Origin of the sequence: Paraburkholderia sp. WC7.3g (assembly GCF_050436345.1) — a bacterium.
In the GTDB taxonomy this organism is placed as follows: domain Bacteria; phylum Pseudomonadota; class Gammaproteobacteria; order Burkholderiales; family Burkholderiaceae; genus Paraburkholderia; species Paraburkholderia podalyriae.
Genome location: NZ_JBNDMA010000005.1, coordinates 57,672 through 115,342, shown reverse-complemented (window position 1 = coordinate 115,342; position 57,671 = coordinate 57,672). Strand labels below are relative to the sequence as shown.

43 protein-coding genes and 1 pseudogene (1 of these 44 only partly in view) are annotated in these 57,671 nt (G+C 59.1%); 10 read left to right on the top strand and 34 right to left on the bottom strand.

Annotation, left to right across the window (positions count from 1 at the left end; genetic code table 11):
- Positions 1–340: 340 nt before the first annotated feature.
- The 3 genes from OKW43_RS42495 to OKW43_RS42485 form a co-directional block, all read right to left on the bottom strand.
- Positions 341–2,509 carry an alkaline phosphatase family protein gene (locus OKW43_RS42495; protein WP_429454859.1) on the bottom strand — a complete coding sequence of 723 codons (2,169 nt, stop codon included), beginning with the start codon at positions 2,507–2,509 and terminating at the stop codon, positions 341–343.
- Between the two features lie 24 nt (positions 2,510–2,533).
- Positions 2,534–2,992 carry a hypothetical protein gene (locus OKW43_RS42490; protein WP_429454858.1) on the bottom strand — a complete coding sequence of 153 codons (459 nt, stop codon included), beginning with the start codon at positions 2,990–2,992 and terminating at the stop codon, positions 2,534–2,536.
- Positions 2,993–3,192: 200 nt separating this feature from the next.
- Positions 3,193–11,103 carry a SpvB/TcaC N-terminal domain-containing protein gene (locus OKW43_RS42485; RefSeq protein ID WP_429454857.1) on the bottom strand — a complete coding sequence of 2,637 codons (7,911 nt, stop codon included), beginning with the start codon at positions 11,101–11,103 and terminating at the stop codon, positions 3,193–3,195.
- A gap of 616 nt (positions 11,104–11,719) precedes the next feature.
- Between OKW43_RS42485 and OKW43_RS42480 the strand changes: the two genes are divergently transcribed.
- The 6 genes and pseudogenes from OKW43_RS42480 to OKW43_RS42455 all read left to right on the top strand — a co-directional run bounded on the left by OKW43_RS42480 (position 11,720) and on the right by OKW43_RS42455 (position 25,597).
- Positions 11,720–12,649 (top strand): SpvB/TcaC N-terminal domain-containing protein, encoded by a 930-nt coding sequence (locus OKW43_RS42480; protein ID WP_429454856.1) that lies wholly within the window; start codon positions 11,720–11,722, stop codon positions 12,647–12,649.
- 11 nt (positions 12,650–12,660) lie between these two features.
- Positions 12,661–13,608 carry an encapsulin gene (locus OKW43_RS42475; RefSeq protein ID WP_429454855.1) on the top strand — a complete coding sequence of 316 codons (948 nt, stop codon included), beginning with the start codon at positions 12,661–12,663 and terminating at the stop codon, positions 13,606–13,608.
- Positions 13,609–13,747: 139 nt separating this feature from the next.
- Positions 13,748–19,660, top strand: coding sequence for a neuraminidase-like domain-containing protein (locus OKW43_RS42470; protein ID WP_429454854.1), 5,913 nt, complete (start codon positions 13,748–13,750; stop codon positions 19,658–19,660).
- A gap of 20 nt (positions 19,661–19,680) precedes the next feature.
- Positions 19,681–23,427, top strand: coding sequence for a hypothetical protein (locus OKW43_RS42465; protein WP_429454853.1), 3,747 nt, complete (start codon positions 19,681–19,683; stop codon positions 23,425–23,427).
- Positions 23,428–23,647: 220 nt separating this feature from the next.
- Complete coding sequence (locus OKW43_RS42460) at positions 23,648–24,679, top strand: nucleotidyl transferase AbiEii/AbiGii toxin family protein (RefSeq protein WP_429454861.1); 1,032 nt, start codon at positions 23,648–23,650, stop codon at positions 24,677–24,679.
- 195 nt (positions 24,680–24,874) lie between these two features.
- Positions 24,875–25,597, top strand: a pseudogene (locus OKW43_RS42455) (IS6 family transposase).
- A gap of 315 nt (positions 25,598–25,912) precedes the next feature.
- Here OKW43_RS42455 and OKW43_RS42450 read toward each other — a convergent pair.
- The 10 genes from OKW43_RS42450 to virB11 all read right to left on the bottom strand — a co-directional run bounded on the left by OKW43_RS42450 (position 25,913) and on the right by virB11 (position 35,726).
- Entirely contained in the window at positions 25,913–26,737 is an 825-nt protein-coding gene (locus OKW43_RS42450) for a hypothetical protein (RefSeq protein ID WP_429454852.1), read from the bottom strand.
- A 433-nt stretch (positions 26,738–27,170) separates the two neighbouring features.
- The gene (locus tag OKW43_RS42445) at positions 27,171–28,481 is read right to left on the bottom strand and encodes a DUF1173 domain-containing protein (RefSeq protein ID WP_429454851.1); all 1,311 of its coding nucleotides are present in this window, start codon (positions 28,479–28,481) and stop codon (positions 27,171–27,173) included.
- A complete protein-coding gene (locus OKW43_RS42440; RefSeq protein WP_429454850.1) occupies positions 28,462–29,016 on the bottom strand; it encodes a PH domain-containing protein in 555 nt (184 codons plus the stop codon). Before OKW43_RS42440 ends, OKW43_RS42445 begins: the two co-directional genes overlap by 20 nt.
- Before the next feature lie 3 nt (positions 29,017–29,019).
- Positions 29,020–30,666, bottom strand: a complete 1,647-nt coding sequence (locus OKW43_RS42435) for a type IV secretion system DNA-binding domain-containing protein (protein WP_429454849.1) — start codon at positions 30,664–30,666, stop codon at positions 29,020–29,022.
- Between the two features lie 2 nt (positions 30,667–30,668).
- Complete coding sequence (locus OKW43_RS42430; protein WP_429454848.1) at positions 30,669–32,144, bottom strand: hypothetical protein; 1,476 nt, start codon at positions 32,142–32,144, stop codon at positions 30,669–30,671.
- A gap of 11 nt (positions 32,145–32,155) precedes the next feature.
- On the bottom strand, positions 32,156–32,755 hold the full coding sequence (locus OKW43_RS42425) for a phospholipase D family protein (RefSeq protein WP_429454847.1): 600 nt from the start codon (positions 32,753–32,755) through the stop codon (positions 32,156–32,158).
- Between the two features lie 222 nt (positions 32,756–32,977).
- Positions 32,978–33,631, bottom strand: a complete 654-nt coding sequence (locus tag OKW43_RS42420) for a hypothetical protein (protein WP_429454846.1) — start codon at positions 33,629–33,631, stop codon at positions 32,978–32,980.
- Positions 33,622–33,969 (bottom strand): hypothetical protein, encoded by a 348-nt coding sequence (locus OKW43_RS42415; protein WP_429454845.1) that lies wholly within the window; start codon positions 33,967–33,969, stop codon positions 33,622–33,624. Before OKW43_RS42415 ends, OKW43_RS42420 begins: the two co-directional genes overlap by 10 nt.
- Positions 33,959–34,729 carry a lytic transglycosylase domain-containing protein gene (locus OKW43_RS42410; RefSeq protein WP_429454844.1) on the bottom strand — a complete coding sequence of 257 codons (771 nt, stop codon included), beginning with the start codon at positions 34,727–34,729 and terminating at the stop codon, positions 33,959–33,961. The genes OKW43_RS42415 and OKW43_RS42410 overlap by 11 nt, the downstream gene beginning before the upstream one ends.
- Positions 34,716–35,726: a P-type DNA transfer ATPase VirB11 gene (gene virB11, locus OKW43_RS42405; RefSeq protein WP_200653574.1), complete on the bottom strand. Its 1,011-nt coding sequence runs from the start codon at positions 35,724–35,726 to the stop codon at positions 34,716–34,718. Before virB11 ends, OKW43_RS42410 begins: the two co-directional genes overlap by 14 nt.
- Between virB11 and OKW43_RS42400 the strand changes: the two genes are divergently transcribed.
- Entirely contained in the window at positions 35,701–35,973 is a 273-nt protein-coding gene (locus OKW43_RS42400) for a hypothetical protein (RefSeq protein ID WP_429454843.1), read from the top strand. The genes virB11 and OKW43_RS42400 overlap by 26 nt on opposite strands.
- Positions 35,974–35,987: 14 nt before the next feature.
- On the opposite strand, the gene OKW43_RS42395 is transcribed toward OKW43_RS42400, so the two are convergent.
- From OKW43_RS42395 to OKW43_RS42345, 11 genes are all read right to left on the bottom strand, one after another.
- Positions 35,988–37,238, bottom strand: coding sequence for a TrbI/VirB10 family protein (locus OKW43_RS42395; RefSeq protein ID WP_429454842.1), 1,251 nt, complete (start codon positions 37,236–37,238; stop codon positions 35,988–35,990).
- A complete protein-coding gene (locus tag OKW43_RS42390; protein ID WP_429454841.1) occupies positions 37,235–38,011 on the bottom strand; it encodes a TrbG/VirB9 family P-type conjugative transfer protein in 777 nt (258 codons plus the stop codon). Before OKW43_RS42390 ends, OKW43_RS42395 begins: the two co-directional genes overlap by 4 nt.
- Before the next feature lie 17 nt (positions 38,012–38,028).
- Positions 38,029–38,397 (bottom strand): TrbG/VirB9 family P-type conjugative transfer protein, encoded by a 369-nt coding sequence (locus OKW43_RS42385; RefSeq protein ID WP_408447061.1) that lies wholly within the window; start codon positions 38,395–38,397, stop codon positions 38,029–38,031.
- A gap of 43 nt (positions 38,398–38,440) precedes the next feature.
- Positions 38,441–39,148: a type IV secretion system protein gene (locus OKW43_RS42380; RefSeq protein ID WP_429454840.1), complete on the bottom strand. Its 708-nt coding sequence runs from the start codon at positions 39,146–39,148 to the stop codon at positions 38,441–38,443.
- Positions 39,142–40,233: a type IV secretion system protein gene (locus tag OKW43_RS42375; protein ID WP_429454839.1), complete on the bottom strand. Its 1,092-nt coding sequence runs from the start codon at positions 40,231–40,233 to the stop codon at positions 39,142–39,144. Before OKW43_RS42375 ends, OKW43_RS42380 begins: the two co-directional genes overlap by 7 nt.
- A 1-nt stretch (position 40,234) precedes the next feature.
- Positions 40,235–40,543 (bottom strand): hypothetical protein, encoded by a 309-nt coding sequence (locus OKW43_RS42370; protein ID WP_429454838.1) that lies wholly within the window; start codon positions 40,541–40,543, stop codon positions 40,235–40,237.
- Between the two features lie 185 nt (positions 40,544–40,728).
- A complete protein-coding gene (locus OKW43_RS42365) occupies positions 40,729–41,379 on the bottom strand; it encodes a type IV secretion system protein (protein ID WP_429454837.1) in 651 nt (216 codons plus the stop codon).
- On the bottom strand, positions 41,376–41,660 hold the full coding sequence (locus OKW43_RS42360) for a hypothetical protein (protein ID WP_429454836.1): 285 nt from the start codon (positions 41,658–41,660) through the stop codon (positions 41,376–41,378). The genes OKW43_RS42365 and OKW43_RS42360 overlap by 4 nt, the downstream gene beginning before the upstream one ends.
- Before the next feature lie 21 nt (positions 41,661–41,681).
- Complete coding sequence (locus tag OKW43_RS42355) at positions 41,682–44,255, bottom strand: hypothetical protein (protein ID WP_429454835.1); 2,574 nt, start codon at positions 44,253–44,255, stop codon at positions 41,682–41,684.
- Entirely contained in the window at positions 44,188–44,472 is a 285-nt protein-coding gene (locus OKW43_RS42350; RefSeq protein ID WP_179741880.1) for a VirB3 family type IV secretion system protein, read from the bottom strand. The genes OKW43_RS42355 and OKW43_RS42350 overlap by 68 nt, the downstream gene beginning before the upstream one ends.
- Positions 44,473–44,481: 9 nt before the next feature.
- Positions 44,482–44,955 carry a mating pair formation protein gene (locus tag OKW43_RS42345; protein WP_429454834.1) on the bottom strand — a complete coding sequence of 158 codons (474 nt, stop codon included), beginning with the start codon at positions 44,953–44,955 and terminating at the stop codon, positions 44,482–44,484.
- A 138-nt stretch (positions 44,956–45,093) separates the two neighbouring features.
- On the opposite strand from OKW43_RS42345, the gene OKW43_RS42340 reads away from it, so the two are divergent.
- Positions 45,094–45,951 carry a helix-turn-helix domain-containing protein gene (locus OKW43_RS42340; protein WP_429454833.1) on the top strand — a complete coding sequence of 286 codons (858 nt, stop codon included), beginning with the start codon at positions 45,094–45,096 and terminating at the stop codon, positions 45,949–45,951.
- Between the two features lie 13 nt (positions 45,952–45,964).
- Here the strand turns inward: OKW43_RS42340 and OKW43_RS42335 are convergent, their stop codons facing one another.
- The 3 genes from OKW43_RS42335 to OKW43_RS42325 are packed head-to-tail and all read right to left on the bottom strand — an operon-like array spanning position 45,965 to position 49,301.
- Complete coding sequence (locus tag OKW43_RS42335) at positions 45,965–46,996, bottom strand: glycosyltransferase family 9 protein (protein ID WP_429454832.1); 1,032 nt, start codon at positions 46,994–46,996, stop codon at positions 45,965–45,967.
- Between the two features lie 23 nt (positions 46,997–47,019).
- Complete coding sequence (locus tag OKW43_RS42330; RefSeq protein ID WP_429454831.1) at positions 47,020–48,816, bottom strand: ATP-binding protein; 1,797 nt, start codon at positions 48,814–48,816, stop codon at positions 47,020–47,022.
- Positions 48,813–49,301 (bottom strand): molybdopterin-dependent oxidoreductase, encoded by a 489-nt coding sequence (locus OKW43_RS42325; RefSeq protein WP_429454830.1) that lies wholly within the window; start codon positions 49,299–49,301, stop codon positions 48,813–48,815. Before OKW43_RS42325 ends, OKW43_RS42330 begins: the two co-directional genes overlap by 4 nt.
- A gap of 260 nt (positions 49,302–49,561) precedes the next feature.
- Between OKW43_RS42325 and OKW43_RS42320 the strand changes: the two genes are divergently transcribed.
- Positions 49,562–49,834 carry a hypothetical protein gene (locus OKW43_RS42320; RefSeq protein ID WP_429454829.1) on the top strand — a complete coding sequence of 91 codons (273 nt, stop codon included), beginning with the start codon at positions 49,562–49,564 and terminating at the stop codon, positions 49,832–49,834.
- Between the two features lie 61 nt (positions 49,835–49,895).
- On the opposite strand, the gene OKW43_RS42315 is transcribed toward OKW43_RS42320, so the two are convergent.
- The 7 genes from OKW43_RS42315 to OKW43_RS42285 all read right to left on the bottom strand — a co-directional run bounded on the left by OKW43_RS42315 (position 49,896) and on the right by OKW43_RS42285 (position 56,172).
- The gene (locus tag OKW43_RS42315; protein ID WP_429454828.1) at positions 49,896–50,717 is read right to left on the bottom strand and encodes an FkbM family methyltransferase; all 822 of its coding nucleotides are present in this window, start codon (positions 50,715–50,717) and stop codon (positions 49,896–49,898) included.
- Between the two features lie 95 nt (positions 50,718–50,812).
- Positions 50,813–51,130: a type II toxin-antitoxin system RelE/ParE family toxin gene (locus OKW43_RS42310; protein ID WP_429454827.1), complete on the bottom strand. Its 318-nt coding sequence runs from the start codon at positions 51,128–51,130 to the stop codon at positions 50,813–50,815.
- Entirely contained in the window at positions 51,130–51,408 is a 279-nt protein-coding gene (locus OKW43_RS42305; RefSeq protein ID WP_429454826.1) for a ribbon-helix-helix domain-containing protein, read from the bottom strand. Before OKW43_RS42305 ends, OKW43_RS42310 begins: the two co-directional genes overlap by 1 nt.
- 100 nt (positions 51,409–51,508) lie before the next feature.
- A complete protein-coding gene (locus tag OKW43_RS42300; protein WP_429454825.1) occupies positions 51,509–52,732 on the bottom strand; it encodes a Replication protein O in 1,224 nt (407 codons plus the stop codon).
- 346 nt (positions 52,733–53,078) lie between these two features.
- Positions 53,079–54,053, bottom strand: a complete 975-nt coding sequence (locus OKW43_RS42295) for a ParB/RepB/Spo0J family partition protein (protein ID WP_429454824.1) — start codon at positions 54,051–54,053, stop codon at positions 53,079–53,081.
- Between the two features lie 2 nt (positions 54,054–54,055).
- Entirely contained in the window at positions 54,056–55,243 is a 1,188-nt protein-coding gene (locus OKW43_RS42290; protein ID WP_179741872.1) for a ParA family protein, read from the bottom strand.
- A gap of 650 nt (positions 55,244–55,893) precedes the next feature.
- Complete coding sequence (locus OKW43_RS42285; RefSeq protein WP_429454823.1) at positions 55,894–56,172, bottom strand: HU family DNA-binding protein; 279 nt, start codon at positions 56,170–56,172, stop codon at positions 55,894–55,896.
- A gap of 324 nt (positions 56,173–56,496) precedes the next feature.
- Between OKW43_RS42285 and OKW43_RS42280 the strand changes: the two genes are divergently transcribed.
- Positions 56,497–57,671, top strand: the 5' portion of a protein-coding gene (locus tag OKW43_RS42280; RefSeq protein ID WP_429454822.1) for an AlbA family DNA-binding domain-containing protein. The gene runs 4 nt beyond the window's last position; the window shows 1,175 of its 1,179 coding nt (coding positions 1–1,175); the start codon lies at positions 56,497–56,499; its stop codon lies beyond the right edge, outside the window.

Below are 57,671 nucleotides of genomic sequence, written 5' to 3'. Positions count from 1 at the left end.
GCCACGGACTCCAGCGCTTCGAGCCAAAACAAGACTTTTTCAACACAATCCCCCGGCAAACGGTCGCTTGGTTGACGACGGTGAACCGTGGTTCCCTGGCCTTATGGAAAGACTTCATATAAGAGGCAGGAAACAACAAGTGGCGCAGTCTTACCGCAATGCCCGCCTTCATTAGCTCGCGCTTCGCAAGCGTCAACGTTCAACGCGAGCGGGCCGATGGGCATCGCTGGACCAGTGAGAGCGTGCAAAAGTTGGGGAGTTCGTTGAGTTCCTGCTCCGTATAGATGTGCGGCGCCAGACGGGTTTGAGACGCCGCGTTCCGAAGAGCTGACTGCGCTGATCATTCGTCGGTGGCTCGTCGATCGGCACGGCCACGATACATACCGACCGGATCTGCGACCCATCGGCGCGTTTTAGGCAGCCAGAACAGGGAGAGGATTCCGGGCTTGCGCCTGCGCACCGCCGAGATCCGATTGCCGCGTGTCATAAGCGCCACCTTGTGGATGAAGAACTTTGCGGCTCCCTGCGTGCTGGCGGCCAGGTATTCCTTGCGTATCTGCCATCGATCGCGACCTCTCGCGTTCTTCAATGCCTTCAGCAGCGCGATCTCCTGAAAGCCCCGCAATGTCGGTCCGGTCGATTCTGTGTCCCGAGTCCAGTCGTAGCCGTCGCGACCGCCACCATGCCCCGAAGTCTGACCGAGGTCCGATCCCGAACCGGTCGCCGTCAGTCCGCTGCCGCCGGGTGACGTTGTTCCGGTAGCCGAATCATCGTCGCAGGTGAAGCCTGACACGGCCGGCTGCCCGATGTCGGTGCTCGCGTCCGTTCGCGGGGTCGCCCTCGTGAGAAGTTTCATCAGGTTCGAGGCCGCCCCGTCGCGCGCTGTCAGCGGCTTGAGCCCGAAGATCGCCTCCACCGTTGCCAGAAGTGAACTGTGGTCATAGGTCGTTCCGTCGACGATGTTCCTCTCGATGAAAGGAGAGACGACCACGGCGGGCACGCGCACGCCCAGACGGTCGAACGTGAAGTGATGGAAGACATTGTCCTCGTCGCTCACGCCATCGCCGGGCGCCGCCGTCGGTGGCGGCGCAACATGGTCATAGAAACCGCCGTGCTCGTCATAGGTGACAAGCAGCAGGCTTTCGTTCCAGTGTGGGGAGTTGCGGATCGTCTCGTAGACCGTCTTAATCAAACGTTCGCCGCGCGTGATGTCGTCAAGCGGATGTTGCGAATTGCCGCAGGTATAGTCCTCCGCGCTCGGGGGGAGGTCGTTGCCGTAGTTCGGCTCGATAAATGTATATGCGGCCGAGAAACCATCCTCGTTCACCGCTTCGACGAATTCATCGAAGTCGTGAATGCGCCCCTCTAGTTCATTGAGCGTCATGCCGCTGAGGGCGAGGGTCACGGGGAAGCTGTCGCCCGCGAAGACACGCCACTCGACGCACGCGTCGTCGAGCCGATCGAAGATCGTGCCGTTGTTGAAGGTGTAGCCGTCGAAAGCGATGTTGCCCGCCGAACTGAGACCCGATGGGCTGTCATCAAGACCGCCGGAGGATGCCGCGTGCATGAAGAACCGGTTCGGCCATGTCGGCCCTGGAAGTGAGGAAAACCATGCATCGCACAGCGCAAATTCCTTGGCCAGCGCGTTGAGAATCGGAACACGCTTGGGCGAATAGCACTTCATGATGTTCGGCGGGGTCTGCGGCGTGCCCTTGCTGGCCGCGTAATTCGCGATGAATCCGCTGTTGTCGATCTGCGGGTAGGCTCCGCCGTCTGGGTAGGTGGCGCCGGCACCGCACAGCGCGACGACAGTGTTGTCGAATTCATGCCCTGGGTCGACGTCGACCGGCTTGCTGAGTTTGAAGTCGGCCTCGGTGCCTGGCTGGATCGGAGTGCCATGGAAAACGTTGCTGCCGGCCGCTCCGTTGATCGCGCGCTGCTGTCCAGTGCCGATATCCGTGCCGACAATTCCTGAGAATCCGAGCATGTGATCGAAAGCTCGGTTCTCGAGCATCAACACAAAGACATGCTTGATGGCGCTGCGATCACGGCCTCGCTGACCGAACCAGCTTTTGAATTGACAACGTATGCCGTCCCATACAACGCAGACGAGCTTGGCAACCCAAGACCAGATAAGGCAAACGGCCTTGACGACATACACGAAGACTTGGCAGACTAGATTCGCAACCCAGTACCACCCCTTGCACACCCAGTTGGCCACCCAGTACCAACCTTGGCAAACCCAATTGGCCACCCAGTACCACGCTTGGCAGAGCCACCCGGCGATGCAGTTCCACGGGCTGTACCAGTGACACTCGTTCAGGTATCTCGACGCACAGTCGTTGTGGCCCTCATCGGCCCAAGATGAACACGCGGAACTGCCTTCGTCCGCCCAGTTGTTGCATTCCGAATAGCCATCGTCGCGCCACGACACGCAGCTTGCCGATACTTCGTCGGTCCACGCGTTGCAGGCAATATGTCCCTCGTCCACCCATTGACGGCAGGTCATTTCGTTTCCCTCCTGCAGTGCAAGTCACTTCGTATTGGTCATCCGGATGACGTTGCTACAACATCGCTTAAATCGAAGTCGCGCGATGGTCAGGCCAAGCAGCTTGGCAAGTCCCCCGAGCAGCATGGCGAGAAGGAGGCCCATGGCCGCTGCGCCCAAGTCACCCCATCGCGGCCCGCGTGCCGAGATCTGAAGCGTGAGTAAGGCGAGGACCGCCACGATGGCGACGAGTGCCGTGGCACCGCCTTCGGCACACCCGCAGGATTGAACATAGGCGCTGATGCGCTCTTGAAGTTTCTGGGCCTGGCACGGGTCCAACCCGTCGATGGCGATCTTGAGTCCCGTTCGCGGTAGTCTGCGAACTGCCCGCGAGTTGGCTCGCAAAGCCTTCACATCGGCTGACGTTCGCACAACAAGCGGTAATCGAGAGGTCAATGGCCCGCCGCTGAGATCGATCTTCAAGTCTTGTGTTGTCGAGTCCATGGTATTTCCTATCGTGGCCAACGATTGAGGTCGACGGGCGATCACACTTACACCACGTACATTGGTCATAGCCCTCCTTCGCGCCGCGATAAGACCGCAAATACGTGGTGCGAAGCATTGTCGTGCGACCAGCTAAGGTATCCGTGGTCTGTCCGGATTGTTGCCCGCTAATTGCGCAGCGACTTCGTGGGACGTTTTCATCAAAACTTGATCTCAAGCTGGAAGTACACCGTAAATCCCTGTTTAAGGCTTGGAGTTGGTGAAAACAGATCGGGCGGACCTGGTGGCGGGTTGTCGCCCAGCTTCTGTACGGCAGTCGACGGCGGAGATTGCACTATCGGCCTGCTGCCGGGAGGAACTGTAGACATGGGCGAGTGAGCCGGAGGTACATCGGGGCGAGCTTGCGGCGGAACTAATGTGAACCCGCCGGTGATCTTGACCGTGTCGCTCAATTTGAGGGAAGGCTTTACACCGCTCACGAGCGGGACGTCGGTTGTGTCCTTCGTCGCGGCGGCACCCGTTATCGCACCGCCGGCAATCGCCACACCGGCCACGACGCCTGCTGCCACATCGCCGCCCGTAGCGTGCCGATAGTCACGCTCGAGTTGGCCGGTGGCTGCGGTCTGTAGGGCATCGAGCGGACGCTTGACGTAAGGGTTGTCCGCGATATCGCCGAAGTCGGCCTTACGCTGCGTCTGCCCTACTTCATATCGCCAACGCGAGGGCGCTCCGACTTCATTCTGATCCCGCGGATCGACGCTATTGCTTTTCGTTAAACTCGGATCGGCCAGCACGGGCCCTCTTGGACCTAGCGGCTTTGCGTCGCTTGGTAGATCGGAAAACGGTGGCACGTACTGGACCGGATCCGGCGCGCTGGGTTTCTTGGCCTGCCAGCGAACAACCTCACGCTGCTCTGGACTCAGCTCACTGACGTCGGACTTCGATAGCGGCAAACCTAAGGTCTGTTGCGATGATTCGCCCGCCCGCAGGCCCTTCTGCATCTGCGCGCTAACCGACTCGCTAACCCGATCGCGCAAGGGACGAAACTGATGAAGTTCGATATTCCCGGGATTGTTCGGGGACGCCTGGGTGCCAAGGGCATCGATGAACCTGACGGGATTGCTCCGCCCGTAGGCGTAGCAGTTCGTCCCATCCGCGATACCGGCGGGGTCACAACTTGTCCACCTCCCCAACCACACCGCGCAATATCGCGCCCCGTGATAGTAGAGCCCGCTCTCCTCATCCCGCTCCTTCCCCGTATAGCGATACCGCTTCGCCGCTGCTTTAACACGTTTATCTACCGCCTGATACGCGGTACTGCCATATGGGAAATACTCCTCGTATGAAATAACATTCGCCTGATCGTCCAGCTCCAGAGTCGCCGAGCCCAAGTGGTTACCGAATTGATAGCGAATGAGTTGTGCCGGTGAATGGTCGCTCGGGTTGGTAACAGTCTTGGTTTCGGCCAGCGCGACTCGCTGCTTGTTGTCCATGGCATGCAGCGTCTCACGTTCCAGTGTCACGGTCGTGCCGGCGCTGTTGTACTCGCGATAGACCTCGAAGCCACCGAGATAAATGCGCTCGCACTTGCGTGAACCGTTTTGCCGCTCCGTGAGCTTGCGCACACGCTGCCCGGCAGCGTCATACACGTAGTAGGTCGTCTCCGGCACCATGTCGGGCGGCGGCGAGACATTGACGACCTGACGTGAAGTTGCGCTTAACTCGTCCTTGAAATCCCACCGCATCATGCTTAGATGCGGCATGGCCGTCATATTGCCGTGGGCATCGTAGGCGTAGGGTTTCTCGGTCGTCGCGCCTATAGCAGTATTGCTTAGCTGGTTGCTCATCTTCTCTGCTTCGATCAGGCCGGCTTCCGCATATGTGTAGTCGCGTTTCCACAGGACCAGACCGAACTGCCCACTGGTGCCAGGCAGGCTTCCCTCGTGATGCAGGAGGTGGAGAAAATTGCCCACCTCATCGTACTGGTACTCCTCGCAGTAGCTGCGAATCGCCGCTGGATTGCCAGGCCAGGATTGATTGACGCGTGGCGCGTCGTCGAATGTTGAGGGTTCCGGGATGTTGGTCTGCTGGAAGAACTCGCGACCGTCGGCGGCAATCAGCCGATAGATCGGGTCGTAGAGATAGTCGTTCTCCGGCGTTGCGATACCACCATTGAAATAGATGGTCTGCTGAGCGTCGTCCCGAATGTGGGTGATGTTGCCGACCGGATCGTACACATAGCTCAGGTCCTGGAAGACCTGCCCGGTCTTAGCCGTCGTCGTGAGCCGGATCAGCCGGAACGTATCGCGGTCGTAGGCATAGCTCGTCGAGGCTCCATTGCCGAGGTCGATACGTTCGCGTTGCCCCTTCGCGTTGTAGTCGATGTTGGCGACTGCGTGAACGCTCGCGCTCTGCGGATCGAGCAACGAGGTCGACTCCTCTGATTGCATCAGCCACACGTCGATTCGCTCGAGCAGATTCGCCTCATTGTAGCCGGGGCGGGTGACGTTGAACCGGGTGCCCGGCTGGTCGCTGTGCGGGGCCACTTGCTGAATGACACGGTTGAGTGCGTCGAACACCGAACTGCTGCGAAAGATCTCTCCCGGCCGGCTCCAGTCGGGCATGCGCTTGTAGTCCGGAAGCAGTTCGCGCGAGCTGCGCAGCAGGTTACCCTTGAAGTCGTAGGCCTCGCTGGTGACGATGCCCGCCGCATCGTACTGCCTGAAGGTGCGTGTGCGCAGATTCAGTTGCAGGTCGTTTGGCTGGCCTTCGCCGTACTCGGTCTTCTCGAACAGCACTTCCGTGTTCAGTGTGCGCGGATCGGAGTCTGCGGTCGTCCCGAGGACGTAGTGATGCAGTGACCGGCGCAGCACATCATATTCGATCCGATAGTTGTGACCGCGGCTGTCCCAGCCCCGTATCGGTTTGCCGGAGATGTCGTTCAGCATCCAGCGCTCGCCGGCTTCCATGCTCGTCTGGTGGATTCGGTGGCCAAGCATGTCGTAGTCGTAGCGCATGACGATGCGCCCAAGTACGTCGTTGCTCTGAATCACAGCATCGCGCACGGCACGCTGGTTGCCCTCGATATCCAGTTCGATGCGGGTCGGGTATTTCCGGGCCTTACCGCCGGCATCGATACCGTTGTCGACAACGGTGAACACCGTGCGGCCTAGTGTGTCGAGATAGGCTACGCTCGGTGTGCCGGCATGGGCCGCAGCGCGGTCGGCCGCATTCTTTTCATCCTGACCGAGCTGGCCGTTGCGGCGCCGGTCGTACCAGGTGGGCAGGTAGTCGCGTGCTGGCAACGTCTGAAAAAACGCGCCGACGTTGGCGTCGGTCTTCGGGTCAAGTTGAGTGACGGTGTCGTTGACGTCCCACGTCTGCTGCGACCACGGATCGAACACTATCTTTTCATAGGAGTGGTTGGGTTGCAGTGTCGCGACCGCGCGCCCCACGGGGTCGTAGAACAGAATCGGAGTGACGCCGGTATCGGTCATCTCCGGTTCCACTTCGTACAGGTGCGTGCTGCTGAAGAAGGGCTCGTATTGTTTGACCGGCTTGCCTTTGTTGTTGTAAACGGTGCGACCTTTACCGACCCAGCGAGGGTTCGCGGTGTCCAACACGGGCACGCCATTGTTGAGCGTCAATGAGCCGGGGCTGACATCGCCGCTCGGCAGCAGTACATTCGCTGCACGGATCGGTGCGTCACCGGGCTCGGCTTGAAACTTCGATTGCAGTTCCCGTCCGAAGCCGTCGGAATACGCGAAGCTGATCTGAATCTGCAAGCCTCGCGGTGGCAATAGATCACTCACATGGGTTTCGCGTACCAGGGCGGCGGCGAAAGGGGGTTCGCCGCTGCGGCGGAAGCGATCGAGGTCGTAGACAAAACGGCTGGTGGTGCTTTTGAGAAACGACGCCTTGAGGTCTGCGGGGCGCGCGACAAAGCCCTGCAGCTGGGCAAGGGCGGGGTCGGCATCGAAGTCCCCAAAATCGTCGAGCGAATCGCCAAACGTCTCGCTGCTTTTCCCGCGAACCGCCGTGGCGACCGGCAAGCCGAACGCGTCGAAGGCGACGAAAGAGCGATTGCCATTGGGGTCGGTCAATTGCTTGGGTTGCAGCACGCGATAGTCATGCAGTGCCTCGACGGTGTTGTTGAGCGCGTCGCGGGCTTTGACGGGAAAGAGGTCGTCCGCATAATCGACGAAGCTGCTGGCCGCAAACGGATTACGGAAGCGACGGGGTAGGAAGAAGTGGCTGCTGGCTTCCACCAGCTCATCTGTGGCAGTGGCGGTCTCGGTCGGATGGAAGAACACGCGCCCGGAAGGAATCCACCAGCGGCCGTCACCATCGAGATCCACATAGCCGCCCCGGTCGGACTCATGCGTGGCATCCACTGGCAGGACGTCCCCAGGATTGGGCAGCAGATTTTCCGTGGTCAGGCCGATGTGCGGCCGCTGGTACACCGTGTTCAAAAGGCCGGGCGTGAATGCTAGCTTGTAGCTCTCGCCGGGCAGCGCAAGCGCCTCCAGCTCTTCCAGCGAAAGCAACCGCTCCAGATCATTGCTGCGATACCGGGTTCGCAGGTGTTCGACAGGTCGCCGGCAGAGCTTGCCCTGAGGTGCTCCGGTTGCGTTGAAATCTTCGTACGGCAGATCGATCGCGCCGTCGTGGGGCGCGGACAGGAGTTGCCGCACCGGATCAAACCGGAACAGGCTGGTGATTTCCAGCTGCGGTGGATATTCCGGCGCGATGGATCGATATGCGTCAGTAAAGTTGATCAGTTCGTAAGTTAGAGCCTCGGCCGGCAACGGGGTGCGATAGGCGTCGACGGCAAGGACTACGTTGGTAAAGCTGGCTTCGGTGAGCGTCACAAAGAGCTGCTTCTGCTTCTTCCGGTCGGCATCGGTCAGCACCGGATCGGGATCGTCGAAGCGGCGACCGTAGGCGATCGCCACCGACTGGCGCACGTTGCCGTAGTCATCCACGTCCAGGGTCATGGTGTGCGCGACACGGGGATCGGCCCGCCACCTGACGCCTGGGTTCTGAACGGCCGTTTTGTCGTCGACGATCTGCCCGTTCAGGATGGGAAACAGCTTGCGCTCGTAATGGAAGTCGATGGTCTCGTGCGCGTGCGTGAAGAAGACGGAATGCCGGTTCGCGCCGCGCGGCTGCACGGGTCTGATGGTGTAGTTGCGCTCGGCGACAGAATACGGCCGGTTGGATTCCTCCTCGCCATCGAGCGCATAGATCTCCTGCCGCAGGATCGCGCCCTTAAGCGACCGGATGGCTTCGCGTATTTCTGCGGCCGCAAGGTCGGACGGAAGTACGGTGTCGCCGAGCAGCATCGCCTCGCGCTGGGCCAGGCTGAGCTCGCGTCCAGGCTGGCCGGGGTCACCTTCGCGGTAATACTCGTCTTCGAGGTGTCGCGAGATGCGCGCGCCAGCGAGGTAGGCGCCGGTATGAAACCAGGTCGTGGTGAGTGTCGGCGGCACATTGAAGGCCGCATCGAAGTTGGTGCCGGGCGGGACCGCAGGCGATTGGCTGAGGACGCCAAACTCCTCGGTGTCCCTCTGGTCCACACGCGCGAACCCGCGGAATTCGCGCTCGATGCCATCGAAGTAACCATGGTGGTAGGCATAGAGCGTGACGAAACGGTTGCCGCTGATCAGATCGTTGGTCTCGACGCGCGTGACGACGTGCACCGGGAAAGGAAGACGGGTAACCCAGGGCGTTCCGGCCGCCTTGTCGGCAAGGTAGAACTGCGTCGAGGACGCGTATTCGACGCGGGTTTCGGCGCCGAGGTTGTTGCGCACCGACGTAAGCAGATGTGGCTTCACCCCGCTCATCAGATCCACATAACGCAACGGCCGCCGCGCGTCCCCGGGCAGCGGCGAAGACCACAACAGACAGGCAGTTCCCCGACCGAGAAAGTCGACGACAGAGACTGTCGTGAGATTGTCCGCACGCGGCACCCGGCTCAGCAGCCGGGCGTCGGACAGGCTGTTGCCGTGCTGGTTGAGATAGACACGGACGCCGTCGCGGCCGAGATAGACGATATCGGTCGGGCCCGAGCCATCGGTATCCGTCAGATGGACACGACGCTCATCGAAGGATTCGGCATCGTCGAACCACGGCACGTTGTCCATCGTGACCTTCGCGCCGAAATGGCCATAGCCCATGTTGGGCCAGTAGCAGACTTCGCTCTTCCGAATCCGCACCAGGTCGGACAGACCGTCACCGGACATATCCGCGAGATAGACGGACAGCGTGCCGTCGGCGAACACCAGGCGCGGCCCCTCTTTCTCGTCGAGTGCGAGGGGGACACGGACCGCTGGTCCGAATCCCTCCTCCGCGTAGGACTCATGCCAGGTGCAGAACACCTGATCCTCGGTAACGAGGATGTCGGCATGACCGTCGCCGGTCAGGTCCACGAAGCGCAAGTTGGGATCCTGCCAGTCAATATTCGGCAGACTGAGGAAAGTGCGGAATCGGTCCCAGCCCGCATCATCGGTGCGAGTAAAGAATCCTGGCGTCGGCAACCCGAAGTCGACCAGATCGAGATTGCCGTCTCCCGCGAGGTCAAGGAGCTGCTGGCGTCCGCGATTCAGCGAAGCCAGCGAGGGACGGGGCGACATGCATTCGACGGGTCCGAACCGCCCCTCGCCGAGGTTCGGTTTGTAAAACCAGGCGTCAGCCTGTTCGCTGAGCACACCGGAGATGCCCTCCCCGTCCAGGTCGACCCAGCGGTAGCTGCTGCTGTCGATGCCCGCCGGAAGGTTCTGCAGACTTTCAGCGTCAACTTCCTGCAGGGGCAACTGGTCGTAGATCGTCGGGTCGTCGAGCGGACTGACGGAATATCCCAATTCAAGCGGCGGCAAGGAACGCTTGAGATAGCGCGGTTCGGGCGCGGCAATCCGTTTGAAGCCAGACTGCAAGACCTGGGAAATGAAGGAGCCGTTGGCTCTTTCCTTATAGGCAAACTCGGTGGAGCGGACCAGGTAGTCGTCGACACCCCACTCGTCGGGAAAGTGATGGAACATCAGCACCCGCTGGCACAGGCGGTAGCTGCGTGTCTCAAAGCAGGATCGGTAGGTAGAGAACGGATCCGGGCGTGCGGGCCACTTGCGCCCGACAGGCGGTTTCAACGTGGTGGTCGCGAAAATCCGGCCATCCGCATCCGCCGGCATTTCCTGGTAGTGCCCCTCGCCGTAGTCGAACACCACCTCGAACATCCAGCCTGCGCTGCTGAAGTCCGGCGTTGGTACGTGGGGCTGACGGAAGCTCGGCTGCGCCGGGTCGATCTGCAGCGGTTGTCTGTTGCCGTAGCGGATGTACTTCAGATACCGGTTTGCCGAGCGCACGCGATTGCGCTCGTTGGTTTGGGAAAGATCGACGCTATCGTCGTTCTCGGCGACGTACTCGTAGACGATCGCGTTCCCCTTGTCGTCATAGCTCTGGCAGATCAACCAGCTAAAGACGTGACTTGGGTTCGCCGGATCGGCGATGCGCGATTCGGATGAGCTGCCATAAACCGTGAGGACGTTGTCCTTCGAGATCGAGCGCCAGTGCGTATCGCCATCGCTGAGGCGCATCCAGCGTTCGATGCGCGCGAATAGCCCCTCGATCCGGGGCCGGTAGCGCCTGACCATGTAACCAAGGCGTGGCTCTTCGTCGTCGACCAGATTGCCTTGTTGATCGCGAGTCCAGCTTCCATCGGGATTCTTCTTGAAGACCGGCACCAGGTCTTCGGCTCCGGAGAGGATGAAGACATCGGATTCTTCGGCATCGCGATACTGGGGCAGGCCCCTGTCGGTATTGCGCGTGATCGCCGGCGGGGACAGGCTCCAGCCGATGCCGAATGGGCCGTTACCGGCACCGGAGTCGTAGGACAGGCCCAACTGAGGGCCAAACCCGGAGCGTCCCGGTGAAGTGGCGATCGGCACGCTCAGGGAGCCGGTGCCGGTCACCGGATTGGCGGCGAACTTTTCGCCAATGCCGCGGATTGCACCACCGCCTTTGGGAAGTGAGATCGAGGGCGCGCTGAACTCGTTGCTCTGCTGCTGAGCGTTGCCGGCGTCGCTTGACTGCGAATGCGGGGCTTTGCTAAGCATCGCCGCTCCCAAGTGACCTACATGGCTGTGCTGGAGCAGAGACGCCTCGCTCACCACTGGAATCGCGCTTTGCTTTCCGATTGGCCATTGCCCCTCCTGCACCTGTTACCAAGCATGGAACCGGCGCAGAAAGATGGCCAGACGGCTAGCCGGCAAGCTATGGGGGCGGCTAGCAAAGGAAAAACGATTTCAATCAGATGACAGTCATGGGCGCGACATCCGAGCGAGCCGGTGACTGAGCCGTCTGCGGCTTCCCGCCTCGGTACGGCCGTATTTCGGTTTATAGGCTATCGGTGTCAGTATTTCAATTTCCGCCATCAGGAAAAGCTGGTCACATACCGATGGACGGGCAGTCTCACCATTGTGGAACATTGAAATATTGACGACCGTAATCTATAACGTGGAATACCGTTGTGCTGACGAAGGGGCGTGCCCATAACGTTCTTAGCCTCCGCCAAACTCAGATGTTGCGTCCATGATAGCCATCTGAGAATTGAGCTTTCGTCTTTTTCAGCTTTCGTCTTCCTTTGCCGGCCGCCCCTATGCGGGTGCCGGTTGATTGCCTGGCCATCTTTCTGCGCCGGTTCCATGCTTGGTAACAGGTGCAGGAGGGGCAATGGCCAATCGGAAAGCAAAGCGCGACTCCAACGGCGTCGGGGATACGCGGCCTCCGGACAGCAGTATCGGTGTTCTGTCTATTGCGTTGCCCAAGGTTGGCAAAGCCACGCGCGGAATCAACGAGAATCTTTCAGCCGAACCACGCGCCAGACGCTCCGATTTTGGCCCTCAACTGGGGTTGCCGTATCGCTTCGGCGACGGCACATTCCGCATCGCGCGTGGCCTTTTCATGCCAGCGATCACGAGAAATACAGACAAGGGCCTGCCGCACAACCGTGACGCGGAAGAACCCGATGTCTTCATCCTCTCGCGGAGCGAAGACCTGGTGCCGGTCTTCAAGAAGAAGCCCGGCGGAAACTGGGATCGCGACGACAAGAGGAACGCGATCATCTATGAGTGGGTGGCCAAGAACCACAATAACTTTAATGTTGGGCGCACAACGAGCGCAATGGCAAGCAGAACCGGAGATGACCGATATCGGCATTACACCGCGAAACTCCATCCGAACCACACCCTCCCGAGAAGTCCAATTCGACCCACGGAACCTGGAAGCTCAGGAATCCACAAGTACTGTCGATCGAACAGCAGATGTTGTGGTACGCGGTACCTGAGCTGGATGAAAGTAGCGACCGGCATCCCTCAACCGATCGCTGAAAGTAGGAGCCGTCCTATCCGCACAGCCAAATGCCGTTGGCGAACTGATCAAGGGGGGGGCTTACCAATCCCACAAAGAGAAGATGCAAATGCCCTTCCACTTCTATCCGAACCGCATTTTTTCACCAAGTGGTTTGGGAAAGGATCTATGAGAATGTGCAGAACTCCTGAACAATTGTCAGAATTGCAAATGACGCGTGTCCTACGCACGGTTGCCGATACGACTCCCCTTCCGCGGATTGTCGAAACAAGCCGTATTCAGCAAGCCAGATAGAGGGGAACAACATGAGCAACAACGAAATTAATTGGAGCCCTGAGGTTTGGGCGAGCATCAACGGTACTGACCAAACCAATCCCGGCCTACTCAAGACCGTGATGGGGCCAATGCGAGTAGCGCAGCACGTCTTTAATACAACTGTCCAAGGTACTGAGGATTCAATCCACGCTGACACAGTCGACCTTAAGACAGGGATCCCAACAACGGGTCAGATGAAATCTTTCGCAACCCTAATTAAATCATTTGTACTGTTTCCCGTGCACGTCGGAGATTCTAAGCTGACTATGGCTATGAATCAAGTCACGCTTGCCGCTCAATCTCTAGCTTTGGTCGAGGATATGCTCTACTTCCAAGGGCAGAAAGCGAAGGCGATATTGCCTAAACAGGTCTCCATGCCAGACAAGGACATTGAGAAACTAGGAGATGGGTTGCTTGGAATAGCAGAGTCCAACCTGACGATTCAGGTTGCTCTGAGTAATGAAAACAACAAAACTTACGGAGCCCAGACGTTTGCTGCTGTAGTCAAAGGCATTTCCTTCTTCACCAAGAACCTGCAAGGACCGCCTTATGCCCTTATTCTGGAACCAGCCGTCTACGCCGACACCAACGTCCCGTTGGAAGACAGTTCGCTAATCACGCCGGCGAGCGCGATCCGACCACTCCTTGAGACTGGTGGCTTCGTTATGACGCCCGGGCTGCCCCAAAAAACTGGGTTGCTCGTGTCGCTGGGCGGCCAGACGACCACGCTGTATGTTGGAACGGCGCCTGCTGTCGCCTGCAAATTCGCAACCGATAATAGCTACTCTTTCACCGCGAGTGAAAGCATCCAGTTTCACAACATCGACCCCCGTTCGCTGGTCAAACTGGAGTTTACGGATGACAAGTCTGACCGGAACGGTGCGACAACGGCACCGGCAACGGCAACGGCAACGGCAACGGGCAACAAAATAACGTGAGCCTCTAAGCAACCTGATAAATCTACCGTCAACGGCCTGCAAGGGACGGCATCTTGTGCCTATGACGCCGACGCTTTGCCCGGCCTGATCGGCGTCGACGGTGCATACGGTGCGGCGGTTGTTGATAGGGCGATTGACTATGACCAACACGACATTAACCGTAGGCGCTTTGGGCGGCGATGTTATCCGCCTCCATGCGTTACTGCAGGCGCAGGGGTTCCAAGTCTCCGGCGAAGAGGTTAAGCAAGGCTCTTTCGGACCCGAAACGCGACGGGCGGTGGTGCAGTTTCAGCAACAGAATGGATTGCAACCCACCGGCGTGGTCGATGAGAAAACGGCGACAGCGATTGGATTGGCCATTGTGGCAGGCCCGGCGCGGACCCCGAGCCCCCCAAAACAGGAGCTTGGTACCGCAGTTGGAACACGACTGGGCGTGGGTTCGCCAGAGGTGGCTTTCGCACCCGGGTTGCAGTCTCCGCAGCCCGGCGCCACAACCACGATTCCACAGAAATCGACGAACGCCGCAAGGGCGGACAAAAGCATTGCCTCCCCATCGACGAGCGATGTCCTGGCCACTGGAGACATCTACAGCAACAGCGGCACGCCATTCTTGGTCTCTGTGCGAGGCACTGTCGTCGATGCGTACATGACGCCAATCAGCGGTGCCGTCGTGGTCGCGTATACCAAGCAACTACACGGGCTGCCCGTGCTGGCCAAGGCCAGCACCGACCCACGCGGCCACTACGATATCGCGATCTCCGCAGCTGAATCTGGCACCGCCGGGACGCCGGTAGCATCGCGCAGCATTGGTCGCATCACCGCTCCAATCAATCTCTTGCTGCGAGCGTTCCACCCTGAAAGCGTACAGATCGCGGAATCACGCGTCTTTTACAACGCCACCGGCATTTTGAATCTCGACCTCGTCCCGAACGGCGCAACCTACAATGGTCCCTCTGAAGCGGAACTAGTCGGCGTGTGGATCGCAGCATCGCTCGACGGGGCAAAGGTCACCGAACTTACGAGTAAGGACATCGATTTTCTCGCGAACACCACAGGAAGTTCGCGCGCGCAAATTACTGCGCTCGTTGGCGCTAGCGCCCTCGGCATGCAGACGGGTATCCCGGGTGAGGTCTTCTATGCCTTAGCGAAGGCTGGCTTCCCGACCGATTTGACAGAGCTCTATCGAACGAGACCAAAGGTTCAGCGACGCGCCCTGGAAAACGCGCTCGACAACAATACGATTCCTGCACGGCTGCGACCGCAACTCGATAGCGTGATGGAGCAGCTCCAAGCTGCAACCGTCAAAGCGGCACTGAGTACATCGACCAACGGCCATCCAACGCTGGGGACGCTCCTCTCGACAACGAGCTTGAGTCAGGATCTGCAGGCGCAGTTTCTCTCGAAATTTTCAGCACACACAGGAGCTATCGAGGAATTCTGGTCGACCTTGGCGCAAGATCCACAGTTTTCGCGCGGCGCAACGATTGCCGATCTGCAATTCACGCTGCAAGTGGGAGCAGTGACTCTCAATCACGCTCCACTCATTCGGGCATTGCAGCAGCAACGTCAGAATAAACAGATCAGTTCACTGCGCGACCTCGCGAAGTTGAATCAGAATGATTGGAAAGCGCTGATCATCGGTTCAGCCGCACGGCCCGGCGTCGGGGTCCCAGCCGAAATCACGGGAAACACACCAGATGCACGAGCCACAACCTACGCGCAAATCCTCAATCGCATCGTCGACGACGCCTTCCCCACAGCGGCGATCGCCCGACGTCTCGGCGAATTGAAGCAGGCCGATCACGCCGACATTCGGAGCTTCCTCGACAGTAACCTGAGCTTCGACTTTCACTCGGTAGTCATCGATCAATATTTCAAAGAAAAATCGGCCGAATCCAACGTAACTTTCAAGATGGAGACCATCCCGAAACTGAAGGCCTTTCAGCGTCTCTTTCGCCTCTCCAAGCACGCTGACCACATTACGACATTATTGAACGACGGGATCCACTCATCGCATCAAATTGTTCGTCTCGGCAAGGTTCAGTTCGCGAGCAAATACGCCACTGCGTTAGGCGGCGCCGCGAAAGCCGACGCAGTCTACTCGCGCGCATCGCAAATCGCGATGACCGCACAACACCTCTACTCAAACTTCAATCTACAAGTCAACGGGGTGCTCCCTGCGGTGGTCAAGAAGAACACGCCGGATACACTGCAGCTCCCCGATCTCGAGACCCTCTTTGGGAACCTCAATTTCTCGCCGACGGAAGAATGCAGCTCAGTCCTGGGTCCGGCGGCATATCTCGTCGACATCCTGCACTTCTTGCGCGATCGCATGTCGCCAGATGGAACGCAGTCAGCAAAAGACATCCTTTTTAAGCGGCGCCCCGACCTCGGCGAGATTGAGTTGACCTGCGACAACACGAACACGCCATTGCCGTATACCGATCTGGTCAATGAGATTCTGGAAAACAGCATCGCGCCGCTCCCCTTCGCGTTGCCCGGGAGCCTGCTCACCGATCTACAGACGCTGACGCCAACAGCGACGCTGATCCAAGCCTTTGCCAGCAGTAACATCACTCTGAGCCCGAATGCCACGATTCGACCGCAGATCGACATCGGTATCTATGGAAATTACACGATAGAGGACACTGGCTGGCGGCACGTCATTGAAGGGACGGCTGCCGGCTTTCTCGAAGTCACTCCGTGGCCGCAGACCTCGGGAAGCCCCGAGGAGCGCGCAGCAAATCCCCAGCACCTCAATAGCGACGCGTACGACATCCTGGCCCAGGCGGTGTTCCCGTGGAACCTACCACTCAATCTCTGGGCCGAAACCGCACGCGCCTACCTTGGACACCTCGGCGTTAAACGCAACGACTTGATGACAGCATTTGCAGCCAGCGGGCCAATGAGTGAAGCGCTGACGACCGCCATCAATTCGGAAGCCTTGAAAATAACGACGCTCGAGCGGCAAATCATTGCGGGCACAACTGGCAGAGCTCTAAACGAATTCTGGGGCGCAGCAACTCAACCGCCGTCGACCTGGGCAACGGATCTCTCGATTGTACGAAATTTCGAGAATGCCTCAGGGATTCTGTACGCTGACATCCTCGCCTTGCTGGCGAGCCGCTACATCAATCCTGGTGCCACGATGAACATTCAGTCGATCGTTCTGAACGATCCGCTGACCACCGATACGACCAGGCTGCAGATCACGAATCTGACTACCGATGCCCTCGACCGGATCCATCGCTTCGTTCGTCTGGCAAGGAAGACCGGTTGGAGCTATGCCGACCTCGATCTCACGCTCGGCGTCCTCGGTCCGAACTTCACGGAGGTCGGTGGGCAGTTCAAGGAAACTTTCGTCGTGCCGTTGGCGCTCGTCGTACAACTCCAGGCGATCCTCAGCATCCCGATCGAGCAGGTGCTTTCGCTCTGGTATCCGATCAATACGGTTGGCGCTTCGTCGCTTTACCTCAGGTTGTTTCAGAATCCGGTGGTTCTCAAGCCGATTGACCCCGACTTTGTGCTCGACGCAGCTGGGACCGAGCTCGCGATCGTCACCTCGGCCCCCGCAAACGCGAAGATCTCCACGCACATCGCAACCATCCTCGCCTCGCTCTCGATCAGCGCCAAGGATCTCGCAGCGATTACGAGGCTCGCTATCACGAATGACGTTCTCAATCTCGCCAACCTCTCCGAAATGTACCGCCTCACCTTGCTCGCGACGGCCACGAGCCTGTCGATCAGTGATGTGTTGCGCCTCTGCTACATCAGCGGCATCCAGCCGTTCGATTCGACCGACCCCGGAATGGTTCAGGCCTTCATTCAGCTCGCTGAGGAGTTGCGCAAATCCGGCTTCAATCTCGATGAACTGGACTATCTGCTGCGCGACCAGAGCTTTCCAGGCTCAGTCGTGGCGCCGCTCGATCAGAATGTCGCGCTGACGCTCGACGACATCTATAACGGACTTCTCAAAACGCCGGATCCGACGCCGGCGCCAAGCGATCCTGTCGGAGACCTCACTCGTGCGGCGCTATCGAAACTTTCGGGCTTCGCCGATGATGTCATCAGTACGGCGATGGCGATCATCGGTGGCACACCGACCGGTCCGGCGGCGATACAAAACGCCAACGCCTTCATCGATGCCCACTTTGCGTCTTTCATCAATCCGACCGACGCGAAGGCCCAGCTCGTCGGTCCGCCGCCGCTCATCAAAGATGCACCGTCGCGCTTCAGCTATGTGTTGTTCGCGCTACAAACGACTGCCGTGCTGACCGCACGACGCAATGTCGTCAAGCAGAAGCTCTCAACGGCGCTCAAACTTGAACCCGCTATCGTGGACGACTTGCTGACGATCGTCATCAAGTCGACAAAGGCGCCGGGCAAGGTCGCTATCGACGATTTCCTCTTGCTGGCCTCGATCGAAAAGACGGATCCCAAACAATCGCTGACGCCCGCGCAGTGCGTCGACCAGATCCGCACCTACGGCCTGCTCGCCAAGGTGGCGATGGTGATCGCGAAATTCCACGTTCGCACCAATCAGGCGGCTTGGTTGACCAGCTTCGGCCCTTCGGTCGGATGGCTCGACTTCAACTCACTCCCGACCACTTCGCAGCCCGCTGCCAGCACATTATTCGCTGCCTGGAAACGTACCGCCGATCTCTTTGCGCTCCGCGATGCCTTACCGGGCGGCGGCGATACGCTTGAAACGGTCTTCAACATGGCGCGGGACCCGTCGGTTACTCAGACGCAGATCCTTGCAGAACTCGCGAACCGCACCAACTGGTCCCTCGATGACCTCCAGACAATCGTGGGGCCCCAGATTCTCAATCTCACCTTCCCCACCGCGTATCAGGATGAACGCGGAATCACGCTGATCCGCGCGGCATTCGCTCCCCTCAAACGACTGGGGGTCAGCGCCGCGACCGCGCTCCCGTGGACCAAACCGGATCTCACCTCCGATGACGCGCGCGCGATGATCCAGGCGGTCAAGGCAAAGTACGATGATGCTACCTGGAACGCGGCTGCAAAGCCACTCCGCGACGTGCTCCGTGAGATGCAGCGCGCCGCGCTGGTTGGCTATCGTCTCGTGCGCCCCGATCCAATGCTTAACCAAACCTGGACGACCACGAACGAGATGTTCGACTGGTTCCTGATCGACATCGAGATGACACCGGCAATGGTGACCTCGCGCATCAAACAGGCGATCGGCTCAACCCAGCTTTTCGTTCAGCGCGTGCGCATGAATCTCGAAGCCAGCATCGTCGCCGACGAGACCGCCGATGACGTCTGGAAGAACTGGGCCTGGATGAAGAACTATCGCGTCTGGGAAGCCAATCGTGAAGTCTTCCTTTGGCCCGAAAACTGGGTCGAGCCAGAGCTCCGAGACGACAAGACGCCGGAATTCAAGACCCTTGAGAACGAAATCCTCAAGAACTCGCTGACCGACTCCATCGCGAGTGACGCCATCATCCACTATCTCGAAGCGGTCGATCAGATCGCGCGGCTCGAGATTTGTGGGATGTGTCACCAGCTCAAATACAATGATAATGGAAACGTGTCGACGGACATCATGCACGTGTTTGGTCGCACCTACAGTGGGAAACCGCAAATTTACTACTATCGGAGGTGGGACGCGATCGCGGGGGTGTGGTCGGCTTGGCAGAAGATCGATCTCGACATCGACACCCAGCATCTTGTCCCGGTCATCTACGAGGGGCGGCTCTACCTCTTCTGGTCGATCTTTACATCGAAGTCGGACAATCCACCGTTTCAGATGCCCAACCCGGGAGACAACGTACCACCGGCGCCGGTGCAGTGGGATATTTCAATCGCCTACGGCGTCTTGCACAACAACAAATGGTCGGCCAAGAGGTTGTCGGCCTTTTCACTCTTATACCCTCCGACCCCTGTTGACCCAGACACGCTGGTAAACACGTACGATCCGGGTACCACCTTCACGTTCCGGCCCAGCCAATCTGGCGGCAGTCAGCGTGTCGATTGTTATTACTTCACCAGCCCGCCGCCCCCACCCCCGCCACCCCTTAAGTAGCCGATACCAAGGAGTAAATCGTGTCGCAAGATTATGGTGTCATCGCCGTCGGCTATTTTCAGCTCGATAATTGCCATGGTTACCTATGGACGAGGGAGGAGTACTTGGACAAGATCACCATGACTGACTTCCCGCCCGACAACATGATGGTCGACGGCATGGGCTTTGACGACCTGCTGGCGCACGACGAACTCGTCCTCGATCAAACCGAGCTGCTTGCGATGGGCCCAGACTCGACATTCATTATCGGTCCCGCCGGAAATATCGCGGCTTTTGATGTATTTGAGGATTTCGTTTACGTCGACAATCAACGCACGTTTTATGCAGCAGTAACCGACTCTCTTGGGGATGCCAGCCAGGTCGGCAATCCGGCGCAAGCCTCGCCCTATACGGTCGAAAGAGTGAAACAGGCCTACTACCTCCCGGCGATGGCGGGACCGACGATCTCGTCACCAGCGCGGCTGCGCACCCCGAGCCTCATGACTGTCACGCCAAATGCACCCTCTCCGAGTGGCAACGCTGGGACTACGATCAATGGACCGCGTGCCCCCGTAACGTCACAGGTCGTGACCGAGGATCGGGTCTTGACCAAATTGCGCCCGGGTGTTTTCGGAACATCGGGAAAGCGAGTTGCCAAGTTCAGCGATACGAGAACCAGCCTTGTCGGGAAACTCGGGAGCGGAGCGTTGGCTGGTCTCGCTGGTCTGGACCAAACGATCCAACCGGCGTCGCGCAACGGTCTCGTCGATTACCTCCACTGGAATTTCCGCGAGCTCTACCATCCATTTATCTGCCAACTCATTGGCGCCATTTACAAGGACGGGCCTCAAGGTCTCTATACCCGACGTGTCGAGGTCGATCAATTCTTCGACTATTTTTTGGCGCAGTATGGGCCTAATCCGTCGCAAATTACGCCGCCCTATCCGGTCGAGGACTACGATTTCACGCAAACCGGCGGCTACGCACTCTACAACTGGGAAGTTTTTTTTCACATCCCACTGCTCCTTGCCAGCCGGCTCACGACAAACCAACAATTCGAAGAGGCCCAGAAGTGGTTTCACTACATCTTCAACCCGATGGACGCTTCGAGCGACGCGATACCCAAAAAATTCTGGGTGACCAAGCCGTTCTTCGAGCACGGCGATCTGGACTATCTAAATGCGGAGATTAGCCGTCTGCTGCAGCTGATCAACCAGATCCAGAATAACCCAGATCCCGAACTCACCAAACAGATCACCCAGTGGGAAGCGAATCCGTTCAATCCGCATCTGATCGCACGGCTCCGCACGGTCGCCTATCAAAAGACGACCGTGATGAAGTACCTCGATAATCTGATCGCGTGGGGCGATCAGCTGTTCAAGCGAGATACCATCGAGACGATCAATGAAGCAACGCAGCTTTACATCCTTGCGGCCGAGATCCTGGGACCGCGACCCGAAGCGATCGCGCCACGCGCCACGATCGCTCCGGAAACCTATGATTCGCTTGCGCCCCAGCTCGATGGGTTCTCGAATGCCCTGATCATGGTCGAGAATCTCGTGCCGCCGGTGCAGGGCGGATATGCGCAGACGGATGTGCCAACCCTGCCACTACCGTATACACTCTATTTCACGGTCCCCAATAACACCAAGCTGCTGAGTTACTGGGACACGGTCGCCGATCGGCTTTTCAAAATTCGCCATTCGCTCAACATCGAAGGCGTCTTCCAGCAACTCCCACTGTTCGAACCACCAATCGATCCGGCACTCCTCGTCGCGGCGACGGCGGCGGGCGTCGATATCGCCAGCGCCCTGAGTGATCTCAATGCTCCAGCGCCGCTCTATCGCTTCAGCGTAATGCTCGAAAAAGCTAACGTCTTCTGCGCAGAAGTAAAGGGCATGGGTGTCGCGTTGCTGGCTGCACTCGAAAAGAGCGATGCGGAAGGGATGGCGTCCTTGCGATCGAGCAACGAAATCGCTCTCCTGAATGCTGTCAAGAGCATCAAGACCCAGCAAGTCCAGGAAGCTCTAGACACGATTGACGGTCTGAACAAGAGCAAGGCGGTCATCCAACTGCGGCACGACTACTACGCGGGGCTGCAATTTACGATTGACGGCGAGAAGTCCCACCTCGACGCATTGTCTACCGTGTCAACGCTCGAATCGGTGCAGTGTGACATCGCGATCGTCTCAGCGATCCTCTCTCTCTTTCCGGAGCTCAAGATTGGATTCCCTTCGACATGCGGCGCTACTTTGGGCGGCGCCAACCTGGCGGGGGCAGCAGGGTATGCGAAGGAAGCGATCGCCCACAGCGCCGCCGATACGAATGTTTCCGGGCAAAGTGCGGTCACCATGGCGAGCTACACACGCCGGTACGCCGAGTACCAGTTCCAGGCGAGTCTCGCAGCGGCCGAATTGACGCAGATTCAGAGTCAGATCGAGACTGCAACGTTGCGTTGGAGGATCGCCACCGCAGAAGTCGCCAACCAGGATCTGCAAATTACCAACGCGCAGGGCGCCGATGACCTCATGCACTCGAAGTTTACCAATCAGGAACTCTACGATTGGATGATCAATCAGATCTCCAGCGTCTACTTTCAGGCCTATCAACTCGCTTTTGACATCGCGAAACGAGCCGAAGCTTGCTATCGCTTTGAACTCGGGATCACTGACGCGAATAAGTTCATCACGTTTGGTTATTGGGATAGTCTGCGTCAGGGTCTGTTGGCTGGCGAACGACTTTCGTACGATCTGAAGCAGCTCGAACTCGCGTATCTCGAGAATAACAAGCGAGAGTATGAGATCACCAAGTACATCTCACTCGCGAGCCTCGCACCGAGGCAGCTCGTTAATCTGCGCGAGACGGGGACCTGTCTCATCGATATTCCTGAATGGATATTTGATCTTGATTATCCTGGGCATTACCTGCGACGCATCAAGAACGTCAGCATAACAATCCCCTGTGTCCCCGGACCATACACCAGCATCAACGCGACGCTCACACTGGGCGCGAACAGCACGCGACTCAGGACGACGCCCACACCAACCTATGGCCGCAGCGGGATGAACGATACTCGCTTCAAGGACAATTTCACGTCGGCTCGAGCGATCGTGACAAGTGCTGGACAGAACGACAGTGGCCTGTTCGAACTCAACTTCCGTGATGAAAGGTATTTGCCGTTCGAGGGTGCCGGTGCGATCTCGACCTGGACCCTCGAAATGCCGCCAACATGCAACGCGTTTGATTTCGAGACGATCACGGACATTATCCTCAAACTCCAGTACACCGCACGTGAGGGCGGAAACGACTTTTCGCAAACCGTGCAAAAGGCGGTTGCGCTGCCACCCCCGGCCAACCTCGCGTTGCTGACGAGCGCAAATCATGATTCCCCGAATGATTGGCATCGTTTTCAGCATCCGAGTGATGTCAATGCGACAACGTTCGTTTTCGTGACCACGATTGGTCCGGAACGCTTCCCGTTCCTGTATCGCAATCGCATCACATCGGTTAATAAGGTGGCGTTGATCGTCCGTCCCGCTGATCCCAACAGCAGCTTCGTCGGTGACACTTTCAACCTAACCGCACCCGATGGATCGACTGCGAAGCTGACGCTCGGGCCCGGTGACCCATCGGGTAGCGCTGACCCATCGGGTACCGCGTACGCACTTCCCTTTGACTATGCGACCTTGGGAAGCGTCAAGCCTTTCGGACAGTGGACCTTCTCGACAGCCGTGGATCCGACGACCATCGCGGATATGTTTTTTGTCTTTTGCTACTCGGTAACTTAATCGGCTCGCGTGCAAATCGTGGTCCAAAGTCGGCGGCTACGCGTGCAAATCGCGCGATTCAAGCGGGGCACAGACCTGAACGACAGTTCGTATTGCTTAGCTCCAACCGGGTGATGACCGCACACATCACCCACCCGTCTATTGGCGACCATGGGCGTTTTGCTAGAGGACGCCCCCCGCTGTTAGAGACAAACTACCACCCCTCGCTTAACCGTTGACTATGATGACCAGGATTAGCGACATTGAATTAAAGCGGCTCGCCGCCAAATATATCTGGTGGAATACACCAGATGAAGCCGCCCAATGCCCCGATCGCGTCATCACTCAGGTCATGAATCTCGGCAGCTACAGCGAAGTCGAGGGGCTGGTGGCGCAAATGGGATCTGACGCTCTTCGCCATGTTCTCACTCATGCCAAGCCCGGCGAATTCAACGAGCGTTCCTGGGCATATTGGAACTATCGACTTGGTCTTGCTGACATTGACCATATGCCTCCGATGCCCACTCGGAAAATCTGCGTGGCCGCCATCTTCACCCCCCACACAGACGTCCTGCCGCCGGCTCAGCGGCGTTTGTGGCCAGAACTCAGTCCCGCCAATCAACTTGGCTTCGTTCTCTATGGCGGCACGGCGATCGCTCTCAGGCTAGGCCATCGGCCATCCGTCGATTTCGATTTCTTCACGCATCATCAACTCGACAAAGAGGTCATTCGCAAGTTCATGCCGTTCACAGCCACTGCGGAGGTCCTCCAGGATCGGCCGAATACGTATACGATACTTGTCCGCTATGGCGATACGACCAACAATCACGTTAGAGTGTCGTTCTTTGGCGGACTTCCCTTCGGTCGCGTGGCCGATCCAGAAATGACCGACGATGGTGTCCTTCAGGTTGCCGCATTGGATGATCTCATGGCGCATAAGGCCAAGGTCATCCGCCAACGATTCGAGGCCAAAGACTACAGAGATATCGCCGCAATGGTCGACGCCGGTGTTAGCGTTGGTCGAGGCATTGCCACTGCACGCCAGATGTTCGGCGTGCAATTCCAGCCGATCGAAAGTCTCAAGGCGATGGTCTGTTTCCAGGGAGGTGACCTCGCCACTCTGTCCGGCCAACACCGTCAGACGCTTATTACCGCGGTTAGGTCTGTCAAGAGGTTGCCGGACGTTAGCATCAAGTCATCCGCTCTTTGTGTACCAGTCGACTTTCACCTGTTCCCACACGTGCAACCCATTCAATGCGATCGGCCCCGATAGAACGACGGATTGTCATTCAGTTCCGCCGTGCTCCTCGGAAGCGTTTCACGAACGGATTATCAGTCACCTAAATCCTGAGCCAGGCGGCCGCTAACGAACTGATCATAAAGGGCTCTCTGGGGTGTCCATTTGGTTCTGTCGCATTAACGCGGGGGAAGTAAAATTCGAGGCTGAGGAAACCGCTTTGGTCGCACGATGAAGAAGACACTGACGTCACGAACTACGCTTGCTCCTGGCATCGCCAAGGTTCTGAAGCGGCTGCACTATCCGCTTGAAGTGATGCTGCTGTGCGTGCGGTGGTACGTGGCCTACTCGCTGAGTCTTCGTAATCTTTAGGAAATGCTGGCTGAGCGCGACATTGGCGTCGATCATTCGGCGGTACATCGCTGGGTCATCAAGCTGGTGCCGCTGTTTGAAAAGACGTTTCGCAAGCACAAGCGTCCGGTCGGCAAGAGCTGGCGGGTTGATGAAACCTATATCAAGGTCAAGGGCTCGTGGAAGTATCTTTACCGCGCAGTGGATAAGACGGGCAACACCATTGACTTTCTGTTCAGAGTCAAGCGAGACAAGGCCGCTGCGCGGCGCTTCTTCGCAAAAGCAATCGGTCAGAACGGTTCGCCCGAGACGGTGACTATCGACAAAAGCGGCTCCAATCTGGCCGCGCTTAACGCGGTGAATGCCGAGCGCGAGATGCCCATCAAGATTCGTCAGATCAAGTATTTGAACAACATCGTGGAGCAGGATCATCGGGCCATCAAACGCCGAACCCGACCGATGCTCGGGTTCAAGGAATTCAACTGCGCCCGCGTCATTCTGAGTGGCATCGAATTGATGCACATGATCAAGAAAGGACAGCTGCAATGTTCGGGCAACACCCCGCTGTCTGCCACCCAGCAATTTTACTCGTTGGTTTCATAAGCTATCCTACGCATATCGCCTTCGCTTGTCCCACTTGCGTTACTGCGACAGAACCCTTTTTCACCGGCCGGTAGTGATAAGAGACCGTGATTAAGAACCGACAGTTAAATCGCGGCTTTCCCGACACTTATTTGATTGGGCATTGCATCAACTGTGGATAACTCTGCGGGCGGCTTGCGAAATTGCCTTTCAGGCGGTGCGGTGCGTACGCGAATCCGCCGGAAATAGTCTAGCGGACGCGCTGCGGCCGCTGACCAGCGAAATCCGGACGAGCCGGTGCCTCGCGCGGCGCGTTAGGCTGGTCGTGCGAGAGGGCTAGCTGCGCGGAGGCGCGAGCTGCTGTCGCGCGAGCCTGAAACAGGTTTCGTGGTTCAGGGAAGGATCGGCCTGTTTGATCTGGCCGGCGCGGATCTGGATCTGCCGCTCGAACTCGGCTTCAGCATCGTCGACCATCCCGCGGGACGCTCCGGTCGGCCCGGGCCATGCGCGGTCGGCGCGTGCTGCACCGTTTTTCAAGCCTGCCAGCCAGAGCTGGCCACGGGCGTGCTCGCGCTCGTCACGTGTATCACGCCGGCGCTGTTTGGCGTCGGCGGCCGCTCGCATCTGCTGACGCAGTGCCGCCTTGCTACGCTCGTGCCGCAGCCATTTCGCGAGGCCAAACGCGCCGAATAGCGCCGGCGGCAAATACTTGATCGCAGCCAGTCCTCTGTAGTTGCCATCATTGATGCGCTCACAGCGCGGCCGCACCGAGGTCAACCCGGCCTTCTGCAGGTCGTGCATTGCGCGCTCCGCGCGCCGCTGATCAAGTCCAGCCTGCTCGGCCAGGAACGGCAGCGTCAGGTTCTGCATGCCACCGTCCGTCGACGGAATACCCACGCGCAAAGTCAACAGATCGAGGTATTTGAGGCTTGCGCGCAGCAACTGCATGCACGCGACGCTGCGTTCGGTGCGTTGCTGACGCGTCGAACCGTTCGCGCGGTTCAGGCTCGGCAACCACTCGTCGGGCGCATCGAGATAGCGCCCGAGGCGGTTCATCAGTTCGGTCAGCACGCGCGGGTGTCCGCCCGCGCCGGTTCGGGGCGGGTTCGGCAACCCTGGCGGGAGTGCCGCGACGCGACGTGCGTGCAACTGACCGGACATGCCGGAGGCGGTCCGGGCTTAACGTGGCATCAGGAACACCGAGGGAAGAAACGGCTTTCGCCTGCATCGTCCTGTCAGGCAGGGCAGGGCAGATATTGCGAATGGAACGAGGTTGGGCCGTCCGGTCCAGTTGGCTAGTCGTCGATTCATGCAGTCACTCATTTTTTTACGATCGGACGCCCACGGGCGACGCTTGACACAGAGTGAAGAGTTGCTAGAATCGAAACGCGCTGAATTCGATGTCTCTAGCACTTCTCCCTGTGCTGGCTGTCGTCAAGAACTACCCTCGCTGCCAGGCGGGGGTTTTTCTTTTGTAGGTTCGTTTTGTCGTGTGCTACGCAGTCCTGCTGAACAGAAATAGAAATCTTCCGACCGAAGCGGCTCATGACTTTTGTTTGCAACAAAAACGATGAGCCGGCTCAGTAACCCTCGCCTATGCGGAATCCTGCGCCGCTGATGATGCGGCTGCATCCGCCGCAGCTGCATTGACTTCGTCCAACGTATTGCCGGCGCGCGCCGATGGTTTTGCCGCACGGGCCAACGTCGGCGCTGGCAGCTCTGGCATCTCCTCACCCGCACGCCAGATCCACGATGGCATGTCGCTTGCCTCGATCAAGCTCGACAGCGCATCCTCGTCTCCTTGCTCAGCACCCGGCGGCTGCACATACAGCGCAACCGGCTTCGGCGATACGTCGGCCAGCACCGCGCACGCGAGCGGCTTGTTCTCCGCCAGGTTGTATCGAAGGCCCTTTACGAAGCGGCGCTTGTGCGCCGTGAGCGCATCGAGCATCAGCTTGTCGTAAGCATGCTCGAATGGAATCCATCTGGAAGACACGACCATGACGGCCAGCGTCTCGATCGAGGCGATCCCGGTCGGGTTCAGGCCGAAGGTTGCAATGAACACGAGATGCGACTCCTCGATGCTGTCCCACAGTGCCAGTTCATTCACAAAGCGCTTCTGGAGTCGTCGATGCAGGTCCTCGCTCAGCGTGAACGGAAAGTCCGGGAGGTGTTTTGCGACGATCTTGAAGCCATAGCGCGACTCGGCAATCTCCTTCACTTCTCCGATCGCAATCATCAGTTTGCGGGCTTTCTTGCTGGTAGCCAGCTCGGCCATGTGCGCGATGCGACGCTGCGTAATGCCTGCCGCGTGTTCCAACGAGAAAGACTCGGGCACATACAGTGACCGCCCCAGCGGCTCCCCCTTTGACACCTTGCCGGCCGCAGCCTGCAGAAGGAATTTGCGCACGACGTACCAGCTGCGCTTACCCTCCATCGCCGGATACCAGCGGTTCAGGCCAGCTACTTCCCACAGATAGTGCAAGGTGCCGCGCAGCGTCAGTTTTGCGCCGTCTGTACGCACCGTATCGGCCGCGGCGCCTGATGGAGCTGGTGCTGCCCTACCCCCGGTTTTCGAGAGGCTGAAATCGAGCTTGAGTGTGGTGATGCCATCCTCGATGTTCTCCTGTATAGCCTCACCTTTCACCTCTCCAAGCCCGGACAGTTCCGCTGGCGGCTCGTATGACACACAGTCCGGCGCATGTGCGCCTCCCGTGCTCGGCATGCGCTTGATCACATGGTGTTCGCCGACTTTTGCGACGTACATCGGGACACCTACCGGCGTACACATGCACAGCGGCCGCACCTTCTCGCCATGCGCATCGGCCAGATACCCCTGCAGGTCGTCGGCATTAGCCGCGACGATTACATCGTCAAATCGATATTCATGCATGATGGCCTCCACGTGTCAGACCCGCCCCATATTCACTTCGCGAATAGCCTTGTCGTCGCGCAGCGCGATCGCAGCGCGGTTGAGCGCGTTGCGCATCTGTACCGCGTTGACCGTGCCCGGCAGACACCAGCGCGGGTTGTTCGAATCGCTCGTCTGGATGACGACCGTCCCCAACGTTAAACACGCGCTGCCACCAGGGATGAAGCGAAATCACATCCTGAATGCGGAACAGCCCGAGGCTCGAAACCTTCCGGGTCAGAATTCCCTGTCGGCAGGTAATCCGCTCCATGTCGATCACGATTTCCGTGAGCGCCGTTTCGACGAATACAAGCGCGAGCCGCGCCAGGCAGAGCAGAAAAGGTGCGATAACTACGGCGGGAGATACCGGCCACCTCGTGACTACCCATGAAAAGAGGACGCCCAGCGTACCGAGCGTGGCGCTGGTGGCAAACAGGTCAGGCAGATTGATAATCTGCGACGGCGTGCCGTGAAAAATCTCGGTGGGCTGGGCAGATGCCGGCATGAGGTTGGTCGTGCGCCCGGTCATGATCTAATGGCGCCGATAATGATTGCGGCTGTGCCGCCACCCTCCGGCGCAGGCTGGGTTGACCGGTGCGGGGACCGCGACCGACAGCTGGGCTTCGCGCGGCGGCGCTTCGATGTAGGCAGGCACGCGCACCGGATAGTCGCGCGCACCGAACCTGATTTTCGCGAGCGGCCAGTCCTTGCCGTATTTCAGATAACCGTTCAGGTCTGGCAGATTCGAGAGTTGCGACGACGTGACGACGAGCTCCGGATCGCGCTTGCGCTCGCGTGTGTTGATACGCCACTGGCCCTGCACGCCGATCGGGTGGCGCTCTACTTCGTGCCAGCCGATCATCTCCGCAACGTTTTTGGTTGTGAGTGCGTTGGCCCCTCCCAATGCAAGCAGACTGCGAAAACACGAGAGCGTCGCTTTCGCCGGAAGATCTCCCAGTTGCTGATGCAACTGAATCAGATCCTGCAGATCCCCCACGACACACAGGCCATGCTTGCGGCCCTTCGATACCGCAGCCTCGAAACTGTAGAGGCGGCCAAGGGATGCCAGTTCGTTCTTGAACACCCACAGCCGCCGGTCGAACGTCGGCGCCTCACTCAGAATCATCGCGTAGATCAGGTCGAGCCAGACGGGGATCGTCGGGCCCAAAGCCGTGCGTTGATCTTCGCGCCACGTAATCCAGATGTTCCCTCCGTTTTCGTCGCCCATCCAGCGCCGGATCGAGAAATCGCCATCAGGAATGCGCCGCAGCGGCCTGATGTACTTGTTCAGTGTAAAGATGATGCTGGCCGTCGCCCTATCCGCATCCTTCGCGAAGAAGCCCACCGAAGCCGTATCCTCAAGGTACTTTTGCAACACTGGGCGCTGCTCGCGCACCAGCAAATCAGTCAGCGTAACCATGTCGCGCATGTCGTCGCCGGCGAGCTTGTTCATCGTGTCCGCGAGCAGCGCGCGTGCATAGCCCGCCCACTCTTCGGCCTGATCGCCGTTCTGCGGTGGAATCGCCGAATGTGCGAGCCGTTCGAAGTCGAAGCCGTGATCGACCTCGTTGAACAGCGACCAGCCGACGCACCGGGCGTCGTACGGGTTGATCACGATATCGCCAGGCAAATAGAAGCGCGCCATAAGCGACCCATTAGGATCGACCACCACCATGCGGTCATCGCGGCGCAGTGCCGATGCGATCAATCCATTAATCGCCTGACTCTTGCCGGAGCCTGGCGCGCCCACGACTATCAGGTTCTGCGTTTCGAGATCCGTCGGCATCTCGACGCCACATACCGCGACCGGCGCGCGTGGAGCATCGCCATGCTTCACGGCCTGTTTGCGGTACTGGTTGTTATGCCGCCTGATCCGGTTGCTCAGCTGGTGCCGGTTCTCCATCTTCGTGCCACGGATAAACCTGGCATACCGGTAACCCTCGAAACCACTGAACAGGTATTCGTGGCAAGCCCATGCGGCCCCCGTTGCAAGCGCCGCACCCGGCACCGCGCCCCAGAAAAGCAAGGGATCATGCGCGGCCGCCAAGAAGCCGTGAATGATCCCTGCAGGAAACGGCAGCGGCGGATACCCTGCCAAAGTGAAAGACACGCAAAGGCCAAGAACGAGCGCGAGCACCGCGCCCGTCCACTGCATCATCACGATTTCGTGCTTTTGCATGATCAGCCGATTCCGTGCCCTTCACGTTGCTTTCCCGGCCTGACGGCCTCCTTGGCCCGCTCCGAAACTGCCTGCTTGCCGTCGCGCGTAAAGCCTGCCGACTCGCGCAGGTTCGCGAAGAACTCGGCGCGACGCTCAAGCTTCTCATGCGCATTCAGTTCCGCAAATTTCTTACGTGGTCCGCCCTCTCCGCGCACGACGCTAGCACCTTCCACCTGCTGTGTCTTGCCCGCATCAGCCGACTTGCCGGCATCTGGAGCGCCCCGCTCGGCGGCATCCTTCGTTTTGTTACGACCAAGTTTCTTGAAACCCGCAACCCCGTCGACGGATTTCTTTGCCTCCGGTGTCTGGCCGCTGTTCTCAACTGCCGCAACTGAAGGCGTTCGCTTGCCGGTTCCCATTTCGATAACATTGGACCTTTGCGTGGCCGGTTTCTCCGCGGCCTTCTCTGCTACCTTCTCGACCGGCCCCATACTCTTCCCACTGCCGCGCGAGAAGAACGCATTGCGCGCAGCGTCGATCGCGGCCTTGTCAGGTGTCCCCGCTGCAGGTGCCCTGCCCGCGTTGGCTTCCCTCATTTCGCGCAGCATTTCAAGTGTGGCTTTGGCCTGTTCCGCACTGACCCCCGAGGTCTTCGCGACCGTATCGACAGTCGCCGCAAATTTTGCCGGATCTTTCAAGGTCTCCAGCGACGTATCAATACTGACGCTCTCTCTCTCGCCCGCCGCTGCAGCCTTGCCCGCCGCTACTTCGACGGTGCGGTCTGCGGTCTTCTGCGCGGCCTGCTCCGCGACGGGCTGGGCTGCGGTCTTCTCCGGTCCCTCGATCGCACGGCGCACCTGCGCCCGCAATGCCTGCTCCTGCGCATCGAGCTTGATCTCGGCAAGCTCCAGCTCACGATTGCGGGCTTCCAGCGATTTCGCCCAGCCATCGAGCGTCTTGGGGTAGGTGTGCGTGGCGCCCTTGGCGTCGACGCGCGCCTGCGCTTTCGCGAACATGTCGGCAACTTCCTGCCGGCTCCACTCACGCTGCACATTCAGATCCTTGTTCGCGTGCAGGATCTCGGCGGTCTTCTTCGCGTCGATCAACGCCAGCTTGTTCAGACCCGACAGAAGCGACGCCCGATCGGTAATCTGCTCGGCCCGCTGTGCCTGCTCGACTTCTTTTTCGGCTAACGCCTGCTCGAGCGCACCCCGCATCGCGGCCGTGTCGATCAGATCACCTTCCTTCAGGCCGAAGCGTGTCTTGAGCGCCTTGGCATCGGTCGCGAGCTGCTTGTCTTCACGGCGCTGCTGGTCCTCGCGCTCGACCGCCTGCGAGACTGCGTGCGGCTCTCTTTTCAGCCAGTCCTGCCGGTATGCAAGATTCTTCTGACGCGCCTCGAGGCTCGCGCGACGCTGCGCAAGCGCCTGTTCCTGCTCCGCAAGCTGTTGCTGACGCTCCTTGTCGCTAAACCGCAATACGGTGTCTTCAAACATAAAAACCTCCGTCAGTTCGACGCCTGCCCGGACCAGGGGCGCCCTTGGTTAAACCGGCTTTGCCAGTGCTGCTGATACGCCCGTGCGACCACCGGCACATGCCACATCACCACAGCGTTTTCGCTGTTGTACCTGGCCGCCGACGTCGTGTAATTGAAGCTTCCCGTCTCGACCGATTCACCGTCGATCACCATGAATTTGTCGTGATGGATCGGATACACGTCGATCGTCCGGACACCTACGCCCGCACCCGACAGAAGATCGAGCGCGATCCGGCCTTTGCCGCTGCGATCCTCGACCAGGTTGCTCTTCCGATCGGCAACCACCGCCACGTCAACGCCGCGCCGATGCGCGTCGATCAGCGCCTGCACAATCGCCGGCGACGTAAAGCTGTACGCCGACAGGTGCACTGAATGCCGGGCCGTACAGATGGCTTTGAGAACCAGCCGCTCGGCAGAACCTTCCGGCGAAAAACCCGTGTCGATTGCGGGACCGTCAGGGGCTACACATGCCGCTTGGGCACTGCTCGAGTAGGTCAGAAGGGGAAAGGCAAGAACCGCCAGGGCCGACGTGACGGCTGCACATCTGAGAGAACGATAGAGTCTGCTCATCCTCGCCCTCACCGGCCCTGACCCAATAACTCGACGTGCTTTGCGACGGCGACGTCAACACTAGAAAAATTTCCTTGCGTCTCGCCACCGTGCCAAAGAATGTGTCTGGGCTTACCCTGAATAATGCAACTGGCAATTCGCCATCCAGTCGGATGAACCAGTTCATACGGACCAACCCGTGTCCAACCATGCGCTGCCGCGTAAGTCATCCACGCCACCCTGTTAGTAATGAATTCGTGTCTGGAACTGGCCGGCCTCGTACACGTCGACCGCGTTCGGCGATTGCGGTTGTTGCCAGACGATGTGGTCATACACCGTGACGGTGACTGGATCGCCGTCGTATCCACCACCGTCCCGTGCGTTTCGCCAGCCGACAGTTGACGCATCAACCGAAGGATCGCCGTACACCTGATATGCACCGACCTGGCTGCCCACACAGGCCTGCGGCCCGTAATACGCGTAACCGCTGTTGAGATCCGCCACGGAAGGCTTCGGCGTTCCGACAAGTGCGAAACCACCCATGCCCCTATACGGACGGGCCCCGGCCTTACGTTGCCCTTCGGCCACCCACGCACCGGTCGCCGCGGCCGTTGTGCCAGCAGGGCATGGATCGTACGGCGTGTTGTTCTGACGGACGGTCATGTCCGAGTCTTTACATTGCGGCCAGCCGCGCCCGTGGCGAAGATCGTCCATCAGATGATCCATTGCCGGCCCGCAGGTGGCCGGTGCCCACGGGCCGCCATTCGATGACGGGTTGCCCAGGCAGATCACAATGCGGCATCCGTAGTCGTCATCGGCACGGGCCATGCCGGCGTGACCACCAGCAGCGAGCACCGACATGACCAGCATCAGCCTGATTCCGTTTCTCATCGCCATACCCCACCCTCTTCCAAAGTAAGCATCCTGCGCTCGCCCCTCATGGTTCGCCAGGCGCCCCACGTATTGCGCACGGCCAGACCCAACAGACAGAACGGCGACGCAGCCACCGCACCCAGCCACATCAAGGCAAGCACGGGCGGCAGCAGGATCCAGCCTCCGCTCTCCCGCACCAGCCGGGCTACCAGATAAAAGGACATAGGCACCATGAGCGCCGCGAATTGCACTCCGGCCCCAGACTGGTGATGCCACCATTGCGACGCCGCCACGCACGCCGTGACGGCATAGACGTCCAGCACCAGGGCGGCAGCAAGCATGCGAAATTGGTTACTGGTCATCGACGGCTCCAGACGCCTTTACTGCCTTGCGCGAATCGCTGCCCTGGCCATTGACCTGACCGTCTTCGTCGTCGTCACCATAGGTCGTGAACCAGTCGTCTTTGGCCGCAGACTTTGCGGCGCGCTCCGGCCGTGCCGCCGCGCGACGTGCTGGTCCACCTGCAGGGCGAACGTCTGGAACAACCTCGATCGGCTGCGCCCCCTGCACACCGGATGCCGGGACGGCAGCCGCCACCTTTTGCGCGTATGCGGCACCCCGCGTGAGATCGCCGCTGTAGTAGCAGGAGAGCGCCGCTCGTACCGCGTCATCAGCCTGCGCAAATTGCGGTTTCGCGCGGGCGTAGCACGCTTTAAGAATCGCTGCACCGGTCCGGAGGTTCGTGCAGGGCTCGAAAATGGTCTCTGTGGTCTGTCCGTAACGCGCCAGATTGTGTACGTTGACCTGCACCAGTCCCATGCTGTAATTCCAGCCGCCGGCGTCGAGCGCCTTGACGGTGGCCAGCGCTTCCGGAAGGTTCTTTGGCTGTCGCGCAAGATGGCCGCCGACGACGCCAATCGCGAACGGATTGCCGCTACTCTCGACTGTCGCCACGCGCCCCAACAGCGCGTGATGAACGTCAGGGGCACACTCCTGGGCCAGCGAGACAAAGGAGGCTGCAACCAGTGGGGAAGCGACCTGCTTATCCGCTTGTGACGCTTGAGTGGACAGTAGCATCACGCCCAGCGCCAGAGGCACGACGAGCGATTTAATGGGAGACATAGAGCACCTTGCTGATTCCCCGCACCCCATCGTCATAGCGATGCATCTGCACCACGACATCAATGAGACTGCGGGCATAGTCGATAATCTCGGCACGCTGCAAGGTCGAGCCGAAGCGCATAACCATCTGCGCGAGTCGTTCGAACATGTGCTCGGGGCTGGTTGCGTGCAGCGTCGTCATCCAGCCGCCGTGACCGGAATTCAGCATTTCGAGCGCGACGTATGCTTCAGCGCCACGCAGTTCGCCCGGAATGACGCGATCAGGCGACAGGCGCAACGATGCTTCCATCAGTTCAACTGGCGTCACATTCGCCGTGCCCTGATTACCCCGCGAATACAGCAGGTTCACCGTATTGGCCTGCGGCGGCCGCAGCTCGCGCGCGTCTTCAATCGTCACGATCCGCTCATCCGGCGAGATCTCTTTCAGGAGCATGTTGATGAACTCCGTCTTGCCTGCAAAAGTCGGTGCACTCACAACGATGTTCTTTTTCGCCTTGACGGCGAGCCGCAGGAAGGCTGGCCAGTTGCCGTCGCGGTATAGCATCGCCAGCTTCCTGCCAGTGTCTTCCGCATCGGGCAATGGTTCATTGACTCGCCTGAAAGCACCGCTCTCCTCGTAGTACTGCATCGTCAAATCAAGCGTTGACGGTTTGCGGATCGCAATCGCGATCGTGCCGGGCGGCACCGCTGGGGGTTGGACAACCTGAATACGGAAATCGCGATTTCCCGGCCCCGTCAGTTCCGAGGGGATCGAGGCCGCGAGAAGCGGGCGCTTCGCATCCGTCTCCTGGTCGGAGTGATGCGCCACCAGCTCCGCAAAGTCCCGCAACGTGCTTTCGGTCAATACTGGCGTATCCACTCGCTCCATGAAGCGCATACCCTTCCGGCCGGCCCAAACAACGCCGGGACCATTCACAGCGATCTCCGAGACATCGACGTCATCAAAGAGCGGACGGATGGACTCGGTGCGATTGAAGAACGCCGGCACGATCGACATGTCAGCGCCCCCGAATGCGTTCGGCGCGAGCCACCGCGCCGGCCTGCTGCACCGACGGACGATCGAGGCACACCTGCGCATCGAAACACTGGCGGGCAACGGCCTTAAGCTTTGCCTGCGCGAGCATCAGATACCTTCCGCCATCCCGGGCGAAGTCCCTGAATATCTGTGCCTGCAACGCGTCGGCAACTGCGTCGTCCAGCTGACGGCGCAGTTCGCCTCCGGCGACTTCGCATTGAACGTGTGAGATATCCGTTGTCATCATTCCTCCCCGTCGCCCGACTTGCAGTAGTCGGAGAAGTCCAGCTCGTGTTCGACCTGAATGCGCACGCGCGTGCCCTGGTCGTTCTTGAGTGTCGGCGGGATGTTGACGTAGCCGCCCAGCAGCTGCTGCGAAGACTGCGCCATCGACTGCTGCACACCCGCGCGGTACATCGCCACCGAGTTGTTCTGGTCTGACGACGACACGCCGTAGGTCGATGAACCCGCGCCGAGCAGCGACAGCGCCGCGCTCATACCGAGGATCTGGCCAACGTGGTTATCAACATCGGCGTCGATGCCCGCCGATCCGAGCTGATCGGCAACCGGTGAGTCGACATGGATCTTGACGCCATCCGGACGCAAGGCGACGGCGCTTGCAATGAAGGTTCGTTCCTGCCCCTTGCGCACAGACGAATTCGGTTTACCTGTAATGCGCGTGCCCCACGGCAGTAGCGGAATCCGGCCCTGCTCCCCATAAGCATCCCGATCCAGCATGATCGTGACTGAACCAGGCAGGTCCGAGATAATGCGCGGCACCAGGTGGCCCTCGAGGATTGCCCCCGGCTCCATCTTGCATTGCAGGTTGTCGATCTTTTGCGCCTTGGACGTAGAGTCGTCTGCGTTCGAAACACTGCGCGCGAAGGCTGAATTCGGATCATTCGGGCCGTCACCGCCAGAACGGCGTCCCAGGCCTGCCTCACCCTGCTGTGCATCAGCGGAAGCGGCACCTGCATCGTCCGAACCATCGCCCCCCGTGTTTGAACCAAACAGACCCGACTTCATTCGCGCCTCGTGCATTGCCTCGGCTTTTCTGCGCGCCTGCTCAGCTGCTGCGGCCGCCTGACGTTGACGCTCCGCAGCCCGTCGCGCTTCGTCCGGATCCACGCCCGAGCTTGCCGCTGGTGCCGACGCAGCGGCCGCCATTGACGCCGGAAGTTTCTGCCGGCCAGCATCCAGCGGCGCGGCCCTCGTTGTGTCTTCGTCGATCTTCGGCTTGTCTGAACTGCTCGATGGCGCCGGCGCGTCATGCTTCATCGCGTAGAACCCACCGGCACACAACAAGAACAGAATCGCGCCGGCGACCGTAAAAAAAGTCTGCCGCCGGCCGCGGGCAGGATCGGCCGCGAGCGACGTCTGCCGCAGTGCATCAGCTGCGCGCCGGCGCTCGTTCAGGCTGTCGGCATCGCCCGGCTCGCCCCCTGGCTGCCCGCTGTCACGAGGCAGATCATTCGGGTTATCAGGCGTATTCAATTTCCGCCTCCCCAGGGTGAGCGCTGCGCCTGCGTCGCCGTACCCTGTTGCGACCGGATCACACACAAGGTGCGATCGCCGTCGCGCAGCGTAAAGCGGTCAGCCATCTGCTCGATCACCAGATATGGCCCTTCCCTGCGCATGGGCGCAAGCGCCTCGGTGCCGTCCCGGTCAACGACGTAAATGCTCGGCTTGGGCTTGCCGATCGTGGTCAGAAAGTAAGTGAACTGCCCGTCGTCAAAAACGCGCTGCAGACCGAACGAATTTTCGTCACCCGACACCTGATAATTTTTGTTGACCACGCGAGGCTGCGAATACGATGCATTAGAGACGCCGCCCGAATCGTCGCCCCATCCATCCTTTCCGTCAGCCGGATACAGGAAGCGCACCGCATACGTCGCGCGTTCCGGATTCTTCGAACTGGACAGGCGGAAGTAATAGACGTGATTGCTGGTCGTGACCGTCAGATTGGTTCTCGCATCAGGCTCGACCGGCTTGAGCACAAGATGATTGCGAAACTTCAGAACCTGCCAGCCGATCGAATCGCCGATCGCCTTGTTGAGGATCTTTTCCCCAGGCGCGAATTCGATCGTCGTCGCGTACCCATAGACGCCCGTGATTTCGTACACCTGGTTCGGATCGAACTGAAGCTGGCATACCCTGTTATCCGTGATCACGCAGCGTGGATTTTTGGCGGCTTGTGCATTCACGCCTACAAAGGCACACGCAATACCCACTGACCATGCCAGCATGCCGTGGCGAATCGTTTTCATGTCGTTCCCTCTCCTGGTTAGTACGCCGAGGGCGTCACGAAATGCACGATATGCGCGGCCTGCAACGCATCGTCAATCGACGCTATCTGCAGGTGGTAAGTGCCGCGCGTCGTCGTCACATTCAGCCCCATCTTTTCGCCCGGCCTGTCGGCCGTCACCTGCAGCGTGTCGCCCGTTCGTTGAACATGAAAGACCGGTGCCGTGCTCTGCGCGATGGCCTTGATGTGTTCGTCGCGCGGAAAGTCAATCGCCAGCAAGGTTCTGTCAGCAACGGTCAGGTCGTAGATCTGGTCCGGCATGTACGGCAGGCGCTGCACATTGCCTTCCGTGCCCCGCAGGACAGGATCAGCAGCTGTTACTGCGTGTGCCACGGCCGACAACGCCACTGCAATCGCTACTGCCGTCAAGGCACTCCTGACTGTTCGCATCTCAACCTCCAGATGGAGCCGGCGCACCCGGCTCTGTGTTCGGCTCGAAGCCGGTTACCATGAAACCCGTACCGTTGATGTAGCGGTTCTGCGGCGTTAGCGCCTGCTTCACGAAGTCGTAGCGGAACAGCACATGCCAGTACACCGTCTTGTTGTCGCCGTTCCCGTCGTTGTAGGTCGTGAAAGTTGCTTCGGCCTTGTGGTCGTCACGGTCGAGAATGCGGATGCGCTGATCCTTCACGCGACGAACCGTCGTCTCCGCGATCGCGTAGTAGGGGTTGTCCTTGTTCTTCGCGTCCATCTCGTGATTGAAGCGGTCCGCCACGTCCGATGCTGAATGCAGCCTGACGTAATCAATATGGTCCTGGCGAAACACGCGATCGAGCGTGTAGCGTTCCGTCACGTACCGGGCAAGTTCGCTCTCGATCACGGCATCCTTCGAGCTGAGCACCGCAGGTGTGCCGATCTCGCTTTTTGCGACGTGGTTGTTTCTGTCAAGCGTCAGCACCACAGGTGGCACATACTCCTGATTGGCCTTGTCGTAAGCCATCGAAGCCAGTGCGAGGCCTGCGATCGGCCACGCTATCAACGCGAGCAGATATGCGCGATTCCGGGATAAGCGAATCGCCTCATAGGATTCGGCTGGCGGTGCGCCAGCCGCTGCCGCCTGACGCACCTTGGAAGGTTTTTGGAAAATCGCGCTCACCATTGACCTCCATCAGATGTGCCGCTCGACGGCGCCGTGCCGCCTGGGCCACCCGGTTGACCGGCACCCGATGGGCTCGACATGCTTGAAGGGCTCGTAGCGCCGCCCGAGGAAAGTGCCCGCTCGATCCGGGCAAGCTGATTGCCGTGCGCAGTTTGGGTGTTGCTGATACTGTTCAGCGCAGTCGCCGCGCCCGGATTTGCGCCGGCGCCGCCTCGCCCACCGCCGGAAAACTTCGACATGATCTGGGACATCATGAAGCCGCCGATCATGTCCGCCATGCCGCTGCCGGCGGCGCCGCTCGATGTCAGCGCAGATGCCAGGGGGCGAATGGTAAAGGCCATGAAAAGTGTGATGGCGCCGGCGATGACGATGGCGGCGAAAGCATCGTTGGCCGTCATCGCATTGGGATCCATCTTCGAGACAAACTGGTCGGTGATATCAAAGCTGAATTTCACGATGACACCGAGCAGGATGCCGACCAGTGCGAACTTCGCCATCGCCGCGAACCAGCTCATGCCGAATCCGCGCGTGCTGCTCCACATCAACGTTGGCACGAACAGCGGAAAGAGCAGCATCGTGACCGCAAAGCCCATGTCTGAACCGACCTTCAGAACAAGCGCGACCAGGACCATCGCTGTATTGACCATCTGCAACACGAGCCCAAGAAGCACGATGCCAATCTTGAGCATCGACTGCTTCATCATCTGGCCAGATGCATCGGAAAACTTGTTGTAGTCGTTCTCCAGATACTGTGTCATCGACTGCCCGCCCATCAGCGAACTTACGGTGTCGTCGCGCAGCTCCTGGAATGAATGAAAAATCTGTCCGGCGAGCCCGCCCCAGTTCAATGCCGCGAACACGAACATGATCGTCAGAAGCATTCTGACGAGAGGCCACACGTCCGCTGGATCCCGCCCGGAATGAACCCGGATTACCTTCACTGCCACCCAGATCATCGCGAGGTAGAGCGCCGGTTGCGTAACTGCGTGCCCCAGCACCGGGTAATTGGTGGACAGAAACGCTTCCGTTCGCGATGGGATGCTGTCGAACAATGTCTGGATGAATTGATCTACCGGATCAGCCATGTCACTTCCCCGGGCCAAAAAATATCTGCTTGGAGGCCTCCGCGGCGGCGTTGCAGTCGCGTGCTTCCGGGGTGTCAGCAAAGGGGCTAATGCCGCGGTTTGTGCAATCGTCTTCGCGCGCTTTCATCTCAGCGCGATGCGCAAGGTAATACGCTTCCGTCTTCGGCACGAACGCCGGCACAGTCTGCGCAGGGGGTTCGACAGTGCCGCCTCCCGTGCTGCTCGTATGCACGACGTACACGATCAAACCGCCGCTTCCAACAACTGCGACTGCGAGAAGGAACCAACTGAGTTTGCCTGTCCACGTCATATGCCTGTCTCCAGTTTCTTCACCCGTGAGCCAGCAGGCCCACGGCGCGCTGTCACGCCTGCTTCCCGATCGAATGAAAATCGCACGTGCACGGCGATTTCGATATCGCACCGGAATGTGCACAACCAGCAAGACACGTCGCGCCGGTGAGCAGGAGATAAAAAACGATGCTTCGCATGTGATCCTCACTTCGATACGTTGCTGAAAAACTTCTCGCGCTCTGCGGTGGCCTGGTTACTCTCGTTGAGCTGGTTCGCCGTCAGATTCGCGTTGATGGCCTGCAATTTCGTCTGCGCGGACTGGGCCATCCCCAGCTCAGCCGACATGCGGTTCTGCAGATCGGCTGCATCCTTGACGTTCTGCGTTGTGTCGACCTGTTGCGACAGGTTCTGGAAGTTATGCAGGTGCGTTTGTGCCTCGTCGTACAGCGACTCTCCGCCGGCCAGTGCCGAGCGAACCGAGTCGGTACTCATCTTGTAGTTCGCGCCCTCGCCCTTGTCCGCGAAGTCATCGGGTGACATCGTGTTCATTACCTTTTCATACGTCGCCTGTCGGCTGCCGTAGATGCCGCTCTTCTGCTGAGATACAACGTCCTGCCAGCTGCCCGGCACAATGGACGACGCGTCAATTGCATCGGTCAGCCCCTGCCCACCCCGCCCGTACGACCCGGTTACCGCGCCGTATTGCTGCTTGAGCGTGTCGTATTCCTGCTTGAGCTGAGCGAGTTGCGCGGCCAGCGCTGTCCAGGTCCCGGCATCGCCAACCGGAACGCCCGTTGCGAACGCTGACGTCGATATGGCCATCACTGCGATGGCCGCTACGAATGGTCCTTTCATTTCTGCACCTCCACTTCCGGTTGTAAGGTCGATACCGCCAATCGCGCTCCGCTCCCTGGCTTGCCCATCCAGTACAGCCTGATGCCTCGCGACCACGACCACGCATACACAAAACAAAGCGCGAGCACGCCGTACTGCTGCGATTCCCACGCCATCCAGAACCAGAAAGGTTGCCCTGCAAGCCCACAGATACAGGCCCACTTACGCCAGTGTTCGCGTCGGTCCTGCGACAGGAAAACGCTCGCGGCACCAAGTACACCGATTGCAATCTGGCCGATCACAGGTTCACCCCACGTCTCAAGTCAAACGTTGTGCGTCCGTTCAGCTAGCGCCCGCGCCATGAACACCGGAACCCATCGGCTCGGGTCCGTTGTGTCCAACTCGGCACGAACACGATTCATCAGCTCAACCGACTTGTCATTCGACGACAGCACGGCTACGAGCTCAGGCATGTCCGACATATCAAACGATGCGCGCACACTGACTCCGTTGCCCTTCTTGATCAGCACCTTGAACTCCTCCGGCACCGCACGTTCGATGAACTCGAACTCGCTCCGAGAAAAGTCCAGGTTAACGCCGTAGTCCCGCCAATCGGCCTTGTCGTTCGCTAAATAGAAGCTCGTCACCGCCTGGTTCTTGACGGCCGCCACCGGTCGATAGAGCGCGCTAGGCTCCGGCGTGATGAAGAGCGTCGCGCAGTTGCGCCGGCGGAACGTCTCTCGATATGTTTCGATCTTCTGTTGCCAGAACGGGTTGCGGATCAGCATTTGTGCTTCATCCCACACGATGATTGCGGGCGATCCGTCGAGCGACTGTTCGATACGATGCGTCAGATAGTTGAGCAGGACAGGAAGCTCCGGCTTCGCTTCCTTATCCTTCATCAGTTCCCGCATCTCATACCGGTAGTGACGGTGCGTTGTCACGTCGAGCGTGTCATGCTCGTTATCGAACACTGCGGCATTCGCGCCACCGCTGTGCCAAACCGCAATCGCCTGGTACAGGGCTGAATTCTTCGCGCCGAACCGCCAGGCGAGATTGCGCAGGCGCCTGTCTTCGAACCCGGTCAGTTGGTCGTTGAAGTTGTCATTGACCGCCGTCGCAATGCGTTCGATATCATCGACGGTAAGCACATAGCCGTAGCACGTCGCCATCATCTGCAGCAGCTCGCGCAGCATCGCGCGGTTCTGTTCGGTGTCGGGCATCTTGCAGGGATTGCCAAGGGATCGTGACAGGCTGAGTACGATGTCGGCGCCGCCCATCGCCTGCATGAACACGGTGCTCCCGTTCTCCCGGTCGAACCAGTGCACCCGGGGCTCGAACTTATCGGCCTGGCTGGTGATCGTCGCGACAAGCAACGTTTTGCCGGTCCCCGTTTTCGCACCGATGTTGCCGTGCGCGGGCACCATTCCCGGACGCTCTTCATGCAGATTGAGGAAGTAGCCAGTCTGCCCTTCCGTCGGCAGCACCATGAGACATTCACCCCACAGATTTCCGTCGAAACGCCCCTGCGGAAAGCTGTGCAGCGATGCAAAGCAGGCAAACTCGATCGTCTCGATCTTGCCGACGCGGCCGTTGTGACGCTTCCTGGCGCCCGGTATCTGCGACCATACGGCGCGCTCCATGCCAGTCGTCTCGACAACCGGCTTCACGCCCCAACCCTTGAAGCACTCGCCGGTCTTTCCCACGGCATCGTCCAACGCCTCCAGCGCCTTCAACGCAGCTTCCTGCGAGCGCCCTTCTACCGGCACGTGAACGAGGACACTCATGTGATGCGTACCGAGCACGGCCTTGTTGGCCGCCTGGCGCATGCGCAGCGCGGTGATTTCCGCCGACATGCCGGCAGTGGTCCGGTCGTGCGACAGCCGAGCCTCGCTGGTCGACGTCGCCATGCTCGCGTCAAGTTTGTCGATCGGGAAAAACTTCTGCGTGACGATCAGTTCGGCGGGCAGGCGCTGGAACCGGTCAGCCATCCCGGCAACTGCCCCGTCGGGCCAACGCGACATGGCCAGCACCTGTCCAATGCGTCGATGGTTGAGCCCGTTGACCTCAAAAACATCTTTCCCAAGGATCGGGTTACGGCCGAAATGCAGATACGAGCTCGCGATCGCCTGGGCCAGGTTATATGAGTCAGCCAGCACCGGGCCGTCTTCCTGCGTGAGCAGATAGCGCAGAAAACGCGCCATCTCACAACAGGACCCGATTTCCGTTTCGACCCGGCCCAGTCGGCGAGGCGCGTAGTGCGCAACCGATTTCATCAGCGAGTTGACCTTCTCTTCAAGGTCACGCGCCTGCCGCGACTCCGACTCAAGCTTGTCGTTTGCGCCGGATGGATTGAACGCGTTGAATACGCGATCGAGCTGCCCCACTACCCCGCTGTAGTGCCGGTAGCGCACAATGGCAATATAGATTTCGTGCTGATACAACGATCGCGTCTGAAAACGCGCCTTCAGCTTTTCATTGACGAAATTCGGAAACCAGTTCGAATACTTGCCGGCGGGCCACCGGTTCCCCTTGCGCCGGATCTCGTACACGTAAATGCCCACGTTGCTGTCAGCGATCGACTCCAGCGCGGTGTTCCGCTGACGCTTGTACGCATCGACGCCAAGGTCATCCAGCATTTCCGCATAGAGCCCCTGGAGACGCACTATCTGCACCAGCCCGCTATCGAGCGTGCGCAACGTATGGCCGTTGTAGTACGCGTTCAAGCCAAACGGAAGTTCCCGCGAGGCGTGCAGGTCAGCCGCATCATCTTTGTCTGCCTCGCTTCGCTGAACAAAGGGAGAAGCGCCGAAATGACGATCAAGAAAGTCACCGAGGGGCATAGGTCTTCGCTCCGCCCCAGTATTTGAGGCTACGTGGCTTCGCCGTCGCGCCAAAGCTCTGATACGCGACCGAGAACGCGAACATGTCTTTCGCGGTAATCAGATAGGAGCCGATGACCAGAAAGGGCACGGCGAGCATCACCGGCCACCATTTGAGGAACATGAAAACAACCGCGGGCAATACGAACGAGCCGAGGAACAGCTCAGCCAGGCAGCCCCATATCATCCAAGGTTGCACCATGCCTTTCGGGATTTCGTGTACTTCACGCATGGCCTCACCTCAGATCTGCGAGGAAGCGACCGACGCCGCATAGCGGACGATGGATGGGACCGCGAAGAATACAAATGAGCAGATAACTGCGATCACGGCACCCTTCATCGGAATCCAACCCTTCGGCACCCCGAGCACACAGATGCCGAGAATCGCCATGAAGACATAGGGACCCGCATCGACGAACAGCCAGCTAACGAAATCGCGAACCAGGCCCGTACCAGTGCTGTAGTCCATCGCATAAGCGAATTCAGGGAAAACAGCGACGCACAGCAAAGCAACCAGCAATGACATGCGCCGCGATGTGCTTGCTTCGACACTGTAGAAAACCGCCCGCGCGTCGCGCGTCTTCGCGCAAATGAAGGACAACAGGCGCTTCGCAACACTCTTACCCACAACGGCGTCTGCCATATCAAGCCTCTTCAGTGATTCGTGGTTAGGCGGGTGCCGCGCCGTCAACTCCTGCCCTCGCGCGTCATCCAATGAAATGAAGATTACCTACCGCGTCACTTTACTTGCCATAACGAGCGTGTCAAGTCATGTTTTGCAAAAAATTTCCACAACCTTGCGCGTCAGGTCAGTTTTGGATAAAGTCGGCAACCAAAGGAGGGGTATCTAGATATGCCTGATAACGACATTCAGACCGACTCAACGGCCATCGCCAGCCGCGTTCGCAATTTAATGGAGCGACACGGCGTTACCAAACGCGCTCAGGCGAGCGAGCTAAGCCGGATACTTAATCTCAGTTTCTCGGCTGCAAGCCGCAAGATGAAAGGCCAATTGCCATGGGATCTGAAGCAACTCGGGTCAGTTGCTACGCACTTCGGCGAAACTCCGAGTGTTCTGGTGGAAAACAACGAAGATTTTGAAGACTCGACCATGGGCGAGGGGATGCTGATGGTTAGCCCGCGTCCACTGCCCTGCTCAGTGCTAATTGGTGAGGAACTGAGTGGCGACAGATCAGCCGACCTGGTAGCAATCCAGTCGGGCGACACTTGGAACGTATATCCAGTCGAAATTGCTCCGGCCGGGCGGATATTCAATGTGCTGTCGGTCGAAATACGCCCCGACCTGCCGCACCTCGATAAGCCGGCTATCGCGGTTCTCGACGATGATACTGATACGCAGGCGGCCGACAACGTCTGTGACTATCTTAACGACCACGGTCTGAACGCCACACCGTTCTATGATCTGGCCAGCTTTCGCGAAAGCCTGAAGAGCAACGCGTTCGACGCTTTCATAATCGACTGGCTCATCAACGATGACACCGCCGAGGCCGCGATTGTCGATATCCGGAAGGCCGAGAATCCATCGACACCGATTTACCTGCTGACCGGGCAGTTGCAAACCGGCAAAGCCCGTGTTGACGACATTGCCCGGGTGGTTAAGCAGTTTGGCTGCAAGTGGATCGAGAAACCGGTCCACATGCCCATACTGATTTCGCAAATCACTAACGAACTGAGCCGCACCTCGAGCTAACCACGAAGCTAAGCTACAGCGCCCAGTTGCTCGCGATCAGTTTCTGATACGCACGTTCCACTATCTCCAGATCACCCGCTCGACCGCTTGCCTGTATTCCCTGAAGCTCTGGAAGAGGAAGGGTTATAGCCGTGCAGGCCGCATAGTCACGCACGCGCAGCTCGGGCGGGATCGTTGTGAAAAATGCCACTGTAGGCACGTCGAAACCCGCTGCAATGTGAACGGCGGCCGTGTCAGACGTCACAACAAAGCGAGCATTTTTCACCCATGCAATAAAGGCGGCCGTGTCCGTCGCTAGGCTCCTAATGTCTGTGTAGTGCTGGTGGGCGACCTTGCCGAAGCCAAGTACGGGAACGTGAAACCTTTCCCAAAGACTATTTACAGCCTCGGTTCGAAACGAATGCGGAATGCTGCGCACAGGCGTGCTGGCTGTCGGACAGAGCAACGTATATTCCTTCGATGACCACTCCGCGCTCAACGCCGGCAGAGCTACGCGCTGAAGCCAGTCATTCGACTTGTGCTCCGGGCCAACGTCAGCCGGTGCGATCCCGAGCGCCCACAGAAAAAAATCTATCATGGGCATCGTCGAGAAGTTCGGCCAGAACAGATGGTTACCCAGATCGATCCGGAGTTCATCGTCGGGCAGAGAATCGACATCGACGGGAAGATCCACGACACTTCCAAAGATCGGCGCCGCCAGTTCGTATAGCTGCCTGACGTACGCAGGGGCGCGACTCGGACGATAGATAACAAAGGAAATACCCGGGTGCCGCCTCTTGATCGACGCTAGCGCCGTGAGCCCAATAATCGAGTCCCCCAGCGTGACGCCCATTCCGTTGATGACATGAACGCGCGTTAAACGCGAGTAGTCGACTTCAAACGGAGCAACATTCGCATTCTTGATTTCCTGCACAGCAGAAAGCCCGCTATAGCCTTCTGCGACGACATCGGATACCTCAAGGTCATAGGACGCAACAATCTCACCATCGCGCGATAGCAGTGAACCTGCATTCGTAAGCGCCGATACCTCATCAAGGATAGTCATTGATCAATCACGTTCAGTTGAATTCAGTGCCGCTTGTAAGCTGCAAGCGCATCCAGTAGCGCCTGCTTTAATACCGAGTTTCGCACAGGCTTGTGTAGGTGTTGTGTGAAGAGTTCGGCGCCACTGTCTTTGAGCAGATCCCTGGAAAACGCACTGATGCCGATGATAGGAACATCCCTATTCGGTCCCGCCGTCGCTCGTACTTTTCGAGCGACGGCGATCCCGTCTTCCCCTGGCATCTGCACATCCAACAATACTGCGTCATACGTAGCCTCACCCAATGCAGCCAAAGCCTCGGCTGCGTCGGCGGCAACATCCACATACGCGCCAAACGATGACAATACATCCGCGAATGACTCTCTTGCAGATTCCTGGTCATCCACGATGAGCACCCTCTTCCGTTCTATGATCGCCGTAACTTGCAGCTCTGTTCCATCGGCCTCTGTAGCAGCCGCGGCTGCCTTGACGGGCAGCGACACGGACACTTTCGTTCCTCGCCCCGGTTCGGTGTCGATGTTGATCGAGCCGCCGAGCAGATCGACCAACCCCTTGACGATCGCGAGGCCAATGCCCGCACCGTCGTGCTTCCTCGTATTGGACTGGTCGAGTTGTGTGAAAGGCTGAAAGAGCTGACTAACGGACGCCGCAGGTATGCCGGGCCCGGTGTCTTCAACGGTGATGTCAAGGACGGCCCCATCCCTGGACGGCGTCACATCGAGACGCACAAGAATTCGACCAGCATCTGCATACCGGACCGCATTCGATAGCAGGTTTCCAACTATCTGCCTGATGCGATCGGGATCCGACAGATACCAGCCATCGGCGTTATTGACCAGTGCGACGACCTCCAACCCCTTGCTTCTGGCAAGCGCCGTCACGTCGTCAATCATCGAGCCAATAACGTCGGCGGGTTGAAATTCCCGCTCCCTCAACGTGAGGCGTCCGGCGTCCAGTCGCGCGAAGTCGGTAAGATCTTTCATCTGTGTTTCTAGCCTACTTGCGGCCACCGCCAGCCTCTTGATCAACGTCGCGTCTCGTTCGGCAAATCGCCGATCCAGAAGTGTATCTGCCACACTAACGATACTTTGCAGCGGCGTCCGCAGTTCGTGCCCGATCATCCCGAGGAATGCATTTTTGGCGCGTACCGCGTCCTGCTCTGCCTTTATCGCCGCGCTCTGCTGACGCGTTAGCCGCTTACGATCGACGCCAAGCATCAGGGCGAGCACAGCCGTTCCCGCCAGGAGTATCAACAACAGCAGGCTGCTCAGGAAAAAAAGGTGCCGCTTTCCGATCAAGTCTTTGTAGACTGTGTCGCGTCGGTCTATCTCGGCCTCGCTCACGTGATCTGTGATGACTGCCAGAGGCTCATCTATTTGCCCTAGGCTAAGCGACAGGTCCACGGCCCTGCCTGGATCTCGCGGCAGCAGTTCAACAGCAGGCCTCACCCTCTCGATCACGGCACCTATTTGTGCTATCGCCTCTCGAAAGGAAGCATTGCCGTTAAAGATCTGGGTGGCATCGGACGGTGTGGCCAACACGGCGTATTTCGATTGCAACACGTCAAAGCGCAACTGCACCGACCGAAAATCCGATCTGCCGGCGCCGTACAGGAGAAAGGCATTCTTAGCCTTGTTGGCTGCGATTTCCAGTTGCGCCACGGGCCAGTAGTAATTCTCTTGAGGACCAGCCAGCGCCTTGAGACTCGCTGGCGACAGGAGCAACGAATACGCGAAATAGACCCATACCCCGGATACGCAAAGTAGGAGCGCAATCGCGGCGCCGAGGACTCTTCTGACGCCAAGACGGCGAAGGAAAATCATTCAACGACAATCTTATAAATTTGCCACACAAATCGAGCCTCGATCGACGCGCGGTTCAGTTCGTCCGGTTGCTCATCACGGGGATAAATTAGCATGATTGGCCCGAAGCCCTTCGGTTCCAGTGGTTTGCCATCACGCTCGTAGGCCATAACCGCCCCGTACTGTTTCGCGTCAGAGATGGGAACATCGTGCTTGTAATCATCAAGCGCATAGATGTGTAGCACCTTACCTCGTGCGCCGACTTTCTCCAGAATGCTTTCCAGAGTTGGCCCGCGCCACACGCTCACGGGTGTCCAATTCGTGGAGGTCTTGATGCTCTTCGCACCGAGCGAAAGCAGGTCAGCGCGCGTAAAATGATAGCTGTGAGTACCTGCTTCAGTTACATGCGTGATATTGCCAGTCACGTCAAGCGTCATCTGTGCGGTCTGTGCCTGTGCCTGACCGAGACAAGCAAGAACTAACAAGACCAACCCGATATGTCTCAAGATAGACTCCATGTATGTGTTGACCGTCAGAACGCGGGTATGTGCCGAGGCCTTCAATAGCAGCCAACAGCAACGCTTTCAACTTGGAGAAACCTACGTATAGCGGCTCGACAACGTAGACTGACTTGTGCGACCACCTTGCCGGCGCGCACTGACGTCAACACTTGCAGCGCTCGCCCTCCCAAAGTCGCGCTAAGATCGGGCATACACTGCCCTGCCCCACGATCACAGCCACGACTAATTCGCTCGAACCCCAAAACATGACAAACGACAGCTCACCGATCCGTCAACGCCTAAGCCGCCTCCACCAAGACCTCCTTACGTGCCAGGAAGCGATCAATTTAGCCCGTGCGAGCGGTACCACCTTTGGGACCGCTCAGTTTCTGGCCGAGGTTAACAGTCTTGCCGACCAAGCACATGCATTGTGGCCGGAAGGCGAGGAACATCGCAGCCCCGACTTTGAGGATATTCTGCACATCAAGGCGGAAATCCACAATCTCGCAGCCGAATGTCGGCGTGTCCTATCCGCATAATGCTCGGCAGCATTCAGGGCGAGTCAGACCTGGCTACCTCGCGCTTCGTTCATCACATCCATCACACGGTAAAGCACACTTGGTCATCCTTGAGCGAAATCTGGCCGAGCGTCGGGTCACTGGTATGGACAGCGACGATGTTTGGTCCGGCCGGGAAAGTGCGATAGCCAAGCTCCGTGATTAAAGCCTCGATCGCAGCGCCGTCAGACTTGATGATTTCAATGATCATGACTGGATGATGGCTCGCGAGAACGGACCGACTGCCGCGCAATACTTCCAGTTCCATCCCCTCGACGTCCAATTTCACCAGGTCCAGACGTCCAAGTCCTAGAGAGTCCAGGCTAACCATCGGAACCGTGGTGCCATCAACGCTATCATAGGAAATCTGTTGCCCGATAAATTCATTGTCAGTCCGCCGGCGCAATTCCAGACTGCCAAAGCTGGCGGGCCTGAAATAGTCCGGCTGCGGCACAACCAGTTCGCCACACTGCTCCCCGAGGGCGGCAAGCCTTACTCGCGCGTTCAGGCAGTTATTCAATGCGATATTGCCGGCTAGCGCGTAGTAAACGATTTCCTGCGCCTCGAACGCGAGGATGCGGCCCCAACCGTACATGTGCCGCGCCCACTCAATCGAATGCACACCAATGTTTGCACCGCCATCAATCGCGACAACGCCGTCACCAAAATGCTTCCTGCGGCAATCAAGTAGTGCTAACGCGAGGCGCACTTCAGGCTCATCAAAACTTGATCCGTTTAGTAGTTGATGCCCAACACCATAGCCGCCATATGCGCCGTTGGTGTGATAGTCGTTGCGATTGACAATCATGCTTCCGTGGTTGGAAGATGCCAGAACAAAAGCGATGGGGCGTATCGGAAAAGACACCGTTTAAAGTCCTCAAAATAATTCCACGTCTTCGCGGCGCGGTGTAAACGCCCAGCATGCACGCATGGTACGAACCCATGAACCCGCAGGCAGCTTCAAGAGTCGTCGGTGTCATCCTGCAGGACCGTCTCGTAGTCCTGTCCGCCGTAGAAAATGCCGATCACAGAGACCTGCTCCGCGTCGACGTCGAAAGCTATGACTGCCCTCTTGCGGTAATTCGTGACGCGCAGGCCCTCGCGAATGTCATCCCGGCGATTGCCCCGATGCGGAAATGTCCGCAACTCTTCGCAGTACGTAATGATTGCGCTGATATAGCGTTCCGCGGTCACCGGCGAGGCTGCGACCGCAATGTAGCGATAGAGCTCGAGCAGCTGTTCCTGCGCTTCCGGTGTAAAGACGACGGTATAGGACATCACGCTTTTTCGATGGCCTTGCGGTGTTCAGTGGCAAGCGAAGCGCGCAGCTGGTCGACGCCGATGGCGCGAGACGGGTCAGCCTTTAGCGCATCGTGGGCGGGCGCGACCTGCTCGCGCAGCCAGCTTTCCACTGCACGGTCACGCGCGAGCAGCGCCCGGAGTCCATCGCGGATCACTTCGCTCTCCGTCGCGTATTCGCCAGCCGCCACCTTGGACCTGACTGCCTCGGCCATTTCGTTGGGCAGCGTGATGCTGAATTGTTGGGTTGATCGCACTGGAAATCTCCCTTCTAAGTGTAGGATTTAATCCTACACTTTGCCTTCCGCACCTGCAAGGCGTCTACGTGTCGACAAGCACCCAAACACCCTCACGGCGTCAGTGTGCACGAACTCCGGCAACGGTTGCACGCAGCAAGTTCTTCATCTGGGCGAGCCGTTCGCCTGCCGCCTCGGTGAGGATTCGCGGCATCGCGTGGGTGGGTTGAAGACGCGGGGCCGCCTGGCGGTCTTCTCTGCCCCGCTGCCGCTCGCTTTCGAATGCTGCCTCCCGCTCCGCAGTGGCCGGAACGAGGTGCCCGCTTTCGATCGCGGCAACGAAATCCGCCTGCCAGTTTCCGGCGCTAACGCGTGGTGCGGCTTCCCCGCATTCGTGGACGGTGACCATGCTGGCGTCTCTGGCCACGCTGATCCGTCGCGAGGAATTGCAGTCGAAGAAGATCCCGCCGGCATTACGCTGGACCACGGTGGCGACCCGGAGCGCTTCCTGGTCGGCCTCGTGGCGTCGGGCCGCAGCCTGCCGTTTGTTGCGAGCCTGCCAGGCGAAATCAGCGGTCGAGCGGAGCAGCGCGCGCAGGTAGTTGATGGGGCGCTGGGCTTTGCGGAGGTGTTCCCAGGCAACGTCAACCACATCGGAAAGTAGCTTCTGATGCTCGCGGGCTTCCCGCATGAGTTTGAAGATCAGGAATTCATGAAATCCCAGGCGTCGAAGGCGCTCGAGGTCGCTGGGGAGCTGGCCCGGTTGTCTCTTTTGAGAAGAAGCAGGGTAAAGATCCTTATATATAGCACCGTCTGCCACGCTGGCAGACGGCTGCGGCAAGGAAAGGACAGCGGGTGCAACTGCCGCGTGGTGATCCGGTTCGGGGTCGCTGGCGATGGCCGGCGGCTCGACGAGACCGAGCAGCTGGGCAGCAGGCTCAGTGAGGTGTAGGTAAGCGCGACCAAACAGGCCTGCCTCGCCATAGCGCCTCTGAGGAGGGCGGACGATCAGGCCGGCGGCTTCGAGATCATCGAGGCTACGATAGAACGTGCGCATGGATTGCATGGCGCGGCCAGTAAGCAGTTCGCGGCGCGCGTAAATCGCCGCGTAAGGGCGATGGGCGTCGACGGTGCGGGCGAGGGCCGAGAGCAGGGCGCGGGCACGGGCGGGGACGCCGTGCAGATGTGCGGCGCGATGCGCGGCGCGAAAGACGATCCACGGGAGATTGGTGGTGTCGCAGGTGAATTCGGCGAGGGCATCGGCATCAATTTTGATATCTGCCGGATCAGCCGGGTGAGGGCGAATGTCTTCCTCGCCGGCAACGAAGTGTTGCGCGATAGGCATGTCTACACGTCCATTTCAAAAAAATGGATGACTCATGCTTGACTGCCGATCACGTTCCGCTACACTTCGAGGTGTTTGGTCCCTTGCCCGATTCCAGTCGGGGAAGTGCAGCAGATGGGTGAGCGACAGCAAGCCCAATATTCAAAAGCCTTCGGTTCCCGCCGAAGGCTTTTGTTTTTACTGCGGTCAGAAGCTAGGCATTTCGGCTCCGGTTCTTCATTGGCACTTTATAAGTGCTTGTTTCTTCGATGGTTCCCAGAGGGAACCGGCTTTAATGCATCTCGTGACAGGCAGATCGGTAAATTCAAGCCATTGAATCAAAAGAGGTTCCCAGTGGGAACGCGCTCTACTCGCGCTGCTTCAATTTCGACTCGATGAACGTCTGAATCTCCTTGGCCCACTGCCCGGCCTGATCAGCCTCGTCGGTTAATTTCACACCAATCACGCCATTGCGAGCGGTGATCTCGCAAAAGCGCTTTTTCCCAACTTTTACTACCAGCGTCTCACGGGCGTTTGTGTCGGGAGCCTTCGGCTTTGCTGTGGCGAGCTTGACGGCATGCTCCTGAGTAAATGCCTCGTCCTCGACCAAACGCCGGATTGCTCGCGTGACTTCGGCTGCTTTGCCGGCGCTGGTCGCGGTTGCAAGCTTCGCCGCCGCATGGCTGCCAAGCCGCTCAGGTCGCTGCGCGAGAATTTCTTTGGCCTCGTCAGGCAGACCCTCGAAGGCAAAGATGCGGCTAACGTGCGATTTGGCGAGCCCTGCGGCTTCGGCTAAGTCCTGACGCGTCAACTCAGTGCCTTCCTGCAGCCGTTTGAAGTTCCAATACTTCTCAAAGTCCGAAAGCGACGGCGACAGCAGGTTGGAAAAGAATGCGACTCTCTCAACCAACGATTGGTCGATATTAAGGATGTTCGCCTCAATTTCCTCTCGCCCAAGCTCTCGATAAATTGCGACTCGATTGTTGCCGGCGACAATGTCCCAGTCTCCATCCGACCGCTCTTCGACACCGACTGGCGTTGAAAGTGGGTACTTTTCGAGATTCGCCTTTAGTTCGCTGTATTGCTCTGCAGTCAGCTTTCTGCGCCGCCCGGGGACTTCATGGAGGCGAGCTACCGGTAGTTTGGCCTTCGCCGCCCCCTGAAGCGCGGTCTTGAGGCGCTCGATCTCTTCTCGTTGTGCGGCAGCTGTTGCCTGCAAGTGCATCAGCTGCCCCGGGGCTGTCCTGGGGCCGCCGGGCTTTGTCGCGGTGGCGCGTGCCTGGTCAGCCTCCGTTAGCTGAATGTTCGCGGCTTTGGCTGCTTGATCCTTGATCCAAGACATTTCTAAGCTCCTCGTGTCCACATCGAGCTGACCTTGTCGTCTACACGATCAACTAGTTGATCGACCGGCGAGCGAATGCGCCGAAGCGTCTCCGCGCCCCCCTCGTAGCTCGCAAGATCGTAGATCGTGGAAAAGCGCATGTTCGTGTTGCGTGCAAGATCGGTCTCGGGGATTTCAACAGGGATCACTCGGGAGCCATATATCTGCGAAATCCAGGCCTGCAAAACTTGCGCAGCCGCCTTTGGCGTGGAACGCGTGACGAGGACATCGACAAAATCGAATTCCTTTGTCCGCTCATCACCAAAAGCCTTCATCCCGTTAATTAGGTCGGCAAACAGGTGCCAGAACTGCACCATCGAGGCAAAGGAGAGCATGTCGGGCACGACAGGGACGATTACGCCGTCTGCGGCAAAGATCGCATTGATTGTCAGGTAGCTAAGCGTCGGCGCAGTATCGATGATGATGTAGTCGTACTCGTCCTTCAGGCTTTCGAGGCCGTCATGAAGAACCTGTTCGAATCGCACCCCATGCTCGGTCGCAGACGCTCGGGCCGGGAGCATGAACTCAGCATTGAACAGCTCCGTGGACGACGGGATTAAATCAAGGTTTGGCCAATAGGTAGGAGTGGGGAGCGCCCGCATATCGAATGGCTGATCGCTAAGATAGGCCTCGACCAACGGCATGATTGTCTGGGAAGAATCAACCTCTGCATGGGGGTTGATGCCGTACAGTGTTGTTGCGCTTCCTTGAGGATCAAGATCGATATGGAGCACGCGGCGCCCCCGGCGCATCGACAAACCCTGCGCAAGCAATGTCGAGGTCGTAGTTTTGGTGACACCACCCTTGAAGTTGGCGACGGCCAGCACCTTGGCCGGGCCTTGACGCGGTGCAGGCTTGAGTTCAGCCTTGATCCATTCGATCGTCTCGGCGACGGAGAAAGAGCGCGGAGCGCCCGGTCGGGTCTGTCGTCCTTCTGGTAGTTCACCCTTTTTCAGAACGTAGGCCATTCGCTGCTTGTCGATCCCGCACATCTCCTGGACGCGTGCCGATGTAATGAGCGGCGCCTCCTTTCGGGGAAAGGGCTCAAGCATCTCGTCCCGGATCTTTTGAAGCATCACGTCCGACAGCTGCGCAAGGCGCATGAGGTCGTCCGCGGTGGTTTTTCCGGGGTGAGCGAGGGTTATGTCCATTTACGTTCCTACCGTTCACGATGATTGGACCGATTCGGCAAAACTGGACCGCCACGGTCGAATTGACACGGAGATTAGCCGTCGTAAACGGTAAACGCAAGTTAACTTTTTGGGGGATGCACCGTCTCAGAGCCGCCTGGGTAGGCGGTTTTGCGCAAAAACCTAATAATCTGCGTGAAGTGAGACAGGGTAATTGACGGAATGAGACCACCGCCGCGCTACGTCTCGATCCTGTTGGCGGGGTCGGCTGCCACTCTTTTTTCGCGTACAAGAACGTCCCCGTACCAACAGATAGGCCGGGCGCGGGTGGTAGCTAGCGCGCCTCAGCGATTCGTCGTCGCCCCGGTTGACCATCCGGGCATTGGCGCGCCCCACGGGGGCGTTGCCTGGGAGGTGCGCTGCGGCCGTCCCTTGCAGCAGATGTCCCGCGTGGAGGGCAGGGCGAGGAGCCCGATAACGGGAGCCGCAGCATGGCGTCACCAGCGGTGCGTTGTGATGCGGCGGCCGCCCGGTACCACTGGAACACCCATTTGCACTGTCCGGGCCGGTTGCGGGACGATCAACTTCGAAAAAGGAGCCGTCTCCCGTTGGCGATCTTCCCGCAACGGCTGGCCGCCGGCACATCTCCGACCGGTGGCATTGCGTCACTGTCAGGCGCCGTTCACGGCATCCTTGAACGCCTTGCCTGCCGTGAATTTCACCGTCTTCGCTGCCGGGATCTGGATCTCCGCACCGGTTGCCGGATTGCGCCCGACCCGTGCGGCGCGCGCCCCCGTCGAAAACGAGCCGAATCCGATCAGCTGTACCGTTTTGCCCTTCGTCAGTTCGCCCGTGATCGCCGCGATCACCGCGTCGATCGTCTCGCCCGTGGCGACCTTGCTGTCGCCGGTCTTCGTGACAACCGCATCCACCAGTTCCTGCTTGTTCATTGCTGCTTCCTCGTTGTGGTTGTGATGCCGCCACCCTACCTGATCGGTGCGCCTTCGCGCAATCAGCGCCGGGCGAGCCCGTCTCGCAGCAACAGGAACTTCGGGTGGGTCACACCTTCCCGGCGCGCGGTGTCTGATGAAGTCACACTTGGCTCGCCGGACCCAGAAAAGATAGGCACACGTCATTTCAATGCCGTTAACTCAGCAAGCCTTGTCTGCTAATTGTTATTAGCAGACATGCGTTTAATGCGTAAAATGCTGGGAAACCCCGTTACGTCACCTCCGTGATAAGGGTTTACCCTTAACTTCCTGCCCGGAGACCCGGTGATCCCCCATGCCCGCCTCGACGCCGTCACTGAAGTCGATATCCTTGCCCTGATCGACCACGGCGTGCGCGAAAGCCGCACCCTCGACTACAAGCGCGACTGGCCGGCCGACCGCGACGCGCGGATGGAGCTGGCGAAGGACGTGTGCGCGTTCGCCAATACGCTGGGCGGCGATCTTGTGTTCGGCCTCGTGGAGGAGGGCGGCGTCGCGACGCGGATCGTACCGCTCCATTTCGCCGACCTCGACGCGGACCTGCTCGCCATGACGAATACGTTGCGCGACCTGCTCGAGCCGCGCGTAAGCGGCGGCCTGCACGCACACCCGGTGCCATTGCCGGCCGGCGGCCACGTGATCGTGCTGCGCATCTCACCGAGCCCGGGCGCACCCCATCGCGTCACGAAAGACAACCATTTTTACGCCCGCACTTCGGTTGGCAAGGAACCCATGGACATCCACGGTATCCGCCACGCGTTCGCCGTCGGCGCGGCGCTCGGTGAGGGCATACGTGCCTTCTGCAATGAAGCGCTCACCCGGCTCGAACGCCGGCTGACTCCTGCGCTGGAGAAAGACGAAGTCGTTTGTGTGTGCCATGTAGTGCCGGTCTCTGCCTTCTCCCGACACGAAACGCACGACATCGACGCACTCGCTACCGCCGGCGCAATGCTACGGGACGCGTGCAGTGCCAACCTGCTCGCCCCGCAGATCAACCTCGACGGTGTGGCGTGCCGGCCGCACCGTAACGACACCAGCCGCGACGGCGTGCAGCTGTATCGCAACGGCGTCGTCGAACTGGTCTATTCCGAGTTGCTTGGCCGTTCACCGCTGGACGATCAGAAGGGCGGCAGATCTGTCTTTCCAGAAGAATACGAAATCCCGCTGGTTCGCCGCGGCATGGTTGCAGTCGCACGGGTATTCGACTCGCTTGACGTCAATCCTCCGGCCTACCTGATGTTGAGCTGGCTGGCCGGATCCGAGGCGCGCGTGATTGTCGCACGCTCGCAATACCGGGCCGACTTTCCGCGTCTGCCCGACAGCGCGGGTCGGATCAGTGCGCCGCCGGTCTACCTCGAAGACTTCCATGGGGATCCGCTGGCCGTGCTGCGGCCGGCGTTTGACGTGCTGTGGAATGCCGTCGGTGTGGCGCACACGCTGACGGATTTTGCGGCGGCGGA

Coding starts and splice junctions, on each gene's coding strand:
- OKW43_RS42480 (WP_429454856.1), top strand. CDS start 11,720: ATGGCCAATCGGAAAGCAAAGCGCGACTCCAACGGCGTCGGGGATACG.
- OKW43_RS42380 (WP_429454840.1), bottom strand. CDS start 39,148: ATGGTGAGCGCGATTTTCCAAAAACCTTCCAAGGTGCGTCAGGCGGCA.
- OKW43_RS42410 (WP_429454844.1), bottom strand. CDS start 34,729: ATGTCTCCCATTAAATCGCTCGTCGTGCCTCTGGCGCTGGGCGTGATG.
- OKW43_RS42375 (WP_429454839.1), bottom strand. CDS start 40,233: ATGGCTGATCCGGTAGATCAATTCATCCAGACATTGTTCGACAGCATC.
- OKW43_RS42450 (WP_429454852.1), bottom strand. CDS start 26,737: ATGTCCGGTCAGTTGCACGCACGTCGCGTCGCGGCACTCCCGCCAGGG.
- OKW43_RS42285 (WP_429454823.1), bottom strand. CDS start 56,172: ATGAACAAGCAGGAACTGGTGGATGCGGTTGTCACGAAGACCGGCGAC.
- OKW43_RS42370 (WP_429454838.1), bottom strand. CDS start 40,543: ATGACGTGGACAGGCAAACTCAGTTGGTTCCTTCTCGCAGTCGCAGTT.
- OKW43_RS42335 (WP_429454832.1), bottom strand. CDS start 46,996: ATGACTATCCTTGATGAGGTATCGGCGCTTACGAATGCAGGTTCACTG.
- virB11 (WP_200653574.1), bottom strand. CDS start 35,726: ATGTCGATCGTGCCGGCGTTCTTCAATCGCACCGAGTCCATCCGTCCG.
- OKW43_RS42420 (WP_429454846.1), bottom strand. CDS start 33,631: ATGGCGATGAGAAACGGAATCAGGCTGATGCTGGTCATGTCGGTGCTC.
- OKW43_RS42415 (WP_429454845.1), bottom strand. CDS start 33,969: ATGACCAGTAACCAATTTCGCATGCTTGCTGCCGCCCTGGTGCTGGAC.
- OKW43_RS42470 (WP_429454854.1), top strand. CDS start 13,748: ATGACCAACACGACATTAACCGTAGGCGCTTTGGGCGGCGATGTTATC.
- OKW43_RS42350 (WP_179741880.1), bottom strand. CDS start 44,472: ATGCGTGAAGTACACGAAATCCCGAAAGGCATGGTGCAACCTTGGATG.
- OKW43_RS42495 (WP_429454859.1), bottom strand. CDS start 2,509: ATGACCTGCCGTCAATGGGTGGACGAGGGACATATTGCCTGCAACGCG.
- OKW43_RS42320 (WP_429454829.1), top strand. CDS start 49,562: ATGACAAACGACAGCTCACCGATCCGTCAACGCCTAAGCCGCCTCCAC.
- OKW43_RS42365 (WP_429454837.1), bottom strand. CDS start 41,379: ATGAAAGGACCATTCGTAGCGGCCATCGCAGTGATGGCCATATCGACG.
- OKW43_RS42340 (WP_429454833.1), top strand. CDS start 45,094: ATGCCTGATAACGACATTCAGACCGACTCAACGGCCATCGCCAGCCGC.
- OKW43_RS42475 (WP_429454855.1), top strand. CDS start 12,661: ATGAGCAACAACGAAATTAATTGGAGCCCTGAGGTTTGGGCGAGCATC.
- OKW43_RS42295 (WP_429454824.1), bottom strand. CDS start 54,053: ATGTCTTGGATCAAGGATCAAGCAGCCAAAGCCGCGAACATTCAGCTA.
- OKW43_RS42490 (WP_429454858.1), bottom strand. CDS start 2,992: ATGGACTCGACAACACAAGACTTGAAGATCGATCTCAGCGGCGGGCCA.
- OKW43_RS42430 (WP_429454848.1), bottom strand. CDS start 32,144: ATGTTTGAAGACACCGTATTGCGGTTTAGCGACAAGGAGCGTCAGCAA.
- OKW43_RS42310 (WP_429454827.1), bottom strand. CDS start 51,130: ATGTCCTATACCGTCGTCTTTACACCGGAAGCGCAGGAACAGCTGCTC.
- OKW43_RS42485 (WP_429454857.1), bottom strand. CDS start 11,103: ATGCTTAGCAAAGCCCCGCATTCGCAGTCAAGCGACGCCGGCAACGCT.
- OKW43_RS42440 (WP_429454850.1), bottom strand. CDS start 29,016: ATGACCGGGCGCACGACCAACCTCATGCCGGCATCTGCCCAGCCCACC.
- OKW43_RS42290 (WP_179741872.1), bottom strand. CDS start 55,243: ATGGACATAACCCTCGCTCACCCCGGAAAAACCACCGCGGACGACCTC.
- OKW43_RS42300 (WP_429454825.1), bottom strand. CDS start 52,732: ATGCCTATCGCGCAACACTTCGTTGCCGGCGAGGAAGACATTCGCCCT.
- OKW43_RS42460 (WP_429454861.1), top strand. CDS start 23,648: ATGATGACCAGGATTAGCGACATTGAATTAAAGCGGCTCGCCGCCAAA.
- OKW43_RS42425 (WP_429454847.1), bottom strand. CDS start 32,755: ATGAGCAGACTCTATCGTTCTCTCAGATGTGCAGCCGTCACGTCGGCC.
- OKW43_RS42390 (WP_429454841.1), bottom strand. CDS start 38,011: ATGAAAACGATTCGCCACGGCATGCTGGCATGGTCAGTGGGTATTGCG.
- OKW43_RS42435 (WP_429454849.1), bottom strand. CDS start 30,666: ATGCAAAAGCACGAAATCGTGATGATGCAGTGGACGGGCGCGGTGCTC.
- OKW43_RS42330 (WP_429454831.1), bottom strand. CDS start 48,816: ATGATTTTCCTTCGCCGTCTTGGCGTCAGAAGAGTCCTCGGCGCCGCG.